Source organism: Acidovorax sp. LjRoot118 (assembly GCF_964253575.1).
GTDB lineage: Bacteria > Pseudomonadota > Gammaproteobacteria > Burkholderiales > Burkholderiaceae_C > Acidovorax.
This window is the reverse complement of the sequence record NZ_CAXURB020000001.1, coordinates 6,917,501-6,973,104: the sequence shown is the minus strand read 5'-3', so window position 1 is coordinate 6,973,104 and position 55,604 is coordinate 6,917,501. Positions and strand designations below refer to the sequence as shown.

Annotated in this window: 46 protein-coding genes, 2 rRNA genes and 2 pseudogenes (1 of these 50 cut by a window edge); 12 read left to right on the top strand and 38 right to left on the bottom strand. The window is 66.2% G+C overall.

Annotation, left to right across the window (positions count from 1 at the left end; translation table 11 throughout):
- On the bottom strand, positions 1-620 hold a 620-nt coding region (locus tag ACSQ9E_RS32765), incomplete at its 3' end, for a TorF family putative porin (protein WP_436220164.1).
- Positions 621-804: 184 nt separating this feature from the next.
- Here ACSQ9E_RS32765 and ACSQ9E_RS32760 point away from each other — a divergent pair.
- Positions 805-1,782 (top strand): magnesium and cobalt transport protein CorA, encoded by a 978-nt coding sequence (locus ACSQ9E_RS32760; protein WP_436220163.1) that lies wholly within the window; start codon positions 805-807, stop codon positions 1,780-1,782.
- A 49-nt stretch (positions 1,783-1,831) separates the two neighbouring features.
- Here the strand turns inward: ACSQ9E_RS32760 and ACSQ9E_RS32755 are convergent, their stop codons facing one another.
- Together ACSQ9E_RS32755 and ACSQ9E_RS32750 are read right to left on the bottom strand one after the other, a co-directional pair.
- Complete coding sequence (locus tag ACSQ9E_RS32755) at positions 1,832-2,800, bottom strand: tripartite tricarboxylate transporter substrate binding protein (protein WP_057202438.1); 969 nt, start codon at positions 2,798-2,800, stop codon at positions 1,832-1,834.
- A gap of 117 nt (positions 2,801-2,917) precedes the next feature.
- Complete coding sequence (locus ACSQ9E_RS32750; protein WP_305742352.1) at positions 2,918-3,349, bottom strand: Lrp/AsnC family transcriptional regulator; 432 nt, start codon at positions 3,347-3,349, stop codon at positions 2,918-2,920.
- 124 nt (positions 3,350-3,473) lie between these two features.
- Here ACSQ9E_RS32750 and ctlX point away from each other — a divergent pair, with 124 nt between their 5' ends.
- Positions 3,474-4,400 (top strand): citrulline utilization hydrolase CtlX, encoded by a 927-nt coding sequence (gene ctlX / locus ACSQ9E_RS32745; protein WP_436220162.1) that lies wholly within the window; start codon positions 3,474-3,476, stop codon positions 4,398-4,400.
- An 81-nt stretch (positions 4,401-4,481) separates the two neighbouring features.
- Positions 4,482-5,375, top strand: coding sequence for an SMP-30/gluconolactonase/LRE family protein (locus tag ACSQ9E_RS32740; protein WP_436220161.1), 894 nt, complete (start codon positions 4,482-4,484; stop codon positions 5,373-5,375).
- A gap of 16 nt (positions 5,376-5,391) precedes the next feature.
- Here ACSQ9E_RS32740 and ACSQ9E_RS32735 read toward each other — a convergent pair whose 3' ends face one another.
- The 4 genes from ACSQ9E_RS32735 to uvrA all read right to left on the bottom strand — a co-directional run bounded on the left by ACSQ9E_RS32735 (position 5,392) and on the right by uvrA (position 13,413).
- Positions 5,392-5,739: a hypothetical protein gene (locus ACSQ9E_RS32735; RefSeq protein ID WP_436179852.1), complete on the bottom strand. Its 348-nt coding sequence runs from the start codon at positions 5,737-5,739 to the stop codon at positions 5,392-5,394.
- 149 nt (positions 5,740-5,888) lie between these two features.
- Positions 5,889-6,389, bottom strand: a complete 501-nt coding sequence (locus tag ACSQ9E_RS32730) for a hypothetical protein (protein WP_436179853.1) — start codon at positions 6,387-6,389, stop codon at positions 5,889-5,891.
- A gap of 216 nt (positions 6,390-6,605) precedes the next feature.
- Complete coding sequence (locus tag ACSQ9E_RS32725; RefSeq protein ID WP_428003404.1) at positions 6,606-7,313, bottom strand: hypothetical protein; 708 nt, start codon at positions 7,311-7,313, stop codon at positions 6,606-6,608.
- Between the two features lie 223 nt (positions 7,314-7,536).
- Positions 7,537-13,413 carry an excinuclease ABC subunit UvrA gene (uvrA, locus tag ACSQ9E_RS32720; protein WP_436220160.1) on the bottom strand — a complete coding sequence of 1,959 codons (5,877 nt, stop codon included), beginning with the start codon at positions 13,411-13,413 and terminating at the stop codon, positions 7,537-7,539.
- Between the two features lie 181 nt (positions 13,414-13,594).
- On the opposite strand from uvrA, the gene ACSQ9E_RS32715 reads away from it, so the two are divergent.
- On the top strand, positions 13,595-14,713 hold the full coding sequence (locus tag ACSQ9E_RS32715) for an ABC transporter substrate-binding protein (RefSeq protein ID WP_436220159.1): 1,119 nt from the start codon (positions 13,595-13,597) through the stop codon (positions 14,711-14,713).
- 99 nt (positions 14,714-14,812) lie between these two features.
- On the top strand, positions 14,813-15,940 hold the full coding sequence (locus ACSQ9E_RS32710) for an ABC transporter substrate-binding protein (protein ID WP_436220158.1): 1,128 nt from the start codon (positions 14,813-14,815) through the stop codon (positions 15,938-15,940).
- A gap of 205 nt (positions 15,941-16,145) precedes the next feature.
- Here ACSQ9E_RS32710 and ACSQ9E_RS32705 read toward each other — a convergent pair whose 3' ends face one another.
- The 12 genes from ACSQ9E_RS32705 to ACSQ9E_RS32650 all read right to left on the bottom strand — a co-directional run bounded on the left by ACSQ9E_RS32705 (position 16,146) and on the right by ACSQ9E_RS32650 (position 28,714).
- Complete coding sequence (locus ACSQ9E_RS32705; protein ID WP_007858372.1) at positions 16,146-16,304, bottom strand: hypothetical protein; 159 nt, start codon at positions 16,302-16,304, stop codon at positions 16,146-16,148.
- A 151-nt stretch (positions 16,305-16,455) separates the two neighbouring features.
- Complete coding sequence (locus ACSQ9E_RS32700) at positions 16,456-18,126, bottom strand: MFS transporter (RefSeq protein ID WP_436179857.1); 1,671 nt, start codon at positions 18,124-18,126, stop codon at positions 16,456-16,458.
- A gap of 247 nt (positions 18,127-18,373) precedes the next feature.
- Positions 18,374-19,027, bottom strand: coding sequence for a 2-hydroxychromene-2-carboxylate isomerase (locus ACSQ9E_RS32695; protein WP_436220157.1), 654 nt, complete (start codon positions 19,025-19,027; stop codon positions 18,374-18,376).
- Positions 19,024-19,293 carry a DUF1289 domain-containing protein gene (locus ACSQ9E_RS32690; protein ID WP_057201567.1) on the bottom strand — a complete coding sequence of 90 codons (270 nt, stop codon included), beginning with the start codon at positions 19,291-19,293 and terminating at the stop codon, positions 19,024-19,026. The genes ACSQ9E_RS32695 and ACSQ9E_RS32690 overlap by 4 nt, the downstream gene beginning before the upstream one ends.
- Complete coding sequence (locus ACSQ9E_RS32685; RefSeq protein WP_057201566.1) at positions 19,290-19,814, bottom strand: YbaK/EbsC family protein; 525 nt, start codon at positions 19,812-19,814, stop codon at positions 19,290-19,292. The genes ACSQ9E_RS32690 and ACSQ9E_RS32685 overlap by 4 nt, the downstream gene beginning before the upstream one ends.
- An 84-nt stretch (positions 19,815-19,898) precedes the next feature.
- A complete protein-coding gene (locus ACSQ9E_RS32680; RefSeq protein ID WP_436220156.1) occupies positions 19,899-20,807 on the bottom strand; it encodes a hydroxymethylglutaryl-CoA lyase in 909 nt (302 codons plus the stop codon).
- Positions 20,808-20,853: 46 nt separating this feature from the next.
- Entirely contained in the window at positions 20,854-21,774 is a 921-nt protein-coding gene (locus ACSQ9E_RS32675; RefSeq protein ID WP_436220155.1) for a 2-hydroxyacid dehydrogenase, read from the bottom strand.
- Between the two features lie 30 nt (positions 21,775-21,804).
- A complete protein-coding gene (locus ACSQ9E_RS32670; RefSeq protein ID WP_436220154.1) occupies positions 21,805-23,817 on the bottom strand; it encodes an acetyl/propionyl/methylcrotonyl-CoA carboxylase subunit alpha in 2,013 nt (670 codons plus the stop codon).
- Positions 23,818-23,822: 5 nt separating this feature from the next.
- The gene (locus ACSQ9E_RS32665; protein ID WP_057201562.1) at positions 23,823-24,542 is read right to left on the bottom strand and encodes a DUF4126 domain-containing protein; all 720 of its coding nucleotides are present in this window, start codon (positions 24,540-24,542) and stop codon (positions 23,823-23,825) included.
- Positions 24,543-24,562: 20 nt separating this feature from the next.
- Complete coding sequence (locus tag ACSQ9E_RS32660) at positions 24,563-25,363, bottom strand: enoyl-CoA hydratase/isomerase family protein (RefSeq protein ID WP_057201561.1); 801 nt, start codon at positions 25,361-25,363, stop codon at positions 24,563-24,565.
- A 12-nt stretch (positions 25,364-25,375) separates the two neighbouring features.
- Entirely contained in the window at positions 25,376-26,983 is a 1,608-nt protein-coding gene (locus ACSQ9E_RS32655; RefSeq protein WP_436220153.1) for a carboxyl transferase domain-containing protein, read from the bottom strand.
- 12 nt (positions 26,984-26,995) lie between these two features.
- Complete coding sequence (locus tag ACSQ9E_RS32650; protein WP_436220289.1) at positions 26,996-28,714, bottom strand: AMP-binding protein; 1,719 nt, start codon at positions 28,712-28,714, stop codon at positions 26,996-26,998.
- A 142-nt stretch (positions 28,715-28,856) separates the two neighbouring features.
- Here ACSQ9E_RS32650 and ACSQ9E_RS32645 point away from each other — a divergent pair, with 142 nt between their 5' ends.
- Both ACSQ9E_RS32645 and ACSQ9E_RS32640 read left to right on the top strand, forming a co-directional pair.
- Positions 28,857-29,939 (top strand): AraC family transcriptional regulator, encoded by a 1,083-nt coding sequence (locus tag ACSQ9E_RS32645; RefSeq protein ID WP_436220152.1) that lies wholly within the window; start codon positions 28,857-28,859, stop codon positions 29,937-29,939.
- A 70-nt stretch (positions 29,940-30,009) separates the two neighbouring features.
- The gene (locus ACSQ9E_RS32640) at positions 30,010-30,678 is read left to right on the top strand and encodes a glutathione S-transferase family protein (protein ID WP_436220288.1); all 669 of its coding nucleotides are present in this window, start codon (positions 30,010-30,012) and stop codon (positions 30,676-30,678) included.
- Positions 30,679-30,684: 6 nt separating this feature from the next.
- Here the strand turns inward: ACSQ9E_RS32640 and ACSQ9E_RS32635 are convergent, their stop codons facing one another.
- From ACSQ9E_RS32635 to ACSQ9E_RS32620, 4 genes are all read right to left on the bottom strand, one after another.
- The gene (locus tag ACSQ9E_RS32635) at positions 30,685-32,100 is read right to left on the bottom strand and encodes a patatin-like phospholipase family protein (RefSeq protein WP_436220151.1); all 1,416 of its coding nucleotides are present in this window, start codon (positions 32,098-32,100) and stop codon (positions 30,685-30,687) included.
- A 33-nt stretch (positions 32,101-32,133) separates the two neighbouring features.
- Positions 32,134-32,790: an HAD family hydrolase gene (locus tag ACSQ9E_RS32630; protein WP_057201556.1), complete on the bottom strand. Its 657-nt coding sequence runs from the start codon at positions 32,788-32,790 to the stop codon at positions 32,134-32,136.
- 32 nt (positions 32,791-32,822) lie between these two features.
- Positions 32,823-33,236: a YchJ family protein gene (locus tag ACSQ9E_RS32625; RefSeq protein WP_436179868.1), complete on the bottom strand. Its 414-nt coding sequence runs from the start codon at positions 33,234-33,236 to the stop codon at positions 32,823-32,825.
- A 257-nt stretch (positions 33,237-33,493) separates the two neighbouring features.
- On the bottom strand, positions 33,494-34,198 hold the full coding sequence (locus ACSQ9E_RS32620) for a DUF4197 domain-containing protein (protein WP_436179869.1): 705 nt from the start codon (positions 34,196-34,198) through the stop codon (positions 33,494-33,496).
- Between the two features lie 150 nt (positions 34,199-34,348).
- On the opposite strand from ACSQ9E_RS32620, the gene ACSQ9E_RS32615 reads away from it, so the two are divergent.
- Positions 34,349-34,828 carry a DUF421 domain-containing protein gene (locus tag ACSQ9E_RS32615; RefSeq protein WP_057201553.1) on the top strand — a complete coding sequence of 160 codons (480 nt, stop codon included), beginning with the start codon at positions 34,349-34,351 and terminating at the stop codon, positions 34,826-34,828.
- 6 nt (positions 34,829-34,834) lie between these two features.
- On the opposite strand, the gene ACSQ9E_RS32610 is transcribed toward ACSQ9E_RS32615, so the two are convergent.
- Positions 34,835-35,974: a hypothetical protein gene (locus tag ACSQ9E_RS32610; protein WP_436179871.1), complete on the bottom strand. Its 1,140-nt coding sequence runs from the start codon at positions 35,972-35,974 to the stop codon at positions 34,835-34,837.
- Positions 35,975-36,235: 261 nt separating this feature from the next.
- Between ACSQ9E_RS32610 and ACSQ9E_RS32605 the strand changes: the two genes are divergently transcribed.
- Genes ACSQ9E_RS32605 through ACSQ9E_RS32595 form a run of 3 tightly spaced genes read left to right on the top strand, consistent with a single transcriptional unit; the run spans position 36,236 to position 40,524 of the window.
- Positions 36,236-36,901 carry a LuxR C-terminal-related transcriptional regulator gene (locus ACSQ9E_RS32605; RefSeq protein ID WP_436179872.1) on the top strand — a complete coding sequence of 222 codons (666 nt, stop codon included), beginning with the start codon at positions 36,236-36,238 and terminating at the stop codon, positions 36,899-36,901.
- On the top strand, positions 36,901-38,727 hold the full coding sequence (locus ACSQ9E_RS32600; protein WP_436179873.1) for an ATP-binding protein: 1,827 nt from the start codon (positions 36,901-36,903) through the stop codon (positions 38,725-38,727). Before ACSQ9E_RS32605 ends, ACSQ9E_RS32600 begins: the two co-directional genes overlap by 1 nt.
- A 15-nt stretch (positions 38,728-38,742) precedes the next feature.
- A complete protein-coding gene (locus ACSQ9E_RS32595; RefSeq protein ID WP_428003382.1) occupies positions 38,743-40,524 on the top strand; it encodes an ATP-binding protein in 1,782 nt (593 codons plus the stop codon).
- Positions 40,525-40,693: 169 nt separating this feature from the next.
- Here the strand turns inward: ACSQ9E_RS32595 and ACSQ9E_RS32590 are convergent, their stop codons facing one another.
- The 9 genes from ACSQ9E_RS32590 to ACSQ9E_RS32550 form a co-directional block, all read right to left on the bottom strand.
- Entirely contained in the window at positions 40,694-41,824 is a 1,131-nt protein-coding gene (locus ACSQ9E_RS32590; RefSeq protein ID WP_057201548.1) for an acyl-CoA dehydrogenase family protein, read from the bottom strand.
- Positions 41,825-41,873: 49 nt separating this feature from the next.
- Positions 41,874-42,542 carry an SDR family oxidoreductase gene (locus ACSQ9E_RS32585; RefSeq protein ID WP_057201547.1) on the bottom strand — a complete coding sequence of 223 codons (669 nt, stop codon included), beginning with the start codon at positions 42,540-42,542 and terminating at the stop codon, positions 41,874-41,876.
- Between the two features lie 33 nt (positions 42,543-42,575).
- Entirely contained in the window at positions 42,576-43,616 is a 1,041-nt protein-coding gene (locus ACSQ9E_RS32580; RefSeq protein ID WP_436220150.1) for a DUF695 domain-containing protein, read from the bottom strand.
- A gap of 71 nt (positions 43,617-43,687) precedes the next feature.
- Positions 43,688-44,872, bottom strand: a complete 1,185-nt coding sequence (locus ACSQ9E_RS32575; RefSeq protein WP_436220149.1) for an acetyl-CoA C-acyltransferase — start codon at positions 44,870-44,872, stop codon at positions 43,688-43,690.
- Positions 44,873-44,951: 79 nt separating this feature from the next.
- A complete protein-coding gene (aceK, locus tag ACSQ9E_RS32570; RefSeq protein ID WP_436220148.1) occupies positions 44,952-46,754 on the bottom strand; it encodes a bifunctional isocitrate dehydrogenase kinase/phosphatase in 1,803 nt (600 codons plus the stop codon).
- Positions 46,755-46,789: 35 nt separating this feature from the next.
- A complete protein-coding gene (can, locus tag ACSQ9E_RS32565; protein WP_305742313.1) occupies positions 46,790-47,449 on the bottom strand; it encodes a carbonate dehydratase in 660 nt (219 codons plus the stop codon).
- Positions 47,450-47,488: 39 nt separating this feature from the next.
- On the bottom strand, positions 47,489-48,679 hold the full coding sequence (locus ACSQ9E_RS32560) for an isovaleryl-CoA dehydrogenase (protein WP_436179876.1): 1,191 nt from the start codon (positions 48,677-48,679) through the stop codon (positions 47,489-47,491).
- Between the two features lie 47 nt (positions 48,680-48,726).
- A complete protein-coding gene (locus ACSQ9E_RS32555; RefSeq protein ID WP_436220147.1) occupies positions 48,727-49,188 on the bottom strand; it encodes a PaaI family thioesterase in 462 nt (153 codons plus the stop codon).
- A 54-nt stretch (positions 49,189-49,242) separates the two neighbouring features.
- On the bottom strand, positions 49,243-49,638 hold the full coding sequence (locus ACSQ9E_RS32550; protein WP_436179878.1) for a MerR family transcriptional regulator: 396 nt from the start codon (positions 49,636-49,638) through the stop codon (positions 49,243-49,245).
- Positions 49,639-49,755: 117 nt separating this feature from the next.
- Between ACSQ9E_RS32550 and ACSQ9E_RS32545 the strand changes: the two genes are divergently transcribed.
- Positions 49,756-50,874: an MBL fold metallo-hydrolase gene (locus ACSQ9E_RS32545; RefSeq protein WP_436220146.1), complete on the top strand. Its 1,119-nt coding sequence runs from the start codon at positions 49,756-49,758 to the stop codon at positions 50,872-50,874.
- A 186-nt stretch (positions 50,875-51,060) separates the two neighbouring features.
- Here the strand turns inward: ACSQ9E_RS32545 and ACSQ9E_RS32540 are convergent.
- The 5 genes and pseudogenes from ACSQ9E_RS32540 to ACSQ9E_RS32520 form a co-directional block, all read right to left on the bottom strand.
- Positions 51,061-51,432: pseudogene (locus ACSQ9E_RS32540) on the bottom strand (YciI family protein); the annotation flags it as partial.
- Between the two features lie 9 nt (positions 51,433-51,441).
- Positions 51,442-52,770 carry an IS4 family transposase gene (locus ACSQ9E_RS32535; RefSeq protein WP_436216982.1) on the bottom strand — a complete coding sequence of 443 codons (1,329 nt, stop codon included), beginning with the start codon at positions 52,768-52,770 and terminating at the stop codon, positions 51,442-51,444.
- Between the two features lie 101 nt (positions 52,771-52,871).
- Positions 52,872-52,955 (bottom strand): annotated as a pseudogene (locus ACSQ9E_RS32530) (YciI family protein); the annotation flags it as partial.
- Positions 52,956-53,167: 212 nt separating this feature from the next.
- A 5S ribosomal RNA gene (rrf, locus tag ACSQ9E_RS32525) occupies positions 53,168-53,280 on the bottom strand.
- Between the two features lie 150 nt (positions 53,281-53,430).
- Positions 53,431-55,604, bottom strand: a 23S ribosomal RNA gene (locus ACSQ9E_RS32520); it runs 705 nt beyond the window's last position.

Genomic DNA, 55,604 nt, shown 5'->3' with positions numbered 1-55,604 from the left:
CCCAGCGACAGGCCCGAGCCGAAGTCATAGGCACCGCCGACGCTGTAGTCGATGTAGTTGGGGGCCACGATGTCACCGCCGAAGCGCGTGTAGCCCACAGCGGCCTTGAGCGTGATCTTGGGCGCCACTTCCTGGGCGAACGCCAGATTCAGGTAGCCGGTGTTGCGGCCCTTGAAGCCAGGACCGGCGTAGGCAAAGTAATCCTTGGACAGGGTGTGCGAGTACTTGGCCGTCACGGGGCCGAAGGTGGCGGCGCCATAGACTTCGGTGGTGTTGCCGTTGCTGTTGCCGGGGTAGATGTAGGTCAGGGCACCCACGTCCAGGTCGACGGAGCCGGCCTTGAACTTGTAGCCGCCGTAGATGTCGGACTCGATGGAGTTGCCCGAGAGCCAGTCGACGCTGGAGTTCCAGTTGCCGACGTAGAAACCGGATTCGCCGAAGGCGTAGTCGAAGCCGCCCTGGATCGCGGGCTTGATGGCCCGGGCCTTGGAGACATCCTGGTCCTGGCCACGGAACTTGTAGTTCGAGGTCAGGGTTACGCTGCCGGTGAGCTGGGCGCTGGCCAGCAGGGGAAACGCGGCCAGCAGGGCAACAGCGAAAGGGGTGCGGGGAAATTTCATGGAGTGCAATCAAACGCAGATGGACAGGGGCTTGAGCGTAGGCAGGCGCCCATAAAGACCGCATAAAGACTTCGGCACCTGGCGTAAAGCTTTTGCCAGAAATGCCGCCCAGCCACCCGCGCGTACGCACCGCCATGCGATGCAATGGCAAGATCGTTGCCATCCCCCTGCGCCCGGAGCCGACATGCTGATCAACTGCGTTGTCTATGAAAACGGAACCAAGCTTGCCGACATCCCCGTCAGCGAGATCGGCGAGCACATCGCCTTGCCCAATTGCTTCGTCTGGGTGGCCCTGCACGATGCCACCGAACAGGAGCTGGCCAAACTGCAGCAGGCCTTCCACCTGCACCCGCTGGCCATCGAGGATGCCCAGCACGGCCACCAACGGCCCAAGGTGGAGGAGTACGGCGACTCGCTCTTCGTGGTGCTGCACCTGCTGGAGATCGATGGCCTGAACGCCACGCCGGCGCGCATCGGCGAGCTCAATGTCTTTGTGGGCAGCAACTACGTGATCTCGGTGCGCAACCGCAGCGAGCAGGGCTTCACCGACGTGCGCCAGCGCTGCGAGCGCGAGCCCGAACTGCTGGCCACCGGGCCGGGCTTCGTGCTCTACGCGCTGATGGATGCGGTGGTGGACCGCTATTTCCCCGTCATTGACGCGCTCGAAGTCGAGCTGGAGACCATCGAGCAGCAGATCTTCTCGTCCCAGGGCGAGGCGCGCGGCAGTGTGCAGCGGCTGTATGCGCTCAAGCAGCGGCTGACGGTGCTCAAGCATGTGGTGGCACCGCTGCTGGAGAGCGCGGGCAGGCTGCACGGCGGGCGCGTACCGCAACTGTGCAACGCCTCGCAGGAGTATTTTCGCGACGTGGTGGACCACCTGGGCCGCATCAACGCCTCCATCGACACCATCCGCGACTCCATCGGCACGGCCATTCACGTCAACCTGTCGATGGTGACCATCGAGGACGGCGAGGTCGTCAAGCGCCTGGCCGCCTGGGCCAGCCTGTTCGCGGTGTGCACGGCCTTCGCCGGCATCTGGGGCATGAACTTCGAGCACATGCCCGAGCTCAAGTGGCGCTATGGCTATGCGGCGGCCCTGGCCGCCATCGGCGCTGCGTGCGGTTTCCTGTACTACCGGTTCCGCAAGGCCGGCTGGCTCTGACCCTCTCTGCGCCAAAGGTGCAGAGAGGGTCAGAGCCACCGCCTTCGGGTCAGGACGGCTTGGCCAGCCCCAGCTTCTCGACCAGCGCTTTCTCGCGTGCGAAGGTGTCCTGCGCAAACTTCTGGTAGGCCGAGGTGCTCATGTACATGGGCACCATGTCGTAGCGGGCCAGGGCCGTGCGGTAGCTTTCCTGCTCCATGGCCTTCTTGAAGGCGTCGTGCAGGCGCTTGACCACGGCGTCGGGCGTGCCCTTGGGCGCGCCGATGCCGAACGGCGAGTTCTGCACCAGGTTGAGTCCAAGCTCCTTGAGCGTGGGCGCATCGGGGAACTTGGCCAGGCGCTCGGCCCCCCAGGTGTTGAGCACGCGCAGCTTGCCCGCCTCGACCTGCGGCGCAAAGCCCGTGGAGTCGGCCGCGGCCATGATCTGCCCGCCCAGAATGGACTGCATCAGGTCGGCGCTGCCCTTGTAGGGCACATGCAGCAGTTCCAGCCCCAGTTGCTGGGCAATGAGCTCCATGGTCAGGTGCGGGCTGGTCATGGTGCCGGTGGAGCCGTAGCTGAGCTTGCCGGGATTGGCCTTGGCCCAGGCCACGAAGTGCGTCCAGGTCTTGAGCTGCGAGTCGGCGGGCACCACCAGGCCGAAGGCGTAACCCGTCACGTTGAGCACGTAGGCGATGTCCTTGACCGGGTCCCAGTTGATCTTGGTGGTGTAGGGCAGGCGGAACACACCGAGCGGAATCTGCGCCACGGTGTAGCCATCGGGCGCCGCGCTTTGCAATTGCTGCGCGGGCAGCGTGCCACCGGCACCGGGCTTGTTTTCCACGATCACGGGCTGGCCCAGGATCTTGCCGGCGCTATCGGCCAAGGAGCGCATGGTGATGTCGGTGGGCCCGCCCGCAGGGAAGGCGATCACGAGCTTGATCGGCTTGTTCGGAAAGCTCTGGGCACGGGCCAGCAAAGAGGCGGGCGCGGCCACTGCGGCGGCACCCCACTGGATGATCTGGCGGCGGCGTTGCATGGTGGGATCCTTGGAAGACATAGATCCCTGCATTGGACTGCACTCCCGCCTGCATGGGCATGCAGGAAACTCCCTAGCTCCTGTCACCAATGAGGCACTCCCCTTCTACAGGCACTGTCACGCCTTGTAGGTAGACAGCAGGATGCTGGTCTCCGTATTGCCGATACCCGGCGTGAGGCGAATGCGCCCGAGCGCCATGTCGAAGGCCTCCAGGCTCTCGGCCCGCACCTCGGCCACGATGTCCCAGCGGCCATTGGTGCTGTGCAAGGTGCCTACCGCGGGCTCGCCGCGCAGCGCGCGGATGACCTCGGGCGCGGCATTGCCCTCCACGGCGATGCTCATCCAGGCCCGTATGCGCTGGGGCTCCGAATCGGGGCGCAGGCGCACGGTGTAACCGGTGATCACACCGCTGTCCTCCATCTTGCGCAGGCGGTTCTGCACCGTGCCGCGCGATACGCGCAGCTTTTGCGCGAGCACGGCCACGGGGGTGCGGGCATCCGTGCGCAGGATGCCGATGATTTCGCGGTCGGTGTCGTCAAGATTGCTCATAGTGATTCAGTGGCGTGGCATTGCGCCAATTTTCAGCGCATTTTGCCCAGTCTGATGGCTGTTGTGTAGCGCCGGCTCCCGGGAGAATTTCCGCTACCGCCCGCCATCCACCCGCCTGACTTCCATGCCCCAGCCCTCCGCCCAAGCCCCTGCCGCCGTCGTGATGGTGCGCCCGCACCGTTTTCACCCCAACCCCGAAACGGCGGCCGACAACGCCTTCCAGTCGCGCGCGGCCCAAACGCGCGACGCCGTCGCCCGCAGCGCCCACACCGAGGTGACCGCCGCAGCGGCCCAACTGCAAGCCGCCGGTGTGCGCGTGCACCTGTTCGACGACACCGGCGAGCGCGATGCGCCGGACGCGGTGTTCCCCAACAACTGGTTTTCCACCCACGCAGGCGGGCATGTGGCCCTGTACCCCATGTTCGCCGAGAGCCGCCGGCGCGAGCGGCGCGCCGACGTGATCGAGATGCTCAAGGCCGAATACCGTGTGCAGGATGTGATCGACTACTCGGGCCTGGAGCAGGACGGCTTGTTCCTCGAAGGCACCGGTGCCATGGTGCTCGACCACATCGCGCGCGTGGCGTACACCGCGCAGTCGAACCGCGCCAACCCGGTGGCGCTGGAGCGCTTTTGCACCCACTTCAACTACGAGCCCATGGCCTTTGCCACGGCCGATGCGCAGGGCCGGCCCTGCTACCACACCAACGTGATGCTGTGCATCGGCACCGACTTTGCGCTGGGTGGCTTCCACCTGATCAGCGACCCGGCACGCCGCAAGGCCGTACGGGATCGCCTCGCCGAATCGGGCCGCGCGCTGGTGGAGCTGAGCGCGCAACAGATCGGGGATTTCGCGGGCAACGCACTGGAACTCTCGGGCGCACAGGGCCGGGTGCTGGCGCTGTCGGCGCGCGCAGCGGCCAGCCTCACCGCCGAGCAGAAAGCCGTGATCGAGCGCAGCGCCGCCCTGCTCCCCCTGGCCGTTCCCACCATCGAACTCGCTGGAGGTTCGGTGCGCTGCATGCTGGCAGGCATCCACCTGGCGCGCAGGTGACAGCCTCGCGCTCCATGCGGTCTAGGATGAACGGCGCCGCAGGATCGACCCAACCACAACGACCGCAGGAGACACGACACCATGGCCACTGCCTTTTCCACCCTGATATCGGGCTACAGCTTTCTTGAGGCGCCGCGCTGGCGCGACGGCCGCCTCTGGCTGTCGGACTTCTACACGCACCAGGTGATCGCCACCGACATGGCGGGCCAGGTGGAAAAGATCACCGAGGTGCCAGGGCAGCCCTCGGGCCTGGGCTGGCTGCCAGATGGGCGGTTGCTGGTGGTCTCTATGCGCGACCGCCGTCTGATGCGCCTGGAGACCGACGGCACGCTGGCACAGCACGCCGACCTGTCGACCATTGCCACGGCCAACACCAATGACATGGTGGTGGACCGGCATGGCAATGCCTATGTGGGCAATTTCGGCTTCGACCTGATGAGCGGCGCCACGGTGAGCACTGCGCGCCTGGCGCGGGTGGCGCCCGATGGCACCGTGAGCGTGGTGGCCGACGGCCTGTTCTTCCCCAACGGCGCGATGATCACGCCCGACGGCGGCACCCTGATCGTGGCGGAGACGCTGGGCAACCGGCTCTCCGCCTTCAGCATAGCGGCCGACGGCAGCCTGGGGCCGCGCCGCGACTGGGCCACGTTTGCCCCCGCGCCCGAGGGCCAGGAGCTTTCGGCCGTGATGGCCCAGCTCAAGGTGGCGCCCGATGGCGCAACGCTCGACGCCGAAGGCGCCGTCTGGGCCGCAGACGCCCTGGGCCACCGCGTCCTGCGCGTGGCTGAAGGCGGCAAGGTGCTGGCCGAGATTTCCACCGGTGACATGGGCGTCTACGCCTGCACGCTGGGCGGGCCGGACGGCAAGACCCTGTTCCTGTGCACCGCCCCCGACTTTGCCGAGCATGCACGCAAGGCCGCCCGCGAAGCCGCGATCTGGACCACCCAGGTGGATGTACCCGGCGCAGGCTGGTAGCAAGCCCAGGCCCTGTTCAGCGCGGCGGTGCCTCGGCGTGCAGCTGCGCGTCACAGCCCACCCCGGCGGCAATCGAGCGCCGGGCCCACGCGGCCATGGCCCGCACCAGCCAAGGATGGGTAAAGCCGGTCACCCCGCCCGGATCGGCCACCATGCCGCACAGATAGCGGCCCTCGCCATCGCTCCAGCGCAACGCTGCGCACGCGCCGGTACGGCGGCGCGACACCAGCACACCCAGCGGGCAGGGCTCCGCCAGGCAGCACAGGCCGCAGCCATTGCAGGGCGCACCCTGTGCCGGCTTGGGCGGCGCCTCGGGGTGCAACCACACCACTTGGGGCGACGAATAAGGAGGCGAGGGCAGCATGGGGGTGACAAGGGAATGCCACTCCATTGTGACGGCGTTGCCGAAAAAAAGAGACCCCGTCCACCACCAGGATGAACGGGGCCAATGACCGGTGGGAGGGGACTCGCCGGCCGAGGGGGGAAACAAATTAGAGGAGGATGGTGCGCGGGTCAGCAGCCGAAAGGACGGTTGGGGCGCATGGGAATGACGCCGCTGACCTGCAGGGTGTTGCCCGAAGCGTCGGTGGCCGTGAGCGTTTTGCTGGTCAGGCGCACCTGGTTGGCGTCACGCGCTACCGCGGTGTCCACCGGGTCGCCATTGCTGTATTCCTTGCCGGCAAATGTCACGAAGATCTGGTGCAGGCCGGTGGCATCAGGGCGGTAGCGCACGTCACCGAAGGCGGTTTCGCTGGAGCCCACCTTGTTCGCACCATCGAAGCGGAAGGTGCACAGCTCGGGTACCGAGCCCACGGGGTTTTTCTTGTCGACCTCGGTCAGGTTGAGTGCGCCGTTGCCATACACGCCATTGAGCCCAGGCAGAGTGGCGTTGCCCACCGTGAGCACGCCAGGTTCGTTGCTGGGCGTGGGATCGTCGCTGTTGCCCCCACCGCAGGCGACGAGCAGCGCGCTGGCGGCAGCAATCGCAGAACAGGTCTTGAGAAGGGTGTTCATGGCGGGCAGCTTTGTCTAGTGTTGGTAGCGCCATCGTAGGAGCGAGTTCCCACCGGCGACGTGCGCCAATGCCCATGCCCTGCGTAGGATCTGCGCCTACAGGCACGCCACCCATGCAACAAAAAAGCCCGCTTCCCATAGGGAGGCGGGCCAACAAGCCGGTAGAGGGGGCAACCGGGAATCCCGGTGCGGGCAGGCGATGTCCGCGCCACCAGGTCAGCAATTGGCATTGCGGGTGGTGTGCAGGGGAATGATGGCCGTCAGCTTCAGGGTATCGGTGGATCCGTCGGTCGCCGTCATGGTCTTGCTGGTGAAACGCACCAGGTTGCCCGAGCGGTCCACCAGGGTGTCCACGGAGTCGCCGCTGGCGTATTCCTTGCCGTTGAAGGTCAGGAAGGCAAAATACAGACCGGTGGCCGAAGGGCGGTAGGTGATCTTGCCGAAGGCGGTGGAAACGGCTGGGGCCGCGTCAGTGAGCGAAACGGGTGCGGTGATGTTGCCCACCACAGCGGCCTGCGTGGTGGACGCAGCAACGATGGACACAGGCGTGCTGGTCGTGCCCACCGTCGCGGTACCGGTCGTCCCCGTGGCGGCGCTGGCAGTGGCGGTAGCGTCCACCTTGTCTGCTCCCTTGAACTGGTAGGCACACACGGCAGGCTTCACACCCATCGCTTGCTGGTAGTACACCTCGGTCAGCGTGAGTTGCCCGCTGCCGTAAACGCCGTTGAGGCTGGGAACGGTTGCATCGGTGACCGTCAGAACGCCGGGCTCGGTGCTGGGATCGGGGTCGGCGGCGAGGGCGACTTCGCTGCTGCTGGTGCTGCTGAAACTGCCGCTACCGCCGCCACCGCCACCACCGCCGCAGGCGGTGAGCAGTACGGATACGAGGGCCAGGGCAGTCAGGGTTTTGGTGTTTGAGGTCATGGCAGTAGGCGGGTAGTTAGGGGTGGATCAGGGCTTTTGGGCTTGGCGCCTATCCGCCGTTACCCATGAAACGAAGAGTAGGTTTTCCGCCTTCTTCGCCACGTGCGCCGAGTTCCGCGCCTACCGTAGGACGTCACCCAACCCACGCGTGGGCCCTGCCCTTGTCTCCTGTCCCCATCCCAGCCCCTGCGTCAGAGGCCCGCGCACTGTCCCCTCAACCCCCTCAGCGCGCCAGCACCGGCGCCAACGCCACCCCCGTGTGCGTGCCCATTTGCACCACCGCTTCAGGCGCCGCGGCGGCCACGATGCGGCCACCCTCCTTGCCCCCTTCGGGTCCCAGGTCGATGATCCAGTCGGCCTCGGCGATCACGTCCAGGTCGTGCTCGATCACCACCACGCTGTGCCCGCCATCGACCAGGCGGTGCAGCACGCGGATGAGCTTGTCCACGTCGGCCATGTGCAGGCCCACCGTGGGTTCGTCGAGCACGTACAGGGTGTGCGGTGCCTTCTGCCCACGGCGGCCCACCTCGTCGCGCACCTTGGTCAGCTCGGTCACGAGCTTGATGCGCTGCGCCTCGCCGCCCGAGAGCGTGGGCGAAGGCTGGCCGAGCGTTAGGTATCCCAGGCCCACGTCCTTGAGCAATTGCAGCGGGTGCGCAATGCTGGGCATGGCGGCGAAGAAGTCCACGGCTTCGTCCACCTCCATCTGCAGCACGTCGCCGATGCTCTTGCCACGCCAGGTCACGGCCAGCGTCTCGGGGTTGAAACGCGCGCCATGGCAGGCCTCGCAAGGCACTTTCACGTCGGGCAGGAAGCTCATGGCGATGGTGCGGATGCCCTGCCCTTCGCAGGTCGGGCAGCGGCCCTCGCCGGTGTTGAAGCTGAAGCGCCCGGCGGCATAACCGCGCGCCTTGGCCTCCAGCGTCTCTGCAAACAGCTTGCGGATGGTGTCCCAGAAGCCGATGTAGGTGGCGGGGCAGGAGCGTGGCGTCTTGCCGATGGGGGTCTGGTCCACTTCCAGCACCCGGTCCACCGACTCGAAGCCCGCCAGGCCCGTGCAACCCACCAGGGCCGGGGCCTTGCCCGCATCCATGGCGTCGCGCCCGGCCTTGGTCGAGCGCTGCTGCACCCAGGCCTGCACATTGGTCAGCAGCACGTCGCGCGCCAGCGTGGACTTGCCCGAGCCGCTCACGCCGGTGACTGCCACCAGGCGGTGCAGCGGCACGGTGGCCGTCACGTTCTGCAGGTTGTGCAGGTGCGCGCCATGCACGGTGAGCCAACGGATTGCGGCTCGCGCCTTGGCATCGTCCAGCGCCTGTGCAGTGAGCGCTGCGGCCTGCGCGGCGCGCTTCTTCACCGCCGCGCTTTGCCGGCCCTTGGGCGTATCCACGGGATCGCCCAAGGCGGCATCGGCTGCGCTCAGCGCGCTCGGCAGCATGCTGCGGCGCAGCTGCAGCGGGTGCTTCATGGCGTGCAGCAGGTAGCGGCCGGTCTGCGAATCTTCGGCGGCCGTGATGTCGGCTACGCTGCCCTGCGCCACCAGGCGGCCGCCGCGCTTGCCCGCGCTCGGGCCGATGTCGATGATGTGGTCGGCACGGCGGATGGTGTCTTCGTCATGCTCCACCACCACCAGCGTGTTGCCCTTGTCGCCGAGCTTGTGCAGCGCGTTGAGCAAAATCTGGTTGTCGCGCGCATGCAGGCCGATGGTGGGCTCGTCGAGCACGTAGCACACGCCCTGCAGGTTGCTGCCCAGCTGCGCCGCCAGGCGGATGCGCTGCGCCTCGCCGCCCGAGAGCGTGGGGGCGCCGCGGTCCAGCGTGAGGTAGCCCAGGCCCACTTCTTCGAGGAATTCGAGCCGGCTCTTGATCTCGGGCACCAGGTCGCGCGCAATGTCTGCCTCGCGCCGGCTCATGCCGCCTTCGATCTGCAGCGTCTCGACCCAGCGGCGCACGTCGGTGACCGACAGGGCCGCGATGTCGGTGATGCCGATGCCCGCAAAGCGCACGGCGCGCGCTGTGGGGTTCAGGCGCGTGCCCTGGCAGCCGGGGCAGGCGGTGTCGGCCAGGTCTTCGACCTCGGGCTCGGCAAAGGTCTGCTCACGGCCTTTTTCCTTGTCGTCCTGCACCGAGTCGTCGAAGACCTTGCGCTGGTCCTTGGTGAGCTTCACGCCCGTGCCTACGCAGTCGGGGCACCAGCCGTGCTTGCTGTTGTAGCTGAACAGGCGCGGGTCGAGCTCGGCATACGAGGTGGCGCACACCGGGCAGGCGCGCTTGGTCGAGAAAGCCTGCAGCGTGCCGATGGCCGCCGTGGGCGTGCCGGCGACCATGGCCTCGCGCAGTCCTTCGAGGCTGCTGAGCACGTGCACCACGCCTTTACCATGCGTGAGTGCCTGGGCCAGCGATTCACGCAGCAGCGCCTCGCCCTCGGCCGACACGTCGATGCTGGCCACAGGCAGCTCGATGGTGTGCTCCTTGAAGCGGTCGATGCGCGGGAACCCGGTGGTCGGCAAAAAGTTGCCATCCACCCGCAGGTGCGTGAAGCCGCGCGGGCGCGCCCAGTCGGCCAGCTCGGTGTACACGCCCTTGCGGTTCATCACCAGTGGCGCCAGCAGACCGATATGCTGGCCGCGGAAAGTGCGCATCAGCTGCGCGGCAATGCTCTCGGGCGTCTGCGGCTGCACGGCCGCGCCGTCCTTCACGCAGTGCTGCGTGCCGAGCTTGACATACAAAAGGCGCAAAAAGTGCCAGACCTCGGTGGTGGTGCCCACGGTGGACTTGCGCCCGCCGCGCGAAAGCCGCTGCTCGATGGCCACGGTGGGTGGGATGCCGTAGACGGCATCCACCTCGGGCCGGCCCGCCGGCTGCACAATGCTGCGCGCATAGGCGTTGAGCGATTCGAGGTAGCGGCGCTGGCCCTCGTTGAACAGGATGTCGAACGCCAGCGTGGACTTGCCCGAGCCGCTGACCCCCGTCACCACGTTGAAGCGGCCGCGCGGGATGTCCACGCTCAGGTTCTTGAGGTTGTGCTCCTTGGCGTTGATGATTTCGATGGCGTTCTTGGCGGTGTTGGCCTGGCCGGTATAGGCCAGGCGCTGCTGGTTGCGCAGCACCGCCGCCTTCTCGTGCACAGAGTGGCCACCGGCACCCAGGGTCAGCTCGTAGTCGCGCAGCGCCTGGCCGGTGTGGGAGGTGGCGTGCTGGCGCACGTCCTCGGGTGTGCCCTCGGCCACCACCAGGCCGCCGCCGTCGCCGCCCTCAGGGCCCAGGTCGATGAGCCAGTCGCTGGCGCGGATCACGTCCAGGTTGTGCTCGATCACGATCAGCGAGTGGCCCGCGTCGATGAGCTTGCGCAGGGCGCGCATGAGCTTGGCGATGTCGTCGAAGTGCAGGCCCGTGGTGGGTTCGTCGAACAGGAACAGCGTGCCCTTGCGCGCAATGGCCTGGCGCGACTTGGCCGCCGTGCGCGCCGCCTCGGCCAGAAAGCCAGCGAGCTTCAGGCGCTGTGCCTCCCCGCCCGACAGCGTGGGCACGGGCTGGCCCAGGGCCACGTACTCGAGCCCCACGTCGACAATGGGCTGCAGCGCACGGATCACGTCGCGGTCGCTGGCGAACAGGTCGGCGGCTTCGGCCACCGTGAGGGCCAGCACGTCGGCCACGTTGAGCGCGCGGCCGCCGCGCTCGATGGTGATCTCCAGGATCTCGGGGCGGTAGCGCTTGCCATCGCAATCGGGGCAGCGCAGGTACACGTCGGAAAGGAACTGCATCTCCACATGCTCGAAGCCCGATCCGCCGCAGGTCGGGCAGCGCCCATCGCCGCTGTTGAAACTGAACTTGGCGGCGGTGTAGCTGCGCTGCCTGGCCAGGGGCGCCACAGCGAACAGCTCGCGGACGCTGTCCCACGCGCCCACGTAGCTCACGGGGTTGGAGCGCGCAGTCTTGCCAATCGGCGACTGGTCCACGAACACCACGTCCGACAGGTGGTCGGCGCCGAGCATGCGGTCGTGCGCGCCCGGCGAATCGGTGGCCTTGCCGAAGTGGCGCAGCAGCGCGGGGGCCAGCACGTCCTGGATCAGGCTCGACTTGCCCGAGCCGCTGACGCCGGTGACGGTGACCAGGCGCTGCAGCGGGAACTCCACCGACACATCCTTCAGGTTGTGCTCGCGCGCCCCTTCGAGCACCAGGCGCGGCGTGGCCTCGGTCACCATGCGCTTGAAGCCGAAGCCCACGTGCTTGCGCCCGCTCAGGTAGGCACCCGTGAGGGTATCGGCATGGCGCAGGTCGGCCGTGGTGCCGTCGAACACGATCTGCCCGCCCAGGCGGCCCGGGCCGGGGCCCATGTCGATCATGCGGTCGGCCGCGAGCATCACGGCGGGGTCGTGCTCGACCACCACCAGGGTGTTGCCCGCATCGCGCAGGCGCAGCATGGCCTCGGTGATGCGGTGCATGTCGCGCGGGTGCAGGCCGATGCTGGGCTCGTCGAGCACGAACAGGGTGTTGACCAGCGAAGTCCCCAGCGCGGTGGTCAGGTTGATGCGCTGCACCTCGCCGCCGCTCAAGGTGCGGCTTTGCCGGTCCAGCGTGAGGTAGCCGATGCCCACGTCGCACAGGTATTTGAGGCGCGTGGTGATCTCCTCGAACAACAGCTTGAGCGCTTGGGCATCGCCTTCGTTGCCCTGCCCGCCAGCGGCCACGAAGTCGATGCGGTCGAAGAAGCGCCGCAGCCGGTCGATGGGCAGCAGCATCAGGTCGTGCAGGCACAGGCCCGGCAAGGCTTCAAGCTGGGCGCGGCTCCATTGCACGCCCTCGGGCATGAAGCGCAGGCCGGGCTCGAGCACTGCATCGGCCGCGTCCTTGCTGCCGATGCGCCACTGCAGGCTCTCGGTCTTGAGGCGCGCCCCGGCACAGGTGGGGCATGGGGTGTAGCTGCGGTACTTGGACAGCAGCACCCGGATGTGCATCTTGTAGGCCTTGCTCTCCAGGTACTCGAAGAAGCGCTTGATGCCGTACCACTGCTTGCTCCACTGCCCGTCCTTGTAGCCGGGCGTGCCGCCGATGACCCATTTCTTCTGGTCCTCGGTCAGCTTGTACCAGGGTGTGTCGCGCGGCACACCTGCCGCCTCGGCGTGGCGCATGAGGTCGTCCTGCGCTTCTTTCCACGCCGGGGTCTGGATGGTCTTGATGGCACCGGCGCGCAAGGTGAGCTTGTCGTTGGGGATCACCAGCCCATAGTCCACTCCGATCACGCGGCCAAAGCCGCGGCAGGTCTCGCAGGCGCCCACGGCGGAGTTGAACGAGAACATCGACGGGATCGGGTCGCTGTAGCGCAGGTCGCTGTCGGGACAGTGCAGCCCGGTGGAAAAGCGCCACAGTTCGGGCTCGGCCTCGGGCGCATCGGCCAGGCGGTAGACATTGAGGCGCCCGGTGCCGCGCTTCAAGGCCACTTCGATGGCCTCGATCACACGCGCCTTCTCGGCATTGCCCAGGCGGAAGCGGTCGGCCACCACATCGAGCAGCTTGCGCGGGCCGGTGGGGGTGGCCACCTCGCGCTCGGCCTGCACCTTGGTGAAGCCGCTGGCCGACAGCCACTGCTCGACCTGCTCGGCCGAGGTGTTGGCAGGCAGTTCGACCGGGAAGGTGAGCACGACGCGCGGGTCACCGCCTGTGGCGCAGCGGCGCTGCAGCTCGGCGTAAATGGTCTCGGGGCTGTCGTGGCGCACCGGCTGGGCGGTCTCGCGGTCGAACAGCTGGCCGGCGCGCGCGAACAGCAGCTTCAGGTGGTCGTTGAGCTCGGTCATCGTGCCCACGGTGGAGCGCGAGCTGCGCACCGGGTTGGTCTGGTCGATGGCGATGGCCGGCGGCACGCCTTCGACCTTGTCCACGGCCGGCTTGTCCATGCGGTCCAGGAACTGGCGCGCATAGGCGCTGAAGGTCTCCACGTAGCGCCTCTGGCCCTCGGCGTACAGCGTGTCGAACACCAGGCTGGACTTGCCCGAGCCGCTGGGCCCGGTGACGACCGTGAGTTCCCCGGTGCGGATGTCCAGATCCAGGTTCTTGAGGTTGTGCTGGCGTGCGCCGCGAATACGGATCAGTCCCTGGGTCATGAAGGCAGTCTTTCGAGGGTGAGGCGGGACATTCTAGGCACCGCTGCAGCCTTCGTCCGGGCCCCTTGCAATAGCCCCTGGCGGCACATCTGCTGACAAGTCCTGTCACAGCGTCGGGTTATGCCGGTTCGCAAAGGGAGAACATCTGTTTAGAGTCACCAGATAATTCAAGGAGACAACCATGAACACCACATGGAAACAATGGGGGACCGCAGCCGTCCTCGCAGCGGCGCTGTGCGGCACCGGCCATGCCCAGCTCCTGATCGGGCAGACGGCAGGCTACTCGGGCCAGGTGGCGGCGGGGGTGAAGGAAACCTCGGACGGTGCGAAGCTGTTCATCGATGCCGTCAACGCCAAGGGGGGCGTCAACGGGCAGAAGATCGAGCTGGTTTCGATGGATGACAAGTTCGACCCCAAGCTGGCCGGAGAGAATGCCCGTGTGCTGATCGAGGACAAGAACGTGCTGGCCATGTTCCTCACGCGCGGCACGCCCCATACCGAGGCCATGATTCCGCTGCTGGACAAGCACGGCGTCGTGCTGGTCGGCCCCTCGACGGGGGCCATGGTGCTGCACCAGCCGGTGCGCAAGAACATCTTCAATGTGCGTGCCACCTACCAGCGCGAGGCCGAGAAGGCCATGACCCACCTGGCCTCCATGGGCATCACGCGCATCGCGGTGATATACGCCGACGACAGCTTTGGTGCCGATGGCGTGACGGGTGCCCAGAAGGGCCTGGCCGCCAGCAAGCTGACCGCCGTGGTGCTGGAAAAGTTCGACCGCGCCAAACCGGACTTTGCGCCGATTGCCGCCAAGGTCGCCAAGGCCCAGGCGCAGGCCGTGCTGATGGTCGCCTCGGGCTCGGCGGTGGTGGATGCCGGCACCGCGCTGCGTGCAGCGGGATCGGGTGCGCAGATCGTGACCCTGTCCAACAATGCCTCGGGCGGTTTCATCAAGAGCCTGGGGCCCAATGCACGCGGCGTGATCGTGACCCAGGTGTACCCGAACGAGCGTGCCGTCACCTACGGCATGGTCAAGGAGGCGCAGGAACTGGCCAAGGCCAAGGGCGTGGGCGACATCAGCCCGGCCATGCTCGAGGGCTTTGCCGCCGCCAAGGTGCTGGTCGAGGGCCTCAAGCGCGCCGGCCCCAAACCCACGCGCGAGAAGATCCAGGCGGCGCTGGAAGGCATTCGCAAGTTCGACATCGGGGGCCTGGAGCTGAGCTACAGCCCCGACGACCACACGGGTCTGGACTTTGCCGACCTGTCCATCATCGGCACGGACGGCAAGTTCCGCCGCTGAGCCCCGGTCTTGTGCATGGGGTGGTACCAGTCGCGCATCTTTGGCTACCATTTGTCACACCTTCGCCCTACACTGGCACGCACCTCCGCAAGGGTCCTCATGAAGAACGCTGCCGCCCTCCACCCCTTCACGGCCAGCGCCGTCTTCGCCCTGCTGGCCATGGGAGGCGCGGTGCATGCGCAGATCCTGATCGGCCAGACGGTGGGCGTGACCGGCTCGGCCGCGGCCACCGTGCAGGAGTCCATGAAAGGCGCGGCACTTTATATCGACCACATCAACGCACGCGGTGGTGTGGCAGGGCAGAAGGTCGAGGTCATCACGCTCGATGACAAGTTCGACCCCAAGCTGACACTGGAGAACACCCGCACGCTGATCGAGCAGAAGGGCGTGATCGGCCTCTTCATGACGCGCGGCACGCCCCACACCCAGGGCATCGTGCCGGTGCTGGAGCAGCACGGCGTGCCGCTCATCGGCCCATCCACCGGCGCCATGGTGCTGCACAAGCCGGTGCTCAAGTACGTCTTCAACGTGCGCGCCACCTACCAGCGCGAGGTGGAAAAATCCATCACCCACCTGAACACCCTGGGTATCCGGAAGATCGGCGTGGTGCACGTGGACGACACCTTCGGGGCCGACGGGCTGGCAGGCGCCCAGGCCGGCTTCAAGGCCAACGGCATCGAGGCCCTGTTCATCGAAAAGTTCGACCGCGCCAAGCCCGACTACTCCGCCATCGCGCCGCGCGTAGCGCAAAAGCAGCCCCAGGCCGTGGTCTTCGTCGGCACCGGTGCCGCCGTGGTGGACGGCATCAAGGCGCTGCGCACCGCGGGTGTCACGGGGCAGATCGTGACGCTGTCGAACAACGCCTCGGGCGGCTTCGTGAAAGCCCTGGGTGAAAGCGCCCGCGGCGTGGTGGTGACGCAGGTCTTCCCCTCCGAGCGCTCGGTGAACTACGCGCTGATCAAGGAGGCCATGGACCTGGCCAAGGCCGGTGGCGTGAGCGAACTGACCCCGGCCATGGTGGAGGGCTTCGTGAGTGCCAAGGTGCTCGTGGAAGGCCTCAAGCGCGCCGGCCCCAAGCCCGATCGCGCAAAGCTGCAAGCGGGCCTGGAGGGCATCCGCAACTGGGACATGGGTGGACTTACCCTCTCCTACAGCAGCACCGACCATTCAGGCCTGGACTTCTCCGACCTCTCCATCATCGGCACCGACGGCCGGTTTAAACGGTAGCGGGGACTGCACGGCCATCAGTCCAGCGGGCATCTCCGACTGGCATCGGGCCGCAGCACAGGCCCACGGCTTGTGAAACTGGTGCCGCCCAAGCCAGTGCCCCCGTGCAAGGGCCGCCCCGCCGCACCGGGGGCGTCCCCCTCCCGGCTCGCGCAGCGAGCCGAGAGAGGGGTGAAGGCGCGCAGCGCCTCAGGGGGTGCTTTTTTCAATGCGCTGCGCTGGCCCCCGAGGCAGGCGCGGCGGGCACATGCAGGGAGTCGCCGCCATGCTGCTCACCGCCCATGTCCACCTTGTCACCCGCCTTCATGATGACGAACAGCGACAGGGCCGCAAACAGCACGAATCCGACAACGATCTTCCACATGGCTCATATCTCCTGGGTTTTTTAAGGGGGTTGCTTGAATGCTTGTTCAACAAAAGGGCCTCGCAGCGCCGCATGGTGCGTGCGAGGCCCTTTTCTGGAACACAGTGCCCGCCCCGGGGGAGGCGGGCACTGGTCGCAGTTGCCGTAATCGTCAGTCGTTGGCGTAGATGTCCACGTCCTTGGTCTCGCGGATGAACAGCGTGCCGATCACCAGGGTCATGCCCGCGATGATGATGGGGTACCACAGGCCGTTGTACATGTTGCCGGTCTGGGCCACGATGGCGAAGGCCGTGGTGGGCAGCAGGCCGCCGAACCAGCCGTTGCCGATGTGGTAGGGCAGACTCATCGAGGTGTAGCGGATGCGGGTCGGGAACATTTCCACCAGCATGGCGGCAATGGGGCCGTACACCATGGTCACCAGCAGCACCAGCCAGAACAGCAGCACCACCGTCAGAACCTTGTTGGTCTTGGCAGGGTCGGCCTTGGTTGGGTACCCGGCCAGCTTCAGGTCTTCGGATACTTCCTTCTTGAAGGCCGCGATGGACTTGGCAGAGGCTTCGTCGAACTTCAGGTTCACCACGGTGCCGGTAGGCGCCTCGACGGTCTTGGTGCCGATCTTGATGACGGCGGGCGAGCCAGCAGGGCCTGCCACGTTGTCGTAGCTCACCGAGTTCTGCACGAGGTAGCGCTTGGCGATGTCGCAGGAAGTGCGGAAATCGATCTCACGGGCCACCGGGTTGCCCTGGAAGGAGCACGAGGCTGGGTCGGCTGTCACCACCACGCCGGCCGTGGCCTGGGCCTTGGCCAGGTCAGGGTTGGCGGCTTCGGTCAGCGCCTTGAACACGGGGAAGTAGGTGACCACGGCCAGCAGGCAGCCGGCCATGATGATGGGCTTGCGGCCGATCTTGTCCGACAGCGTACCGAACACCACGAAGAAGGGCGTGCCCAGCAGCAGAGCGGCGGCGATCAGCAGGTTGGCCGTGGTGTTGTCCACCTTCAGCTGTTGCGTCAGGAAGAACAGTGCGTAGAACTGGCCCGAGTACCAGACCACGGCCTGGCCGGCGGTCAGGCCCACCAGTGCCAGGATCACGATCTTCAGGTTCTTCCACTGGCCGAAGGATTCGGCCAGGGGGGCCTTGGAGGTCTTGCCCTCGGCCTTCATCTTCTGGAAGGCTGGCGATTCCGACAGCGACAGGCGGATCCACACCGAGATGCCCAAGAGCAGGATGGACACCAGGAACGGAACGCGCCAGCCCCAGTCAGAGAACACCGCCTCACCCAGGCTCAGGCGCACGCCCAGGATCACCAGCAGGCTCAGGAACAGGCCCAGCGTGGCCGTGGTCTGGATCCAGGAGGTGTAGGCACCGCGTTTGCCGTGCGGGGCATGCTCGGCCACGTAGGTGGCGGCACCGCCGTACTCACCGCCCAGTGCCAGGCCTTGCAGCATGCGCAGCGCGATCAGGATGATGGGAGCGGCCACGCCGATGGTGGCATAGCTGGGCAACAGGCCGACGATGAAGGTCGACAGGCCCATGATCAGGATGGTGACCAGGAAGGTGTACTTGCGCCCGATCATGTCGCCCAGGCGGCCGAACACGATGGCGCCGAAAGGCCGCACCAGGAAACCCGCCGCGAAGGCCAGCAGCGCGAAGATGAAGGCCGCGCCCGCATCCAGACCGCTGAAGAACTGCTTGGCAATGATGGCTGCGAGCGAGCCGTACAGATAAAAGTCGTACCACTCGAAAACGGTGCCGAGCGACGAAGCGAAGATGACCTTCTTCTCTTCGGCGGACATCGGCCGCGGTGCGGGATGGGTTGCCATGGTTTGTCTCCTGTGTGATGTATTCAGACCGCCCTCTGGTGCGGCTGCCCACATTCTTGGAGATTGCACTGACCCCCCTCTGACGCGAAACCAACAGGGCCTTTCACCAAACTGACCGCGCTCTGACAACTTAAGGTGAAACCCTTGCGCCCGCTTTCAGCATGCGAGAAGGCGAGGACGGAGGGCGGTGTTTACCCCGACAGGCTGACAGGCAGGCTGTCAGGAAGGGCCAGCCTCCCCACAGCCATCAGCCCTTGTTCGCGAGCCCCGAAGGAACCGCGACCACGCCGTCCCAGTCCGGCCCAGCGAACCAGGCATCGCCATCGAGGTAGGCACGCAGCATGGGCAGGCCGTCGAGCCCCCAGAACAGCTTGCCATCGACCTCGAAGGCGGGCACACCGAACACGCCGGCGGCCTGCGCGGCCTCGGTGTTGGCGCGCAGCAGCGCCTTGGGGGCCTCGCTCGCAATGTCCTGGCCGGGCCGCAGCTGCTCGGCCAATGCGGTGGCCAGATCGGCCATGCGCGCCGGGTCCAGCGCGTCCTGCCCGCCCAGCCAGACATGGCGCAGCACGGTGCCAGCCACGTAGCGGTTGATGGTGCCGTCATCGCTGCAGGCCAGCGCCTGGCGCAGCAGCGGCAGCGGGTTGAAGGGGTGGCGCGCCGGCATCTGCAGGCCGATGCCGTGGGCGTGGCCGAGCCAGGTCACATGGCGGTAGGTCCATTCGCGCTTGGGCGCGATGCCGGCCGGGCCCGGATTTGCGTGCTGTGCCAGCAGGGCACCGAGCAGCACCGGTTGGTAGGCCACGCTGTAGCTCAGCCCCTCCAGCACCTGGGGCAGGCGCTCGAAGGCCAGCCAGGCATAGGGCGAAATGAAGTCCAGGTAGAACGTGATGCGTTTCATGGAGATATCCCCTTGGCGTCAAACGGAGCGATGCCCGCGCGCAGCAGCAATTGCGCCCAGATGGTACGGCGCACGGCGCTATCGGCGCCACCCCAGATGCGGATCTCGTCCAGCGTGCGAAAGCAGCCCTCGCAGTGGCTGCGGTCGGGCGACATGCGGCACACCGAGATGCAGGGCGAGGGCATGGGCTCCTGGCTGCGGGCGTCGAAGTGCCCAGCCACGCCGATCTGGCGGGCGTGGTTGGCCAGCAGCTCGACCGGGGTCATGCCGCTGCAGGTGGCACAGTTGGTGCGGGCTCCTGCACCACGTCCACCACGGGCGCCCCGGTCAGGCGCGTGAGGTCGTTCGGGTGCAGCGGGAACACGCTGTGCGGATGCCCTGCCGCCGCCCACACCACGTCAAAGCGCAGCAGGTCGCGGTCGATCAGCGTGACGGGCGGCGTGGCATGCGCCAGCGGCGATACGCCGCCGATGGAAAAGCCGGTGCGTGCCTTCACGAACTCGGCATCGGCCCGGCCGACCTTGCCCACGTGGGCTTCGACCTTCTTTTCGTCCACGCGCCGGTCGCCCGAGGTCACCACGAGCACCGCCGCGTCGTCGCTCTTGCGCCGAAAGATGATGCTCTTGGCCACCTGGCCGACGAGGATGCCCAGGGCATCGGCCGCCTGCTGGGCGGTGCGCGCCGCGTCGTCGAGCATCTGCGGCATGTGGGGATGGCCCTGCGCCTGCAGCGCCGCTGCCACCCGTTGCACGCCTTCCGGCAAGTTCTTCAGTTCCGCTCCGCACATATCCAAGGTTCCCGCACTGGTCATGGTGGGGCGGCCCGGTGCCGCCCGCTGGTCCCCCATTGTCGGGCCTTCCAGGCCCCATGGTCAGCCCGCCCGCTTGGTCAGCAAGGCATTGGCCGCGCGCGAGTTGGGCTTGCGGTTCAGAAAGCTGCTGATGTAGGCCCCCGCGTCGATCAGCTTGTCGAGGTCGATGCCGGTATCGATGCCCATGCCCTGCAGCATGTAGACCACGTCTTCGGTGGCCACATTGCCGGTGGCGCCCTTGGCGTAGGGGCAGCCGCCCAGACCTGCCACCGAGGTGTCGTACTGCCAGACGCCCATCTCCAGCGTGGCCAGGGTGTTGGCCAGGGCCTGGCCGTAGGTGTCGTGGAAATGGCCCGAGACATCGTCGATGCCGTAGTGCTGCAAGGTGGCCTCCATCGCCCGCTGCACCTTGCGCGGCGTGCCCACGCCAATGGTGTCGGCCACGCCCACATGCTGCACGCCGATGCCCTTCATGAGGCCGGCCAGGTAGGCCACGCGCTCGGGCGCGATCTCGCCCTCGTAGGGGCAGCCCACCGTGCAGCTCATGGCGCCACGCACATGGATGCCGGCCGCGCGCGCAGCCTGCACCACGGGGGCGAAGCGCTCGATGCTCTCGGCAATGGAGCAGTTGATGTTCTTCTGGCTGAAAGCCTCGCTGGCCGAACCGAAGACCACGATCTCGTCGGGCCGGTCGCGCACGGCGGCCTCGTAGCCCTGGAGGTTGGGTGTGAGCACCGAGTAGACGATGCCCGCCTGGCGCGCGATGCCTTCCATGACCTCGTGGTTGTCCGCCATCTGCGGCACCCACTTGGGCGAGACATAGCTCGTGACCTCGATGTTCTTGAGGCCCGCCTCCTGCAGGCGGTGCACCAAACCGATCTTGATTTCGGCCGGTACGGGGGATCTCTCGTTTTGCAGGCCGTCGCGCGGGCCCACATCGACGAGCTTGACTCTGGCGGGAATGCTCATGGGTAGTCTCCGGATGAAATGGGGGGACGGGGCTCTGTCCCTGACCTCAGTAACCGCGCCCGGGGTCGACCACGCCCGCCACAGCCTCACCGCGCTGCAGCGACGCGATCTTGCCAGCGATCTGCGCAATGCTCTCTTCGCGCAAGGTGCGCGCCGAGGTGTGGGGTGTGGCCACGATGCGCGGGTGGTTCCAGAACGGGTGGCCGGCGGGCAGCGGCTCCTTGCGAAACACGTCCAGCGTGGCGCCGGCCACGTGGCCGCTGTCAATCAGGGCCAGCAGGTCGTCTTCCACCAGGTGCGCTCCACGCGCCACGTTGACCACGTAGGCGCCGGGCTGCAGGCGCGAGAGGGTCTCGCGGTTGATGATGTCCTGCGTATCGGGCGTGAGCGGCAGCAGGTTCACCAGCACGCGGCTGGCGCCAAGGAAGTCGTTGAATGACCCGGTGCCGCTGAACCCGCGCACGCCCTCGATGGCCTTGGGCGAGCGGCTCCAGCCGTTGACCGGAAAGTCGAACTGCGCCAGCGCCCGCGCCACGCGCTCGCCCAGCACGCCGAGCCCCATCACGCCGACCGGGAACTCGCTGCGCAGGCGCGGCTTGCGGTAGCCCCAGCGGCCAGTCTGCATGTCGGCCTCGTAGGCGTCGAACTCGCGGAAATGGCGGATGACGGCGTGGCACACGTACTCGGCCATCTGCACGGCCATGCCGGCATCGTCCAGGCGCACCACGCGCACGCCGGGCGGCAGGCGCAGCTTGAGCAAGGCATCCACGCCCGCGCCGATGTTGAACAGCGCCTTCAGGGCCTGCTGCTCGTCCATGAACTGCTGGGGCGGCGCCCAGACCACGGCGTAGTCGGCCTGGGGTGCGCCCGGTTGCCAGACGGAGATGGAGGCATCGGGCAGGGCCGCCTGCAGGCCTTGCAGCCAAGGCTCGGCCTTGGTATCGGTACAGCAAAAAGTGATGTTCATGGGCCGTAAGCGTACCGCGCCTGCAGGGAGTCAGGCAGCAGTTGCCACCAGCTTGAGCAGCTCGGCCCCTTCGGCCACCTGGTCGCCAGGCGCATAGAGCAGCTCCTGCACCACGCCATCCACCGGGGCGGCAATAGTGTGCTCCATTTTCATCGCCTCCATCACGGCCAGGGCCTGGCCCTTGGCGACCTTGTCGCCGGCCTTGACGGCGACCGACACCACCTTGCCGGGCATGGGGGCCGTGAGGCGCCCGCCCTCGGCCGCCGCTTCGCCGGAATGGGCCAGCAGGTCGATGGCCACGATCTGCGTGGCACCCACGGGCGTGAACACATGGTCCACCTCGCCCTGGGCGTACACGGCGGCGCGCGTGCGCTGGCCGGCGAACTGCAGGTCGATGGCATCGCCCACGGGGGAGAACACCAGCGGCCCGGCCACCTGGGCATCGCCCTCGCCCACCGCCAGGTGCAGGCTGCCGCCACGCTCGTAGGTCAGCCAGGCCTTGGCATGCTCGCCGCCGAACTGGAACTCGAAGCGGCGCTGCACCACACCGTGCGTATGAAAGCCATCGCGGCGGCTGAACGGGTCCACACCCTCGGCCGCGCGCTCGCGCAGCAGGGTCTGCGCCACGGCGCTGGCGGCGGCCAGCGGCAGGCCCACGTCCTCCCTCTTGAACAGCACGGCCTGCTCGCGCGGGATCAGCGCGGTGTCAAGTTGTGCCTGGGCGAACGAATCGGTGCGTGCCACGCGCCGCAGGAACTGCACATTGGTGGCCAGCCCCACGATGTGCGTCTGGGCCAGGGCCTCGTCCAGGCGGGCCAGGGCCTGCTCGCGCGTGTCGCCATGCACGATGAGCTTGGCCACCATGGAGTCGTAGAACGGGCTGATGGCATCGCCCTGGCGCACGCCCGAGTCCACGCGCACCGTGCCGCGCTCGAAGGCCACGTGGGACGGCAGGCCGTACACGTGCAGCGTGCCCGTGGCGGGCAGGAAGTTGTTGTCGGGGTTCTCTGCGCAGATGCGCGCCTCGATGGCGTGGCCGGTGATGCGCAGCTGGTCCTGCGCCAGCGGCAGCGGCTCGCCCGAGGCCACGCGCAGCTGCCACTCCACCAGGTCCTGGCCGGTGATGGCCTCGGTCACGGGGTGCTCCACCTGCAGGCGGGTGTTCATCTCCATGAAGAAGAAGGTCATGCTGCCGTCTGCGCGCTGCTCGACGATGAATTCCACCGTGCCGGCGCCCACGTAGTTCACGGCGCGCGCGGCGGCCACGGCGGCATTGCCCATCTGTTGGCGCATGGCCTCGGTCATGCCCGGGGCCGGGGCTTCCTCCAGCACCTTCTGGTGCCGGCGCTGCACCGAGCAGTCGCGCTCGAACAGGTAGACGCAGTTGCCCAATGTGTCGCCAAACACCTGAATCTCGATGTGGCGCGGGCGCTGTACGTACTTTTCGATCAGCACCGCGTCGTCACCGAAGCTGTTGATGGCCTCGCGCTGGCACGAGGCCAGGGCATCGGCGAACTCGGCCGCCGAATCCACCGCGCGCATGCCCTTGCCACCGCCACCGGCGCTGGCCTTGATGAGCACCGGGTAGCCGATGCGGTCGGCCTCGCGCTGCAGCAGGGCCGGGTCCTGGTCGGCACCGTGGTAGCCGGGCACCAGCGGCACACCGGCCTTCTCCATGAGCTGCTTGGACTCGGCCTTGAGCCCCATGGCCTGGATCGCCGAAGGAGGCGGGCCGATGAACACCAGGCCCGCGTCGGCGCAGGCCTGGGCGAATTCCTCGTTCTCGCTCAGGAAGCCGTAGCCCGGATGCACGGCCTGCGCACCCGTGGCCTTGGCGGCGGCGATGATGCGCTGCCACTGCAGGTAGCTTTCCTTGGGTGCACTGCCGCCGATGTGCACGGCCTCGTCGCACACGGCCACATGCTTGGCACCCGCATCGGCGTCCGAGTACACCGCCACGGTCTTCACCCCCATGCGGCGGGCGGTGGCGGCAACACGGCAAGCGATCTCGCCCCGGTTGGCAATCAGGATCTTGGTAAACATAGGAATTAAACCGCCTTCGCGGGGCCGGAAAAGAGAGAAGACAAGCGCCGCAGCACGGCGCGCAGAAACTTGAAGAGCACCACCAGCAGCAGCACCGAGACCACCAGCATCACCACCAGCACCACACCGAAGGTCACCGGGTACTGCGTGGCGAGCCAGACCACGCCGACCACCAGCCCGTCCTCAAGAAAGGACAGGCCCCAGTTGGAGAACGGTTCGGGCGAGGTGTTGGCCGCAGCGCGCGCCGTCATCTTGGTGGCCAGGGAGGTGGCGGCCAGCGAGCCCCCCATCAGCCCGCCCACCAGCCCCATGGTGGCGCTGTCGGCCCCGAACACACCGGCGGCCAGCAATGCCCCGGCGGGCACCCGGATAAAGGCATGCACGGCATCCCACAGGCTGTCAAACCATGGCACCTTGTCGGCGAAGAACTCCACCACCAGCATGCAACCGCTGACCGCCAGCACCATCGGGCTTTGCAGCACTGCCAGGCCCGGCGGCAGCGGCAGCCAGCCGGCCCAGCCCATGGCACCGACCATGAAGACCACGGCGTACAGGCGCACGCCACTGGCCCAGCCCAAAGCCGCCGCCAGGGCCAGCAGGCCGGGCATGTCGAGCTGCTGGGTGGCGCGGGCCACCCCGCCGGCCACGTCGCGTGCGGTGCCCGCGTCCACGTGCAGGCCGATGGTGTGCAGCCACTGAACGATGCTGAGCCAGAGTGCGTCCATGGGGATTTCCTGTCAGAGGATCACACGGCCAGCCAGGCGGGCTTGCGCTTTTGCAGGAAGGACTGCACGCCCTCGCGGCCTTCCTCGCTGGCGCGGATGTCGGCAATACCCTGCACCGTGGCGTCGATCAGCTGTGCGTCGATTTCGCGCTCGGCCACATCGATCACCAGCTTCTTGCAGGCGCGCACGGCCGCAGGGCTGGCACTGGTCAGCGCCTTGAGCAGCTCGGCCACCTTGGCGTCGAGCGCCTCCATGCCCAGGTCGGCCGCCACCACCTCGTGCACGAAGCCGATGCGCAGCGCCTCGGCTGCGCTGAAGCGCTCGGCCGTGAGAAAGTAGCGGTGCGCCGCGCGCGCACCCATGGCGCGGATCACGTAAGGGCTGATGGTCGCAGGGATCAGGCCCAGCTTCACCTCGCTCAGGCAGAAGCCCGCCGTGTCCACCGCCACCGCCATGTCGCAAGCGGCCACCAGGCCCACGCCACCGGCGTACACATCGCCCTGCACACGCGCGATGGTGGGCTTGGGGCATTCGTAGATCACGCGCAGCATCTCGGCGAGCTTGCCTGCGTCGGCGACGTTCTCGTCGCGCGTGTAGTCGGCCATGCGGCGCATCCAGTTGAGGTTGGCGCCCGCGCAGAAGGCCGGGCCCTCGGCCGCCAGCACCACGGCGCGCACGTCGGCGCGTGCGCCCACTTCGGTGAAGGCGGCGGTGATCTCGGCGATGACTTCGTCGCTGAAGGCGTTGCGGATCTCGGGCTGCGTGAGCGTGATGCGCGCCACGGCGCCTGCATAGGTGATGGCGAGGTTGTTCGTTCCCATGGCAATCAGTCCTTACATCCGGAACAAACCGAACTTGGTGTCTTCGATGGGCGCGTTGCGTGTCGCAGCCAGGCCCAGCGCCAGCACGCGGCGCGTGTCGGCCGGGTCGATCACGCCGTCGTCCCACAGGCGCGCAGTGGCGTAGTAGGGGTGGCCCTGGTCTTCGTACTGGCGGCGGATGGGAGCCCTGAAGGCTTCTTCCTCCTCGGCGCTCCACTGGCCGCCCTTGCCCTCGATGCCATCGCGCTTGACGGTGGCCAGCACGCCGGCGGCCTGATCGCCGCCCATGACGCTGATGCGCGCGTTGGGCCACATCCACAGAAAGCGCGGGCTGTAGGCGCGGCCGCACATGCCGTAGTTGCCGGCGCCGAAGCTGCCGCCGATGATGATGGTGAACTTGGGCACGGCGGCCGTGGCCACGGCCGTGACCATCTTCGCGCCGTTGCGCGCGATGCCTTCGTTCTCGTACTTGCGCCCGACCATGAAGCCAGTGATGTTCTGCAGGAAGACCAGCGGGATCTTGCGCTGGCAGCACAGCTCGATGAAGTGCGCGCCCTTCAGGGCCGACTCGCTGAACAGGATGCCGTTGTTGGCGATGATGCCCACGGCCATGCCCTCGATGCGCGCAAAGCCCGTGACCAGCGTGGTGCCGTAGCGCGCCTTGAACTCGTCGAACTCGCTGCCATCGACGATGCGGGCGATGATCTCGCGCACGTCAAAGGGCTTGCGCGTGTCCACGGGGATCACGCCATAGAGCTCTTCACCGGCAAACTTCGGCGGCAGCGGCGCGCTGTCGGCCGGCGAGGCGGCCTTGGCCTTGTTGAGGTTGCGCACCGCATTGCGCGCCAGCTGCAGCGCATGCAGGTCGTTCTGCGCCAGGTGGTCGGCCACGCCCGACAGGCGCGTGTGCACGTCGCCGCCGCCCAGGTCCTCGGCCGTGACCACCTCGCCCGTGGCAGCCTTCACCAGCGGCGGGCCGCCCAGGAAGATGGTGCCCTGGTTCTTGACGATGATGGACTCGTCGCTCATGGCCGGCACATAGGCGCCGCCGGCCGTGCAGCTGCCCATGACCACGGCGATCTGCGAGATGCCCTGGGCGCTCATGTTGGCCTGGTTGAAGAAGATGCGGCCGAAGTGGTCGCGGTCGGGGAAGACCTCGTCCTGGTTGGGCAGGTTGGCGCCGCCCGAATCCACCAGGTAGATGCAGGTCAGGTGGTTCTGCTGCGCCACTTCCTGCGCGCGCAGGTGCTTCTTGACGGTGAGCGGGTAGTAGGTGCCGCCCTTCACCGTGGCGTCGTTGCACACCACCATGCAGTCCACGCCGCTCACGCGGCCGATGCCGGCGATCAGGCCGGCGCTGGGCGCATCGTTGTTGTACATGTTGAGCGCGGCCAGGGGTGCCAGCTCCAGGAAGGGCGTGCCCGGGTCCAGCAGCATCTGCACGCGCTCGCGCGGCAGCAGCTTGCCGCGCGCCGTGTGCTTGGCGCGGGCGGCCTCGCCGCCGCCCTGGGCCACCTTGTCGAGGTGGCCGCGCAGGTCATCGACCAGGGTGCGCATGGCGGCCGCGTTGGCCAGGAAGTCGGCCGAGCGGGCGTTCAGTTGGGTGTCTAGGATGGTCATGCAGCGGATCTTTCAAGCAGTCTTTTCTTCGGCCAGCCCCAGCTGGTCCTTCATTTCGTCGCGGATCTTGAATTTCTGGATCTTGCCCGTGACCGTCATCGGAAAGCCCGTGACGAAGCGGATGTAGCGCGGCACCTTGTAGTGCGCGATCTGGCCTTTGCAGAAGGCGCGCACGGCCTCCTCGGTCAGCTCCTGGCCGGGCTTGACCACGATCCAGGCACACAGCTCCTCGCCGTACTTCGCGTCGGGCACGCCCACCACCTGCACGTCCTGCACCTGTGGGTGGCGGTAGAGAAACTCCTCGATCTCGCGCGGGTAGATGTTCTCGCCGCCGCGGATCACCATGTCCTTGATGCGGCCGACGATGTTCACGTAGCCCTCGGCATCCATGGTGGCCAGGTCGCCGGTGTGCATCCAGCCCTCGGCGTCAATGGCCTCGCGGGTCTTGGCCTCGTCGCCCCAGTAGCCGTGCATCACCGAATAGCCGCGCGTGCACAGCTCGCCGCGCTCGCCCACGGGCACGACTTCGCCCGTATCGGGATTCACTATCTTCACCTCCAGGTGCGGCTGCACCTGGCCCACGGTGGAGACGCGCTTTTCCAGTGCCGTCTCGGTGCTGCTCTGGCAGCTCACGGGGCTGGTCTCGGTCATGCCGTAGGCAATGGTGATCTCGGACAGGTGCATCTGCTCGACCACGCGCTTCATCACCTCCGTCGGGCAGGGTGAGCCGGCCATGATGCCGGTGCGCAGAGTGGACAGGTCGAACTCGGCAAAGCGCGGGTGGTCCAGCTCGGCAATGAACATGGTGGGCACGCCGTGCAGGCCGGTGCAACGCTCGTCCTGCACGGTCTGCAGCACGGTGAGCGGATCGAACCCGTCGTTGGGGTAGACGATGGTCGCGCCGTGCGTGAAGCAGGCCAGGTTGCCCAGCACCATGCCGAAGCAGTGGTACAGCGGCACGGGGATGCACAGCCGGTCTTCAGGGGTGAGGCGCATGCACTCGCCGATGAAGAAGCCGTTGTTCAGGATGTTGCGGTGCGTGAGCGTGGCACCCTTGGGGAAACCCGTGGTGCCGCTGGTGAACTGGATGTTGATGGGGTCGGTGGCCTGGAGGCCGGCGGCCACCTCGGCCACGCGCACATCGGCCACACCGCCGCGCGCCAGCAGGTCCGAAAAGCGCAGCAGGCCCGGCTCGTCGGCGCCCTGCCCGGCCTCGTCGATCCACACCACCGTGTGGAGGTGCGGCAGCTTCACCGCGCCCAGGCGGCCCGGCTCCTGGCGCTGCCACTCGGGCGCCAGTTCGCGCAGCATACCCAGGTAGTCGCTGGTCTTGAAGCGCGCCATGCTCACCAGCAGCCGGCAGCCGACCTTGTTGAGCGCGTACTCCACCTCGGAGGTGCGGTAAGCGGGGTTGATGTTCACCAGCACCAGGCCCACCTGCGCCGTGGCCAGTTGCATCAGCACCCACTCGGCATTGTTGTGCGACCAGATGCCCACGCGGTCGCCAGGCACCAGGCCCAGGCCCAGCAGGGCACTGGCCAGGCGGCGGGCCTCGGCCTGCAGACTGCGGTAGGTGTAGCGCAGCTGCTGGTGTACGCTGACCAGCGCCTCGCGCTCGGGCTGGCGGGCCACCATGGCGTCGAAGAAATCGCCCAGCGTCTGCTCGATCAGCGGCACGTCGGTGGCGCCACGGGCCAGGCTGGTGGCTAGTGGGGTGGTGGCGGAAGGCATGGCTGCACCCATTGTCTTGTCTCCTTGCGTATCGCTTGCCCGCGCGGCATGGGCAATGTCACCCCAAGCATAGAAGCCCACCACGGCCCGTGGTGGACACAAAGGTTGCAAATCGTGCCACAGCTCATGCACACTGTACCCCGTGAAATCCCCTGCCTCCACCGCACCCAGCGACCTTACAGCCCCCAAGACCGCCCCAGCGGCCACCCCGATTGCCTTCGTGCAGGCGATTGCACTCGCTTACAGGCGCCGCGGCATGAGCCCCGCCTGGGCCTTGGCGCAGGCACAGATTGCGCCCGGCCTGCTGTTCGATGACAGTGCGCGCATCACGGCCTGGCAGATGGAAGAGGTGTCGGGTTCCGCCATGCGGGAACTCGACGACGAGGCCCTGGGCTGGTTCGGCCGGCGCCTGCCCTGGGGCAGCTACGGCATGCTGGCACGCGCCTCCATCAGCTCGCCCGACCTGGGCGTGGCGCTCAAGCGCTGGTGCCGCCACCATGGTCTGCTGGCGGACGACATCACCCTGCGCCTCACGCAAGCCGACACCACATCCACACTCTCCATCGAGGAGAACCGCGACCTGGGCTCCCTGCGCGAGTTCTGCCTAGTCTCGGTGCTGCGCAACGCCCTGGGCCTGGGCTGCTGGATGGTGGACTCGCGCGTGCCGCTGCTGGCGGCCGAGTTCGCCTTTGCCGCGCCGCCGCATGCCGAGGCCTACGGCGTGCTGTTCCCCGGGGGACCGGTGCGCTTCAGCGCCCCGCAGACCGCCATCCATTTCGACGCGCGCTACCTCAGCCTGCCCCTGCGGCGCGACGAGGCCGCGCTGCGCCAGATGCTGCAGCATGCGCTGCCGCTCACGGTGCTGCAGTACCGGCGCGACCGGCTACTGGTAGCCCGCGTGCGCCAGTTGCTGGGAGCCCCCGTGCAGGGCCACCCAGGCCAGGCACTGGCCTCGCACAGCGCCGAATCGCTGGCGCACCTGCTGCACGTATCACCGCGCACGCTGCACCGCCAGCTCAAGGAGGAAGGCGCCACCCTGCAGGGCCTCAAGGACGAGGTGCGCCAGAACCGCGCCATGGAAATTCTGCACCGCAGCGACCGGCCCATCAAGCAGGTGGCCGAGGCGGCGGGTTTCGTCAACGAGAAAAGCTTCATCCGCGCCTTCAAGGGATGGACCGGGCATTCGCCGGCCGAGTACCGCCGCCTGGCCCGGACGGCGGCATGATCTGCAACCGCACTGGCAGCGTGGGGAACCCTGCGGCCATGGCCGCGCACTACACTGAACCCCAATGCCGATGATCCACCTGTACCACTGCGTCAGCGCACGCTCGTTCCGTCCCCTGTGGATGCTCGAGGAGCTGCAGCTGCCGTACTCGCTGCACATGCTGCCCTTTCCTCCACGGCTGAAGGCGCGCAGCTTCCTGGAGCTCAACCCCCTGGGCACCGTGCCCCTGTTCGTGCAGGACGCCGTGCGCATGACCGAATCGGCCGCCATCTGCCAGTACCTGGCTGCCGCTCACCCCGATGCCGGGCTGGACGTGCGTGCCGTGGACCCGGCCTACGGTGCCTACCTCAACTGGCTGCACATGGGCGAGGCGACGCTGACCTTTCCCCAGACCCTGGTGCTGCGCTACGGTCGCTTCGAGCCCAAGGCACGCCAGCAGCCCCAGGTGGTCGAGGACTACCGCCGCTGGTTCCTGGCCCGCCTGCGCGCGGTGGAAACCGCCCTCGCCCATGGCGAGTACCTTTGCGCCGGCCGCTTCACCGCCGCCGATGTCTCGGTGGGCTATGCGCTGCTGCTGGCCGAGCACCTGGGCCTGTCGCCCGAGTTCGGCGAGCGCACGCTGATGTACTGGCATCGCCTGCAGCACCGCCCCGGCTACCAGCGCGCCATGGCGGCGCAGCTCGAAGCGGCAGAGGAGCAGGACGTGCCGACCACACCCGCTCCGGACACAAGACCCTGAGTCAGGCTACTGCGGCGCCCCTTGGGGTGCTTGGTACACCGGCAGCGATTTCACCAGCGCCCGGAACTCGGGCGAGTGCCGGAGCACACTGCCACCGGCCTCGATCAGGTCCGTGACCTCGTGCTGCTCGATGGAAAACGCCGTGGGGATCTGCAGCAGGCGCGGGCGCGCCACGTCGTCGGGCGAGTCGCGCAAATTGACCGACACCACGTGGATCTCGGCGTTCGGCGCGAACACGTCGCCGCCGCTGTGCGGACTCACGGCCAGGGTCTTGCGCCACTGCTCGGTGATGTCGCGCAGGTATTCCTGCGTCTCGCGTGTGGCGCGCGAGCCGGTGCCGAACAGAAGGGAATCCACCACCTGCAGCATGTCGGGCACCTTGTCGCTGGTGTCGATGTTGAACGAGGGGTCGCGCTCGGCGTTTACCGTGATCAGCACCAGCTTGCGGATGCTGCCCGGCGGGATACCCACCTCGCTGAAGCTCTCGCGCAGGCCGCCGCCGGCCAGCGCGCGGTCAAGCAGGCGCTGCACGCCAAGATTGTCAGACAACCCACCATCCACCAGGTGGATGTAGGGCTTGCGCCTGGCATCGAGGTAGCTCTGCTCGTTGACCCGGTACAGCCGCGAACGATAGTCCCCTGCATTGGCGCGCGCCAGGTGGCTCCCTGCGGGGCGGGTGGCGCACTGGTCCGCATGGTTCTTCAGCGTCATCGGGCTGAGCAGCAGCGGCACGGCCGACGAGGCGGCCACCGCGAAGGACAGCGGCACGGTGCGCAGGTCCGAGCAGATCAGCGCGAACTGGTCCCAGGTGAACTCGAAACCCGTGCCCAGCGACATGTCGGTGGCGGTGATGAACAGCTGCGGGTGGCGAGGGCGCCTTTCCACGTCGCCAAAGGTCTTGCCGGCATAGAGCTCGTCGAGCCGCCGCGCCAGCAGGTGGGTGCGGCCGAGCCAGGGCGAAGTCAGGTCCACCAGGTTGCCAGGGCGCAGGGCCTGGGTGATCAGGCTGTTCTGGAAGTTCTGGCGCAGGAACTCATGCTCGAAGCGCGGCAGCCCCTCGATGCCATGCGCCGCATAGTAGGCGGCCACGATGCTGCCGCCCGAGACGCCGCTGACCACATCGGTCGCGTCGAGCAGCGTGGTGCGCCGACCGTTCCACTCGAACACCGTGTTCTGCATCTCGGTGAGTACGCCGAAACCGAAGGCCGCCGCGCGCGCACCGCCGCCCGAGAGGGTGACTGCGACCAGGATGCTTGGATCGCGCTGGGACGGGCGCTGCGTGACCGCCTGCTCCTGCAGCGGCATGGGCTCATTGACCCAGGGGCGTACCGATGAGCATGCCGACAGCATCCCCATGGCAGCCAGCAGCGCGCCGCGACGCATCCACCGTTGCGTTCTCTCTCCCAGGCTTGCAGAGCGCATGCGTTCTCCCTTTTCCCGGATCGTAACGGACCTTCAGCAGCCCAGCAGCGCCGGCAGCTCAGCCATGCTGCGGAACACCTGCGACGCACCGGCCGCACGCAGGGCATCGTCGCCAATGCCCAGCGGCGCATAGGCAAACACGGTGGCGCCCGCCGCGACGCCGGCCGTCACGCCGATGGTCGTGTCTTCCACCACGGCGCAACGCGCCGGATCGGCCTGCAGCGCGGCGGCCGCGGCCAGGTACACATCGGGTGCCGGCTTGGTGTGGGGAACCTCGTGGCCGCTGAAGATACGCCCCTCGAAGTACGGCATGAGCCCCACCTTGACCAGCTGCATCTCCACCTTGAAGCGGTCGGCCCCCGAGGCGCAAGCGATGCGCCCGCCGTGGTGGGCGTGCACGCGCTCGATGGTGGGGTGGATGTGCTCGATGGCCACGAGGTGCTGGTCCAGCTCGGCATTGCGGCGGGCATAGAAGGATGCCATCCACTCGTCGGTCAGCGGCCGGCCGGTCTCGGCCTCGATGCGGGCAGTGGCGCTGCGCACCGTGCGGCCGATGAAATAGTCCATGCACTCTTCGTGCGTGATGGCCCAGCCCGCTTCGTTGAGCATGGTGCGCAGCACGCCGTTGGTGATGTGCTCGCTGTCGACGAGCACGCCGTCGCAGTCGAACAGGATGGCTTCGAAGGTCATGGATCAAGGCTCACAAAAAAGAAAGGAGTGGGTCATTGCTGGTCGCCATCGACATAGAACCAGCGCCCGTCCTCGCGCACGAAGCGGCTGGTCTCGTGCAGGCGCACGGCGCGGCCGCCCACGCGGTAGCGTGCGACGAACTCGACTTCGGCCATGTCCTCGCCCGTGCTGCGCTGGCTGCGCACCGTGAGGCCCAGCCAGCGTGCGCCGGGATCGAAGTCCAGTTGGGAAGGCCGGGTGCGCGGGTGCCAGGTGGCCTGCAGGTAGTCTGCCCGTTCGAGCACGAAGGCGCTGTAGCGCGAGCGCATGAGGCTGGGCGCATCGGGCGCAGGCGCGGTGTCGAAATGGTCGACATAGCGGCCGCAGCATGCGGCATAGGCCAGGGGTTGCTGGCGCGCGTTGGTCTGGCCGCAGGAGCAGGCGTTGGTGGGTTCAGGGGATGCCATGGGTTTTAGACTGCCATATCAGTTATCCACAATGCTGGGAATCACCCGCAGCGCATGAAACTGGCGCGGCCAAGGCCAGCGCCCCCGTGCAAGGGCCGCCCCGCCGCACCGAGGGCGTCCCCCTCCCAGATTGCGAAGCAATATGAGAGAGGGGCTGAGGGCCGCGGCTCCAAGCCTGCCTGCGCAGGCTTGGACGTGCCCGAAGAGCGGCCGCCCCTGGCGGACGCACCGAGGCGCGAAGCGACTCAAGGGGTGCTTCATTTCATTGCGCCAAATACCTTCTTGACCAAGGCACTGCCGGCGGCCGCAGGGTTCTGGCGAATGCGGCGCTCCTCCTCACCGATCATGAGGTACAGGCCATCGAGCGTGCGCCCGGTGACGTATTGGGCCAGGTTGGCATCCTCGGCCTTGAGCAGGCCGAAGCTGGCGGCCTTGCCGGCGAAGGCGTTGTACTTCTGCGTGAGGCCGACCTTCTCGGTGGCCTGGTTCACCACGGGCAGGAAGCGCTCGCCCAGCGCAGTGCGCGTCTTCTCGGCAAAAAAGGCCGTCACCGAGGTTTCGCCACCGGTCAGGATGTTCCTCGCGTCGGTCACGCTGATATTCTTGACGGCCTGCACCAGCAGGTCCTGGCCCAGTGGCACGGCAGCCTCGGCAGCGCGGTTGATGGAGGTGACCAGCTCGTCGATGCGCCGCCCCTGGCCCAGCGACTTCATGACCTTGGCGGCATCGTCCAGGGTGCCCGGCAGCCCGATGCGCACGCGCGGGTTGCCCAGGAAGCCATCGGGCCGGCCCAGGGAGGCGATGGCGGCCTGCACGCCCTGCGACAGGGCCGCCTTCAGGCCGCCCGAGGCATCGGCGGCCGACAGATCGCCCAGCGACAGGGCCTGCACGTTGCTGGCGTAGGCCAGCAGCAAGGTGCCCAGGGCGCCCAGGCTGGCTTGGTGGAATTCGCGACGCAGCATGCGTGGCCTCTCTGATCAAACACGATTAAAAATCAGGTCATCCACCCAGGCCTGCCGGCCTGCGTGGAAGCGCGATGGTGTCCGATTTTCGCCGACACTCGCACGCCGTAGACTGGCACGCATGAATATCACCACCCGAGGAGTCGAACCATGTGGGAAATGAGCGTGCCCTGGTGGGAGTTTGTGCTGCGCGGGGTCCTGGTCTACGTGTTTCTGCTGGTCTTCCTGCGGCTCACGGGCAAGCGCCAGACGGGGCAGTACGCGCCGTTCGACCTGGTGCTGCTGCTGATCCTGTCCAACGCCGTGCAGAACTCGATGAACGCGGGCGACAACTCGCTCATCGGCGGACTCATCTCGGCCAGCACCCTCATGGGCTGCCATGTGGTGCTGGCCAACCTGACCTTCCGCTTCGCCTGGCTGGAGCGCCTGATCGACGGCAAACCGCGCGTGCTGGTGGACCAGGGCAAGGTGCACACCGAGCTGATGCACAAGGAACTGCTCTCCACCGACGACCTGGAGGCCGCCCTGCGCGCCAGCGGCTGCCTGCACCTGCACGAGGTGGAGCGTGCCACCATCGAAACCAACGGGCAGATCACCGTGGTGCTGCGCAAACGCGACAGTGCCGGTTGAACCGCGTCAGCGCGGCGTATAGCACTTGCCGGCCGCAATGGCCGCAGTGACGGCAGGCCCCAGGCTGGCGGCATCGGGGAAGGCCGATGGCGTGGCCGTGTCCTCCAGCAGACACAGGTGGTTGGCCTTGCGCACCAACACCATTTTGGTCGGCCCCATGCTCGTGGCGATGTAGCGCCGGTTGCCCCAGAAAGCCGCAAGCTCGGCAGTGGCCTCGGTTCGCTCCTGCTCGAATGAGAACGTGCCGTTCAATGGGCCTGAGGACGCGGTGCCAGCGCCATCGCATTGGGGGCTGCGGTAAGACACCATTCCAGCGCCTACAGAAACAGAATTGCCGGAGCGTGAGAGGCGCCACAGATCCCGCAGCCCGGCCGATGCGCCGGTCACGGGCAGGCATTGGTCCTGCTCCCATGGGCCTTCGGACAAGGTGGCAAGAGGGGCACACCGCACCGCCACGCTGTCCACGCTGGTGGCAGCCACCGATCCGAAGCCGTTGCGCACCACGCAGCCTGAACCGGCGGGCGCAGTCTTCACGGTGATCGCGTACACCGCACCATCGACCAATGCCTTGGTGAAGGTGAAACCTCCATCCGCTGAAACGGTCAGGTCTTCACTGCCGCCATTGGTCAGTACCACCGACTGACCTGCTGATAGCCCGCTTGCCATACCGCCCAGCGTGTAGGTTGCTGCAGGCAGATTCACGCAATCGACCAGTACGCTGGCAACAGTGGAGGACAGCGTGCCTGCACCCTGCGAGACGGAGCACTGCTGGCCGGTGGGATGGGTCTTGATGGTGACGGCATAACTGCTGCCCGCAGGCCAACTGGCGGCCATCACGAAGCTGCCGTTGGCCCCCACCGTGAAATCGTCCGCGCCCTGGTTCTGCAACACCAGCGTCTGGCCGGCGGCCAAGCCGGTGACGGTGCCGCCCACCGTGTAGTGCACCGGCGCTGGCGGCGGTACGGACGGGCCCGGTGGCGTTGGAGTGGAGGGGTCGGGCGCAGCCGGGCTGTCGGCCCCACCACCACCGCCGCAGCCGCACAACAGGACAGCAGCCAGTCCCAGCGGCGCAAAGTGCCAGACAGCACGGGTATTCAAGTGGAAAGAACCGGGGACAACGCGCCGCGCGCGGGAATGAACAGACATGGGCAGCTCCTCTCAAGATGGTGGGAGCTCTGGGCGCATGGCATGCACTCTGGCCCCACCTGGTTGGTGTGCTGCCAGTGTCCAATCACCAGGTGCAATGGGCTGGTGATGCGGATCACCAGCAGTGCCCCGGGACCAGGTCCTCAAGGTATCAGGATGTAGCCACGCCTTTGCCAACCCTACTCCGGTAGGGTTTGCGCCGCACCCATCTTGCGGAACACTTGGCAGAATTTGCCTGCCACAGCGGTCTCCCCCCACCCAATGCCTCCAACGTCCCCCTACGCCATCATTCTTGACGACCATCCCCTGGTGGCGCGCGGGGTTGCAGAGTTCCTGCGTTCGCTGCGCCCTGACATGGAAATGCGGCTGGCCACCGATGCGGCCGACTGCCTGCAGCAGGTGGAGGTGCATGGGGCACCGGCGCTGGCCCTCATCGACTTCTGGCTGGTGGAAGGCGCGGCCCTGGGCCTCATTGCGCAGCTGCGTGCCAGTTGCCCCGGCACCGCCATTGCGGTGATGAGCGGCGATGACGACCCGCTCCTGGCCGAACGCGCCCGCGCAGGCGGAGCACATGGCTTTGTGCACAAGCAGGAGAGCCCGGGCACGTTTGCCCAGGCCGTGCATGCGCTGTTGGGCGGGCTGACCTGGTTCGTGCCCGCAGGGCGCGTGCAGCCCGGCGGGCTGCGCAGCCGCGAGCTGCCGGTGACCCCGGCCGAGCTGGGCCTGTCCGCACGCCAGGGGGAGATCCTTGCACTGGTGCTGCTCGGCCAGCCCAACAAGCGCATCGCGCTGGACCTGGCCTTGTCGGAGAGCACGGTGAAAGAACACATCACCGCCATCCTGCAGCGCCTGGGCGCGCGCAACCGCATCGAGGCCATCACCCAGCTGCGCGGGCGCAGGCTGGTCTTGGCAGGACCTGCGGGCTGATGGCCTCGCCGGCGGCAGCGCCCTCGGCCGAGTGGTCCGACGACGCCCCCATCAGCATGGAGGGGCGCGCCCGCCTGCTGCAGATGACCTTTGGCCTTCTGCTCACCAGCATCTTCGTGCTGCCGCTGCTGGCACTGACGCTCACGCTGTTCTATGCGCAAGGGCACGATGCGCGCTGGATGTGGGCATGGTGCGGCTTCTACGCCCTGTTTGCCGGGGTGATGGTCGTGCAGCGGCGCCTGCATCTGCGCGACCGCAAGCGCCTGGATGCCGAGGCATTGGTGCGCAAATGGAAGCCCCGGCTCGAAACATGCGCCTTGCTGCACGGAGCGGGCATCACCGCGCCCATGGCCATCGTGGCGGGCCACGCGAGCTACGACTTCGCACTGTTGCTGCTGGTGACCAACGCCGCCATCATCGTCGGCAACGCCACACTCCAGACACCCGTGCTCAGCGTGTTCATGCGCTTGTTCATGGCGGGCTGGAATGCATCGCTGCCCCTCCTGATCTGGTTGTTTCCGGACCATTGGCCTTTCATCCTGCCGTTGGCGCTGCTGCACAGCCTGATCATCTACCGCCACGCACATACGACGCACCGCTTCTTCGTGCAGCAGATCCGGCTGGAGGAACGCGGCGCGCAGATGGCGGCGCGCTACCTGGCGGCACGTGATGAAGCCCAGGCGGCCCTGGAAGAGAAGAACCGCTTTTTGAGCACTGCCGCGCACGACCTGCGCCAGCCCGTGCACGCCATGGGCCTGCTGGCCGAAGCCATTGCACGGCGCAACCGCGATGGGGGCCTGGATGCGCCCCTGGCCGACCTGCAGCGCAGCGTGCGCTCGGTGAACCTGATGTTCAACTCGCTGCTGGACCTGTCGCGCATCGAAAGCGGCCATGTGACCGCGCATGCCGGTCCCGTGGCGCTGGATGCGCTCTTCGACGATGTGCTCGCGCTGTTTCGCGAGGAGGCGCGCACGCGTGGCCTGCTGCTGCGCGTGCGCCCACCAGGCCCCCAGGCCGCCGCTCTGGCCGATGCGGACCTGCTGCGCCAGTCGGTCGTGAACCTGGTGCACAACGCATTGCGCTACACCGTGCGCGGCGGCGTGCTGCTCACCGCCCGCCCGCGCCGCGGGGGCTGGCAGATCGAGGTATGGGACACCGGTGTGGGCGTAGCCCTGGAGGACCAATTGCGCATCTACTCGCCCTTCTACCGCCCGCGGAACGCCTGGAACATCGACAACAACGGCCACGGCCTCGGCCTTGCCGTCGTCGCGCGCTGCGCCAAGCTCATGGGTGCGGACTATGGGCTGGTCTCGCGCCTGGGCAAGGGGTCTCGGTTCTGGCTGCACCTGCCCCATGCCACCCTGGTCGAGAGCGACCCCCAGCAGGCACGCTACAGAGGCCTGGCATGGGACGCAGGCGAGGGCAGCGGCCGACCCGACCTGAGTTCGCTGGCGGGCACCTGCATGGTCATCGACGACGACCCGCAGGTGGCCGCAGCCTGGTCAGCGCTGTTGCAGGCCTGGGGCATCGACGCCCGCTTTGCCAGCTGTGCCAGCGAGGCCTGGGACCTGGTGGACGGCGGCTTTCGCCCCCGCGCCATCCTGTGCGACCAGCGCCTGCGCTCGGGCGAGAGCGGCTTCGACATCCTGCGGGCGCTTATGGCGCACTGCCCCGACGCCTATGGCGCCATGGTCAGCGGCGAACTGCATTCGCCCGATCTGCAGGAGGCCGAGAACCAAGGCTACCTGGTGCTGTCCAAGCCGCTCGATGTGGTCCGGCTGCACGCCGTGCTGGCCCAGTGGCTGGCGCCCCGGTACAGCCACTGACGAAGCCCGTTGCGCATGGACACGCCAGAGCACCTGTTGGAAACCAGCACGCCCAGCGACGAAGGCCGTTTGAGGCTGCTCAGTGCCGCCTTTGCCCGCCTGCGCCTGAGCATGATGGCCATGCCCTCCATGGGCCTGCTGTTCGGAGGACTTTTGGCCTGGCTGGGCGGAAACCCCGTGGGGCTTTTCGTGTGGGGGGCACTTTACCTGCCGGCCTTGTGGGCCGTATGGCGGCTGCATCGCCGCTACCTGCGGGATCAGTCGGAACGCAAGGCCATGGAGGTGCTCGCCACCTGGCAGCCACGCTTGCAATGGCTCGCGCTGGGCCACGGAGGGGCCCTGTCCCTGTTGGTCGCGCTGTCCATCACGGGTGCGACCTATGACTTCATGCTGCTGCTGCACACCACCCTCATGGGGATCGCAGCCGTCAATGCGGCGCAGATGACCGCTCACTGGGGCATCTATCGCGCGCTGTTCTTCGGCATGGCCTGGAGCCTGGCGCTTTTGCCCTGGTCGTTTCCGGGACACTGGTATTTCATCCTGCCCATGACGCTGGTGATGAACCTGGTGATCTACCGCAGTGCCTTCCATGCGCACCGCTTCTTCGTGCGCCAGATCGTGCTCGAGGAGCGCAGCCGGGACCTGGCCGAGCGCTACCTCCGGGCCAGCCGCGCCGCAGAGACGGCCCTGGCGGAGAAAAACCGCTTTCTGAGCACCGCCGCGCACGACCTGCGCCAGCCCGTGCATGCGATGGGCCTGCTGGCCGAAGCCATTGCCCTGCATGGCCAGGGCATCCCGCGGCTGGAGGGCCTGCTAACGCAGTGGCGGCTCAGCATGCGCTCGGTGAGCCACATGTTCGATGCCTTGCTGGACCTGTCGCGCATCGAGTCGGGCGCGGTGGAACTGCGGCCCGCACCCGTAGCACTGGCCAGCTTGTTCGATGACCTGCAGACCCAGTTCTCCACGGAAGCGGCGGCCAGGCGCCTGGCACTTCGCCTGCACCGGCCGCCCCATGAGGCCACGGTGCTGGCCGACCCTGCGCTGGTGCGCCAGTCACTGGCCAACCTGGTGCACAACGCGCTGCGCTACACGCCGCACGGCGGGGTGCTGGTGGGCGCGCGGCGGCGTGGCCAGCACTGGCGCATCGAGGTGTGGGACACCGGGGTGGGGGTGGCCCTGGAAGAGCAGGGCCAGATCTACCAGGCCTTCTACCGCCCCCACCACGCATGGGAGCTGCACCGCAGCGGGCATGGCCTGGGACTGGCCGTGGTGGCACGCTGCGTGGCACTGATGGGCGCCCGCCAGGGCCTCCAATCCCAGCTCGGAAAGGGCTCGTGTTTCTGGATCGAGCTGCCTGCCACCGAGGCGCCGCCGCTGTCCGCCCAGTTGGCGCCGATGGGCGCGCAAGGGCGCCACGGCCCGCTGCAGGGGCGCTGCCTGGTACTGGACGATGACCCGCAGGTACTGGGAGCCTGGTCGGCCCTGCTCGGCACCTGGGAGGTGGAAGTGCGCCTGGCCTCCAACGCGGGCGAGGCCTTCGCCCACATCGAAGCCGGGTTCACGCCGCAGGCCATTCTGTGCGATCAGCGGCTGCGCTCGGGGGAAAGCGGCTTCGAGGTGCTGCGAGCCCTGCTGGAGCGATACCCCGATGCGCACGGCGCCATGGTCAGCGGCGAGTTCGATGCGCCCGAGTTGCAGGAGGCCGACGCGCAAGGCTACCTGGTGCTGCGCAAGCCGGTCGACGCCGCCACGCTGCACGCCCTGCTGGCGCAGTGGCTGCGGCCCACCGGCGCGTGAGCGCGACTCAGAGGCTGGGAATTTTTTGGCCGTGTCCGAAGTGCGCGTCAAAACGCCTCGGATCTAGGCGCAAAGCACAGCCATAGCTCGGGCTATGGCGAGCATTTGTAACAACGAGCCGGGGTGTTTTGGCGGGCAAGGCGGGCATGGACGAAAGATTCTCAGCCTCTTAGGCCAGGGCGCGTTGGATGATGATCTTCTGCACGTCGCTCGTGCCTTCGTAGATCTGGCACACGCGCACATCGCGGTAGATGCGCTCGACCGGGAAGTCATTCACCACGCCATAGCCGCCCAGGGTCTGGATGGCGGCGCTGCAGACGCGCTCGGCCATCTCGCTGGCGAACAGCTTGGCCATGGCCGCCTCCTTGAGGCAGGGGCGCCCGGCATCGCGCAGCGCGGCGGCATGCCAGATGAGCTGGCGCGCGGCCTCGATCTGCGTGGCGCATTCGGCCAGGCGAAAACCCACCGCCTGGTGGTTGAAGATGGCCGTGCCAAAGCTCTCGCGCTCCTTGGAATAGGCCAGCGCCGCATCGAAGGCGCTGCGCGCCATGCCCACGCTCTGCGCGGCGATGCCGATGCGCCCGCCTTCGAGCGCCCCGAGGGCGATCTTGTAGCCCTCGCCCTCGGCGCCGATCAGGTTCTCGGCCGGGATGCGGCAGTTGTCGAAGTTGATCTGCGCCGTGTCGCTGCTGTGCTGGCCCAGCTTGTCTTCCAGGCGCGCCACCACGTAGCCGGGGTTGTCGGTGGGCACGAGGAAGGCGCTCATGCCCTTCTTGCCCGCGCCCTTGTCGGTCACGGCGATGACGATGGCCACATGGCCGTTCTTGCCGCTGGTGATGAACTGCTTGACGCCGTTGATCACGTATTCGTCGCCCTGGCGCACGGCAGTGGTGCGCAACGCAGAGGCGTCGGACCCCACATGTGGCTCGGTCAGGCAGAAGGCGCCCAGCATGCGGCCCTGGGCCAGCGGCGTGAGCCAGTCCTTCTTCTGCTGCGCATTGCCATAGCGCATGAGGATGGCGTTGACGGGGCAGTTGGTCACGCTGATGGCGGTGCTGGTGCCACCGTCGCCCGCAGCGATCTCTTCGAGCACCAGGGCCAGGGTCACGTAGTCGAGGTTGGCGCCGCCCAGCTCTTCGGGAACGCAGATGCCATAGGCACCTAACGCGGCCAGGCCCTGGTGCGCCTCTTTGGGAAAGTGGTGCTCCCTGTCCCAGCGCCCCGCGTGGGGCCACAGTTCGGCCTGTGCAAAATCGCGCACGGCGTCGCGGATCATTTCCTGGTCTTGGGTCAGCAGCATGGGGTCTCCGAAAGCACTTGTTGTTGGAAAGGAAGAAAGGCGGGCACGGCTACCAGTGATCAGCACGCCGGCCGTCATGGTGCAGCAGGCGCCCCTTGTCGGCACCGGTCACGCTGGCCAGGGTGGCACGCATGCCGCGCACGCTCTCCTGCACCGTGAGCGGGGCCTCGCCGCCGCCCATCTCGGTCTGCACCCAGCCGGGGTCGATGGTGACGAGGGTGGCGCCCGGGTAGTCGTGCTGGGCCGAGGCCACGGCCATGTTGAGGGCGGCCTTGCTGGTGCGGTAGAGCCAGGAGTCGCTGTCGTCCACGCTGCCGATCTGCGACATGGAACTGGACACGAAGGCGAACACGCCCTGCGCGTCGGCCACCATGGGCGCCACCTGAGGCAGGGCCTGCATGGCGCCCAGCACGTTGGTGTGCATGACGGCGTCAAAATCCTGCTGCGTGGGCGGCGTGAGCGCGTTGGGCCTGCGGATCACGCCCGCCACGTACAGCGCCAGGTCGATCTTCTCGCCGTCGAGCAGCCAGGACAGGCCGCTCACGCTGGCGGGGTTGGCCACGTCCACCGTGAGCGGCTGGGCCCCCAGTGCCTGCAGGCGCTCACGCCCGGCGTCGTCGCGCGCGGTGGCGATCACGCGGTCGCCGGCCTCCACGTACTGGCGCGCCAACTCCAGGCCGATGCCGCGCGATGCGCCGATGATGAGAATCGTTGCCATGGGATGGGAATCCTTGTCAGATGAAAGCGCTGGTCAGTGGATGGCGAACTCGAAATAGCCCGACCAGGCGGGATCGAAGCTCGTGGTGGTCTCCAGCGAGGCGGCCTCATCGCGCAGCAGCAGCGGCGCCAGTGCCTGCTTGGCCAGCTGTTCATCGCCCACGTAGTACACGGCCTTGCGGCGCCCGCTGCGGGTCATGGTGTAGGCCAGGATGCCCAGCTGCGACAGTTCCAGCAGGGTGGCCGCCTGATCGTGCAGGTCCTGCGCAACCTGGAGCTCGTCGCGGTCACCGACGGGCATGTCCAGCGTGAGGGCATAGGCCAGGTCGGCGCGCATCGCGACCGGGTTGGCACTGCGGTTGACCATCACCAGCGCCGTGTCCTGCGGCTCGCCGGCGTCTTCGTCGTCCGACCCGCCAAAGGCCAGGGTCATGCCCCCCCAGACATGCTCGCCGCTGGGAAAGTCGCCGGTGCGCCCCAGGGTTTCGCTCCAGTAGCGGTCGAATACGGGGGGCAGCAGGCTGAGCGGGGTCCACTCGGCATCCGGGTCTGCGGACTCGTCTACGAAGTCCACGGCACCGACCTTCACGGCAAAGTCATACTCACCCAGCACATGGTCGATCATGATGAAGGCCATGTTGCGCGCATGGTCCTGAAAATCCTGCGGGATCTCGCGGCCGAAACGGATCTCGAGCGCTGCCTGGCCGTCGTCCTGGCTGCAGGCGATCAGCACCTCGGAGGTGGACAGCTCGAAGCCGTCCATGCCGATGGGAAAGTCCGGCTGCTGCGTGCGCTCGCGGAACGCCCGCAGGGTGTGGTGCTGCAGCCGGGGCGCGGCGGCCACCACCTGCATCAGGAGGGGAAAGCATTCGATGCTGCCGTGGGCGGTGACGATCATGTCCACCACCGCATCCCCGTCGCCACCGGACATCTCCAGCGCCAGGCCTTCCAGGTGCCGCTCCAGCAGCACATTGCCCTCCTCCACACGTTCGCGCAAAGGCATGGCATGCAGGGCAGCCTCGGTGTCGGCGAACTCGCGCCAGAAGGCGGTGATGGCGGCGGTGCTGGATTCCATGGCAGCGTGCTCCGGGGCGGAGGATGGTGGTGGCGAAGTCGCTATTGTTGGCCGAATATGCCGGGCTGAAATCAGACCAGTTCCAGCGCCATGGCCGTGGCCTCGCCGCCACCGATGCACAGCGTGGCCAGGCCCTTGGTGAGGCCCCGGGCCTTGAGCGCATGGATCAGCGTGACCATGATGCGCGCGCCGCTGGCACCGATGGGGTGGCCCAGGGCGCAGGCGCCGCCGTTCACGTTGACCTTGTCGTGCGGCAGGTCGAGCTCTTTCATCAGCGCCATGGGCACCACGGCGAAGGCCTCGTTGATCTCCCACAGCTGCACGTCGCCGACGGCCCAGCCGGCCTTGGCCAGCGCCTTCTGCGTGGCGCCCAGGGGGGCGGTGGCGAACCACTCGGGCTCCTGCGCGTGCGTGGCATGGCTCACGATGCGGGCGATGGGCTTGCAGCCGAGCTTCTTGGCCGTCGATTCGCGCATCATCACCAGCGCGGCGGCGCCGTCGTTGATGCTGGAGCTCGATGCGGCGGTGATGGTGCCGTCCTTCTTGAAGGCGGGCTTCAGGCTGGCGATCTTTTCGAGCTTGACCTTGCCCGGGCCTTCGTCCACCGACACCAGGGTCTCGCCCGCACGGGTCTTGACGGTGACGGGCACGATCTCGGCCGCGAACGCGCCGGACTCGGTGGCGGCCTTGGCGCGCTGCACGCTGGCGGTGGCGAACGCGTCCTGCTGCTCGCGCGTGAACTGGTACTTGGCGGCGCAGTCTTCACCAAAGGTGCCCATGGAACGGCCGGCCTCGTAGGCGTCTTCCAGGCCGTCGAGCATCATGTGGTCGAAGATGCGGTCGTGGCCCAGGCGGTAGCCGCCGCGGCCCTTCTGCAGCAGGTAGGGGGCGTTGGTCATGCTCTCCATGCCGCCGGCCACCATCACGTCGTGCGTTCCGGCCAGCAGCATGTCGTGCGCCATCATCGCGGCCTTCATGCCCGAGCCGCACATCTTGGACAGCGTGACCGCGCCCGCGCCTTTGGGCAGGCCGCCCTTGAACGCCGCCTGGCGCGCAGGCGCCTGGCCCTGGCCGGCCATCAGGCAGTTGCCGAACAGCACTTCGCCCACGGCGTCGGGCGCGACACCGGCGCGCTCCATGGCGGCCTTGATCGCGGCGCCACCCAGGTCATGGGCGGACAGGCTGGAAAAATCGCCCTGCAACGAGCCCATGGGGGTGCGTGCGGCGCCGACGATGACGATGGGGTCCTGGTTCATGGTGTTGTCTCCTGAAAGGTGGGGGGGGGTGAATCGCTAGGGTTGCGGTGGGGTGCCACGCGCTGCACGGGCAGGCCCGTCAGTCGCGCGGCGCGCCTGTGAAGCGGCGGTCGATGTCGTAGGGGAACACGTCGTACACATGGCCAGCCTGGATGCGCTCCTTGTGCGACTGCCAGAAGGCGGCGTCCAGCAGGTCGCTGTGGTGCTGCATGAACACGGCGCGCACAGCGTCGTTGCCCAGCAGGAAGGGGCCAAAGGTCTCTGGAAACACGTCGCGCGGACCCACGGCGTACCAGATCTCGCCGCTCATTTCTTCCTCTTCGTTGCGCGGCGCGGGCACGCGGCGGAAGTGGCAGTCGGTGAGGTATTCGATCTCGTCGTAGTCGTAGAACACGACCTTGCCGTTGCGCGTGACGCCGAAGTTCTTCCACAGCATGTCGCCCGGGAAGATGTTGGCGGCCACCAGGTCCTTGATGGCGTTGCCGTACTCAATCACGCTGTGCTCCATCTGCTGGCGCGCACGGGGGTCCGACAGGCCGGTGTCAAAGGCCTCCTGCAGGTAGATGTTGAGCGGGATCATGCGCCGCTCGATGTACAGGTGCTTGATGATGACCTCGGTCTGGCCATCGCCGTCGCGGTCGCTGATTTCGAGCTGGCTGGGCGCGAACTTCTGGATCTCGGCGATCAGCTCGTCGTCGAAGCGGTCGCGGGGAAAGGCCACCTCACTGTATTCGAGCGTATCGGCCATGCGGCCCACGCGGTCGTGCTGCTTGACCAGGAGGTACTTGGCCTTGATCTGCTCGCGCGTGGTTTCCTTCTGGTGCGGAAAGAAGTCCTTGATGAGCTTGAACACGAAGGGGAAGGATGGCAGGTCGAACACCAGCATGACCATGCCCTTGATGCCGGGCGCAATGCGAAAGCGGTCGCTCGAATGCTTGAGGTGGTAGAGGAAGTCGCGGTAGAACAGCGTCTTGCCCTGTTTGGCCAGGCCCAGGGCGTTGTAGATCTCGGCGCGCGGCTTGCGCGGCATGAGGCTGCGCAGGAACTGCACGTAGGCGCTCGGGATCTCCATGTCCACCATGAAGTAGGCGCGCGCAAAGCTGAACAGCATCTGCAGATCGTCCTCGCCGAACAGGGCCGCGTCGATATACAGGCGGCCCTCGTCGTCGTGCAGGATGGGCAGGGCGAACGGCACTTCCTGGAAGCCGTTGATGATCTTGCCCACCACGTAGGCGCCCTTGTTGCGAAAGAACAGGCTGGCCAGCACCTGGATCTGGAAATTGGCGCGCAGGCGCACCTTGTCCAGGCGGCCCTGCATGGCGCGCAGCACATGGCCGGTGTCGCGCGGCAGGTCGGCGAAGCTGCCCTGCAGTTGGAAGTTGTCGATGATGCGGGTGAGCGTGTCGTGCAGGCTCTCGCGCGAGGGGTAGTAGGCGCGGTAGGTGGGCCGGGCGGCGGGCTCTTCGTTCTCGATGTACTCGGTGCTGACCGCGGGCCGCACGAAGATGAAGTCGTTGTGGAAGTGCGTGCGGTGCAGGATCTTGCAGGTCACCGAGTTGAAGAAGGTCTCGGCCAGCTCGGGCTGGTGGTGGTTGACCAAGAGGCCGATGTAGTGCAGCTTGACCTGGTGCCAGACGTCCATGGGCTGGGTGCCGGCGTCGTATTCCTTTTCGAGCCGGCGCACGCACTCCTTGACGCGCAGGTCGTAGAACTCGATGCGCTCGCGCTGGGCGCGCTGCTGGCCATGCCAGTCGGCGGTCTCGAAGCGGTGCTTGGCACGCGCGGACTCGGTGCGGAACAGGCGGTAGTGGCGGTTGAAGCCATCCATCATCGCCTTGGCGATGTCGTACGCCTGAGGCGAGTCGAGTCGTTGCGGGAACATGGGCTGCCTACCGATCCTGCAGGGGGCCTGTGGGCTCAGCCCCGCCGGGTGGCGGCTACGCCGGCGATGGCGGCCCTGTACAGCGAGTCCAGGCCCTCGGTGCCGGCGATGGTCATGTGCAGGTCGTTGATGAGCCCGTCCTTGAGGCCATAGCACCAGCCGTGCAGGGTGACCTTGTCGCCGCGGCCCCAGGCGTCGAGCATCACCGTGGTCTGTGCGATGTTGACCACCTGCTCGATGGCGTTGAGCTCGCACAGCACATCGTGGCGCCACTCGGGTGCGGTGGCGGCAATCAGCTCACGGTGGCGGTCGCGCACGTCCTGCACGTGGCGGATCCAGTTGTCGGCCAGGCCCACGCGCGTGCCCTCCAGCGCGGCCAGCACGCCGCCGCAGCCGTAGTGGCCCACGACCATGAGGTGCTCGATGTGCAGCTGGTCCACCGCGTACTGGATGGTGGACAGGCAGTTCAGGTCGGTGGGCACGACCACGTTGGCCACGTTCCGGTGCACGAACACTTCGCCCGGCTCCAGCCCGGTGATCTGGTTGGCTGGCACGCGGCTGTCGGAGCAGCCGATCCACATGTACTTGGGCTTTTGCTGTGCCAGCAGGCCGGTGAAGAAGCCAGGGCGTTCACGCTCCATCTGGGCCGCCCATGCGCGGTTGTGGACAAACAGGTCTTCGATGGATGTGGGCATGGGTTTCTGGCTCTCAATAAGGTCAATGGGCCTGCCGTTTCAGCAGGTCTCGGCAAACAGCTCCCGGCCAATCAGCATGCGGCGGATCTCGCTCGTGCCCGCGCCGATCTCGTACAGCTTGGCATCACGCCACAGGCGCCCCAGGGGGTACTCGTTGATGTAACCGTTGCCGCCGAAGATCTGCACGCCCTCACCCGCCATCCAGGTGGCCTTCTCGGCACACCAGAGAATGACGCTGGCGCAGTCCTTGCGGACCTGGCGCACATGGTCGGTCCCCAGCATGTCCAGGTTCTTGGCCACGGTGTAGGCAAACGAGCGCCCCGCCTGGAGCACGGTGTACATATCGGCCACCTTGCCCTGAATGAGCTGGAATTCGCCGATGCTCTGGCCGAACTGCTTGCGGTCGTGAATGTAAGGGATGACGTTGTCCATCACCGATTGCATGATCCCCAGGGGGCCTCCGGTCAATACCGCGCGCTCGTAGTCCAGCCCGCTCATGAGCACCTTGGCGCCCTGGTTCAGGCCGCCCAGGATCTGCGAGGCCGGCACCTCGACGTTGTTGAACACCAGCTCGCCCGTGTGGCTGCCACGCATGCCCAGCTTGTCGAGCTTTTGCGCCACGCTGAAGCCGGGCATGCCCTTTTCGATCAGGAAGGCGGTGACGCCGCGCGCGCCCAGCTCAGGCTCTGTCTTGGCATAGACCACCAGGGTGTCGGCGTCGGGGCCGTTGGTGATCCACATCTTGCTGCCGTTGAGCAGGTAGTAGCCGCCCTTGTCCTCGGCCTTGAGCTTCATGCTGATCACGTCGGAGCCGGCGCCCGGCTCGCTCATGGCCAGCGCACCCACATGCTCGCCACTGATCAGCTTGGGCAGGTACTTGGCTTTCTGCGCCTCGCTGCCGTTGCGGTTGATCTGGTTCACGCACAGGTTGCTGTGCGCGCCGTAGGACAGGCCGACGGAAGCGCTGGCACGCGAGATCTCCTCCATGGCCACCATGTGCGCCAGGTAGCCCATGGCGGCACCTCCGTACTGCTCGGGCACGGTGATGCCCAGCACCCCCAGTTCGCCCATCTTGCGCCACAGGTCCATGGGGAACTGGTCATTCTTGTCCACCTCGGCGGCGCGCGGGGCGATCTCGGCCTGGGCGAAATCGCGCACGGCGTCGCGCAGCGCGTCGATGTCTTCGCCCAGCTGGAAGTTCAGGCCTGGCAGGTTGGCGGGGATGCTCATGGTTTGTCTCCTGGTAGGAAGTAATGCGGATTCGGGGTACGAACGTCTCAGTTACGGATGTTGTCTCGGCCGGTCACGGCCATCAGCGTGCAGCCCATGGTGGCCACCAGCTTGTCGCCCTGGGCGCTCAGGGCATAGGCGCGCCCTTCGGTCACGGTGATGGTGCGGCCGGGCTTGAGCACCCGGCCTTCCATGCGAAAGCGCTCGCCCTGGGCAGGGGCCAGCAGGTTGATCTTGAATTCGATGGTGAGCACTGACGCATCGTCGCCCATCAAAGTGAACCCCGCATAGCCGCAGGCGGAATCGAGCGCTGTGGCGACCATGCCGGCATGCAGGAAACCGTGCTGCTGCGTGAGGCTGGCAGCCCAATCGAACTCGATGTCCACCGCACCCGGCTTGATGCGGGCCAGGCGCGCACCCAGCGTCTGCATGGCGCCCTGCAGCGCAAAGCTGTCTCTCACGCGGTCCGCATAGCGCGGGCTTCTTACCTCGAAAGCTGGGCTGGTCACGGCAGGTTCCTGGAAGGAAATTTGATTGACGTTTACGTAAACGTCAATTATGGCTCATTTTTGCTTCTCCACCTTGTCTAGCAGTGCCCGGGCCTCCTGCTCGTGCTCTTCCACCTCTTCCAGGTTGGCCTGCAGGTCGGCCAACTGCTCCTCCAACTGCTTGCGGTGCACGCCCAGCACCTCGAGGAATTTGCGCAGTTGCGCGCCCGTGTCGCGCGGACTGTCGTAGAGGTCGATGATCTCCTTGGCCTCGGTCAGCGACAGGCCCAGGCGCTTGGCGCGCAGGGTCAGTCGCAGCCGCGTGCGGTCGCGCGCGCTGTACATGCGGTTGCGCCCGGCCGGGCCGGTGCGCTGGGGCTGCAGCAGCCCCATGTCTTCGTAGAAGCGCATGGCTCGCGTGGTGAGGTCGAACTCTTTGGCGAGGTCACTGATGGTGTAGGAGGTGGCCATGGGGCAGTCGGGAGAATGCAGGTTTCGCACTGGCGACAGTCGCTTCGCGAACCGTCCCTACAATGCAGTGAATCTGACGTTTACGTTAACGTCAATGCTAACCCAAGCAGGCACCGCATGAACCCCCTCGAACACCAAATCACCTACCCCATGGGCGACACCCTTCCCGCACCCGGGGTGGCGATGGACGTGGCACCAGGGGTGCGCTGGATCCGCATGGGGCTGCCGTTTGCGCTGGACCACATCAACCTGTGGCTGCTGCGCGACCGCCAGCGCGTGGGCAACACCCTGGTGGACGGCTGGACGGTGGTGGACTGCTGCATCGACAACCCGCTCACGCGCGCGCAGTGGGAGGACGTGTTCGCCTCCAGCCTGGACGGGCTGCCCGTGCTGCGTGTGATCGTGACGCACATGCACCCTGACCACATCGGCCTGGCGCACTGGCTGTGCGCGCGCTGGAATGCACGCCTGTGGATCAGTGCCACCGACTACTACGCTGCACGCGCAGCGATAAGCAGCCGCGACGGATTCAGTGGCGAGGCCGGGACCGACTTCTACACCTCGCACGGTGCGCGTGACGAGGCGTTCCTCAGCCATGTGCACGGCCGTGGCTCCTACTACCACTCGCTGGTGCCGGACCTGCCCACCACCTACCGGCGCATGATGGACGGCGATGCCATCGAGATCGGTGGGCGCACCTGGAACTGCATCAGCGGCTATGGCCATGCGCCCGAACATATCGCGCTGCACTGCCCCGGGCTGTCGGTCTTGATCAGCGGCGACATGGTGCTGCCGCGCATCTCCACCAATGTGAGCGTGCATGCGGCCGAGCCCGAAGCCGACCCACTGCGGCTGTTTCTCAGCTCGATTGCGCGCTACCTGGACCTGCCAGCGGATACGCTGACCCTGCCTTCGCACGGCAAGCCCTTTACCGGCATGCACGTGCGCATAGGGCAGCTGCAAAGCCACCACCAGGACCGCTTGCAGGAAATCCTGGAGGCCAGCCGCACCGGCCCGCTGTCGGCCACCGACGTGCTGCCTGTGATGTTCAAGCGCCCGCTCGACCCGCACCAGATGACCTTTGCGCTGGGCGAGGCGCTCGCCCACCTGCACTTGCTGTGGCTCGATGGGCGCTTCGACCGGGTGATGGACGTCGAAGGGGTGTACCGCTTCGGACCGGCAGGGTCCCTTGCCGCTGCAGATCAGCAGGAGACGGCCAGCGCCGCCGTAGCCTAAAGCGAAGGTAAAGGCGCCGGCCGCTCAGAGGCTGGGAATTTTTTGGCCGTGTCCGAGGGGTGCGTCAAAACGCCTCGGATCCAGGCGCAAAGCACAGCCATAGCTCGTGCTATGGCGAGCATTTGCAACGACGATCCGGGGTGTTTTGGCGTGCAAGGCGGGCATGGACGAAAGATTCTCAGCCTCTCAGGCGTCCTGTTGCCGCTGTTGTTCCTCGATCTGGATGCGCAGGCGCTCTTCCTGCGCGCGCAATGCGGGCGTGAATTCGGCGCCGAAGTCCTCGGCGTCGAAGATCTGCCGGATCTCGACCTCGGACTCCCCCAGCATCGGATTCGGGCAGCGCTTGAGCCAATCGATGGCCTCCTGCAGCGAGGCGCACTTCCAGATCCAGAAGCCAGCAATCAACTCCTTGGTTTCCGCAAAAGGGCCATCGATCACCTGGCGTGCCTGGCCGGAAAAGCGCACACGGGCGCCCCTCGAACTGGGGTGCAGCCCGTCACCGTTCAGCATCACACCCGCCTGGACCAGTTCTTCGTTGAAACGGCCCATCTCGGCAATGCCGCTCAGTTAACCCTGAGCGGTATTTTTCTTGACGGGATACTGGGTCTTGGACATTCGAACCTCACGCGGATACCGCCTGTGGGACCTGCGAGGCGGCAGCACGAAGCGGCGGATGTTCTTTCTCATGGCTGCGAGCTTGGCCGGGATGGCCCCAGGAGTGCGCGAGCCTGAACTCCACAGCCACTCATCCACGATGTAGCGCAGCGCCGTGACGAAGCTGACTCGGCAGGGCTCGACTTTGGCCTCGTCTGCGATGCGTGTGATCTCCAAGCGGATCAGGTTGTACATCAGCAAAGTCGCCCACAACTCTTGCTTGACCCCATCGGGCTGCTGGCTGCGCAACGTCATCGCCTGGCCCAGCATGTCCGTCTTCATCTCCCCGTAAGCCAGCTCGATCTCCCAGCGCTCGTGGTACAGCGCGAATACTTCATCGGCCTTGTAACGCGCAGCGTCTGCCAGGGAGGTGAACACGGTCCTGGATTTGCCATCAAGCTCGCGTGTGATGGCCCGTACCTCCCACGTGAGCGGCAAGCCGGGGTCTTTCTTGCGAGCTTGGGGCGAGACCTTCATGCGCAAGCTCACATCGCCAGGGCCATGCGTTTGCACCACCTCACCCCTGAGTCCCGCACGTGCAGGGATCAGCCAGTGGCGCCCCTGGCGGTGCTGCAGCGGCCACAGCAGGCCAGCCGAGTAAAAGCCTTTGTCCACCATCACCAGCGAGTTCGGCGGCAACTGCGGCCACAGGCGTTCAGCCAAGGTGTACTCACTTGTGTCGTAGGCATCCAGGCTGGCATCTACCAACAAACGTGCTCTGGCATCGAGCAGGCAGGCCATGCGCACCAGGGGGAAGGGACTTTGGTGGTCTGGGTGGTTGCGCTGGCAGCCAAAGTGCTGGCGGTTGTCTTGCGTGTCGGGGGTACGCCAGACCACGCCATCAAGCGCGTACAGCGCCAAGCCTTGCCAGCGGTGGCGACCGGCCTCCTGGTGCGCCCAATGTGCAGCGGTGTGTCGAAACAGCCATTGCAGGGGCTCACTGCCCAGCCGTTGGCGCGCTTGGCTCAGCGCGCTGGAGCTGATGGGCTCATCGTGCTGCCCAGGCAGTGCCAACTCCAGTACCTCGGCCACGTTCACTATGGAACGGTCTCTGAGCAAGGCCACACCCAATACCAGCCAAAGTGCCTGCTCCATGGGCAATCGCCGCTTGCGCAGTGTTGCCACGCCACTCATCTGCAGGGCCTGTTCAATCCACTGTTGGGGTACGCTGCTTTGAACTACGCCCCATTGCTCGGGGGTTGCGAAGTCGTGGGTATCGCTCAGGTACTCTTGCAGCAGCATTGGCTATCGCTTGACCGCTATGGCCAAAGCTCGATTGATTGAAGTCTGCACTGTACAAACAACAAAGACCCCGAAGGGGCTTTGCTTAACTTACTGGCATTGCCCATCTCGGCCATCAGCTGTTCGCTGGGCATCACGCCGGCTTCGCTGTTGGCATCGGCCTTGATCAGTACCATGAATCGCATCGGGATCTCCTCGTGGGGTGGGAAAGTCAGAGCGCACCAAGGCTCTTTCTGCACGACGGATGATGGACTGCCATTTCGACAGCAATGGTGAAATTTCGTACGGCCATGGCGCCCTGGCGTGAAATGCCGGCACCGGCAACAGCCATGATTCGCCGGCCCAAACGCAAAACCCCCCAGTCCTTTGGAGACTGAGGGGATTTGGGGCTATAAGAGCCTGACGATGACCTACTTTCACACGGGAACCCGCACTATCATCGGCGCAAAGTCGTTTCACTGTCCTGTTCGGGATGGGAAGGAGTGGTACCAACTTGCTATGGTCATCAGGCATAACTTGGAGTCGACTTGCTCTTGGAGCAAGACAACGAATTCATAGAGTGGAATCAGATTTTATGTGTTTTGACTGCGTCAACTTGGCATAACAATCTTCGAAGCTTGCACACATCCATGAAGGAGCGTACACGGCTATCAAAGTTATAGGGTCAAGCCTCACGAGCAATTAGTATCAGTTAGCTTAACGCATTACTGCGCTTCCACACCTGACCTATCAACGTCCTGGTCTTGAACGACTCTTCAGGGGGCTCAAGGCCCCGGCAGATCTCATCTTGAAACGAGTTTCCCGCTTAGATGCTTTCAGCGGTTATCTCTTCCACACTTAGCTACTCGGCAATGCCACTGGCGTGACAACCGATACACCAGAGGTGTGTCCACTCCGGTCCTCTCGTACTAGGAGCAGGCTTCCTCAAATCTGCAGCGCCCACGGAAGATAGGGACCAAACTGTCTCACGACGTTTTAAACCCAGCTCACGTACCTCTTTAAATGGCGAACAGCCATACCCTTGGGACCGGCTACAGCCCCAGGATGAGATGAGCCGACATCGAGGTGCCAAACACCGCCGTCGATATGAACTCTTGGGCGGTATCAGCCTGTTATCCCCAGAGTACCTTTTATCCGTTGAGCGATGGCCCTTCCATACAGAACCACCGGATCACTATGTCCTGCTTTCGCATCTGCTCGACTTGTCAGTCTCGCAGTTAAGCACGCTTATGCCATTGCACTATCGTCACGATGTCCGACCGTAACTAGCGTACCTTCGAACTCCTCCGTTACGCTTTGGGAGGAGACCGCCCCAGTCAAACTGCCTACCATGCACTGTCCCCGATCCAGATAATGGACCTAGGTTAGAACCTCAAACACACCAGGGTGGTATTTCAACGTTGGCTCCATGACATCTAGCGACATCACTTCAAAGCCTCCCACCTATCCTACACAGATCTGTTCAAAGTCCAATACAAAGCTACAGTAAAGGTTCATGGGGTCTTTCCGTCTTTCCGCGGGGAGATTGCATCATCACAAACATTTCAACTTCGCTGAGTCTCAGGAGGAGACAGTGTGGCCATCGTTACGCCATTCGTGCAGGTCGGAACTTACCCGACAAGGAATTTCGCTACCTTAGGACCGTTATAGTTACGGCCGCCGTTTACTGGGACTTCAATCAAGAGCTTGCACCCCATCATTTAATCTTCCAGCACCGGGCAGGCGTCACACCCTATACGTCCACTTTCGTGTTTGCAGAGTGCTGTGTTTTTATTAAACAGTCGCAGCCACCGATTTTTTGCAACCCCGTTGGGCTCCCTCTGTTCGAGTTCACCTACTTGGGGCATACCTTCTCCCGAAGTTACGGTATCAATTTGCCGAGTTCCTTCTCCTGAGTTCTCTCAAGCGCCTTAGAATACTCATCTCGCGCACCAGTGTCGGTTTGCGGTACGGTCGTGTGTAGCTGAAGCTTAGTGGCTTTTCCTGGAAGCAGGGTATCACTCACTTCGTCTGCAAGCAGACTCGTTATCACCCCTCATCTAAGCCCGGCGGATTTGCCTACCAGGCACGACTACAGGCTTGAACCAACATATCCAACAGTTGGCTGAGCTAACCTTCTCCGTCCCCACATCGCACTACACATCGGTACAGGAATATTGACCTGTTTCCCATCAGCTACGCATCTCTGCCTCGCCTTAGGGGCCGACTCACTCTACGCCGATGAACGTTGCGTAGAAAACCTTGCGCTTACGGCGAGGGGGCTTTTCACCCCCTTTAACGCTACTCATGTCAGCATTCGCACTTCTGATACCTCCAGCATCCGTTACCAGACACCTTCACAGGCCTACAGAACGCTCTCCTACCACGTGCAATAAATTGCACATCCGCAGCTTCGGTAACTGGCTTAGCCCCGTTACATCTTCCGCGCAGGACGACTCGATCAGTGAGCTATTACGCTTTCTTTAAATGATGGCTGCTTCTAAGCCAACATCCTGACTGTTTTAGCCTTCCCACTTCGTTTCCCACTTAGCCAATTTTAGGGACCTTAGCTGGCGGTCTGGGTTGTTTCCCTCTTGAGTCCGGACGTTAGCACCCGGTGCTCTGTCTCCCAAGCTGTACTCGTCGGTATTCGGAGTTTGCATAGGTTTGGTAAGTCGCCATGACCCCCTAGCCTAAACAGTGCTCTACCCCCGACGGTAATACTTGAGGCACTACCTAAATAGTTTTCGGAGAGAACCAGCTATTTCCAAGTTTGTTTAGCCTTTCACCCCTATCCACAGCTCATCCGCTAGTTTTGCAACACTAGTCGGTTCGGACCTCCAGTACCTGTTACG

Bases quoted from the DNA above. Each gene is read 5' to 3' on its own strand.
- ACSQ9E_RS32705 (WP_007858372.1), bottom strand. From the start codon at position 16,304: ATGTGGAAGATCGTTGTCGGATTCGTGCTGTTTGCGGCCCTGTCGCTG.
- aceK (WP_436220148.1), bottom strand. From the start codon at position 46,754: ATGTTCCCGCAACGACTCGACTCGCCTCAGGCGTACGACATCGCCAAG.
- ACSQ9E_RS32605 (WP_436179872.1), top strand. From the start codon at position 36,236: ATGCCTCCAACGTCCCCCTACGCCATCATTCTTGACGACCATCCCCTG.
- ACSQ9E_RS32670 (WP_436220154.1), bottom strand. From the start codon at position 23,817: ATGTTTACCAAGATCCTGATTGCCAACCGGGGCGAGATCGCTTGCCGT.
- ACSQ9E_RS32755 (WP_057202438.1), bottom strand. From the start codon at position 2,800: ATGCAACGCCGCCGCCAGATCATCCAGTGGGGTGCCGCCGCAGTGGCC.
- ACSQ9E_RS32690 (WP_057201567.1), bottom strand. From the start codon at position 19,293: ATGACCCCGGTCGAGCTGCTGGCCAACCACGCCCGCCAGATCGGCGTG.
- ACSQ9E_RS32585 (WP_057201547.1), bottom strand. From the start codon at position 42,542: ATGGCAACGATTCTCATCATCGGCGCATCGCGCGGCATCGGCCTGGAG.
- ACSQ9E_RS32535 (WP_436216982.1), bottom strand. From the start codon at position 52,770: ATGCTGCTGCAAGAGTACCTGAGCGATACCCACGACTTCGCAACCCCC.
- ACSQ9E_RS32735 (WP_436179852.1), bottom strand. From the start codon at position 5,739: ATGCTGCCCTCGCCTCCTTATTCGTCGCCCCAAGTGGTGTGGTTGCAC.
- ACSQ9E_RS32665 (WP_057201562.1), bottom strand. From the start codon at position 24,542: ATGGACGCACTCTGGCTCAGCATCGTTCAGTGGCTGCACACCATCGGC.
- ACSQ9E_RS32600 (WP_436179873.1), top strand. From the start codon at position 36,901: ATGGCCTCGCCGGCGGCAGCGCCCTCGGCCGAGTGGTCCGACGACGCC.
- ACSQ9E_RS32635 (WP_436220151.1), bottom strand. From the start codon at position 32,100: ATGCGCTCTGCAAGCCTGGGAGAGAGAACGCAACGGTGGATGCGTCGC.
- ACSQ9E_RS32725 (WP_428003404.1), bottom strand. From the start codon at position 7,313: ATGACCTCAAACACCAAAACCCTGACTGCCCTGGCCCTCGTATCCGTA.
- ACSQ9E_RS32575 (WP_436220149.1), bottom strand. From the start codon at position 44,872: ATGAACCAGGACCCCATCGTCATCGTCGGCGCCGCACGCACCCCCATG.
- ACSQ9E_RS32680 (WP_436220156.1), bottom strand. From the start codon at position 20,807: ATGAGCATTCCCGCCAGAGTCAAGCTCGTCGATGTGGGCCCGCGCGAC.
- ACSQ9E_RS32610 (WP_436179871.1), bottom strand. From the start codon at position 35,974: ATGTCTGTTCATTCCCGCGCGCGGCGCGTTGTCCCCGGTTCTTTCCAC.
- ACSQ9E_RS32675 (WP_436220155.1), bottom strand. From the start codon at position 21,774: ATGAACATCACTTTTTGCTGTACCGATACCAAGGCCGAGCCTTGGCTG.
- ACSQ9E_RS32615 (WP_057201553.1), top strand. From the start codon at position 34,349: ATGTGGGAAATGAGCGTGCCCTGGTGGGAGTTTGTGCTGCGCGGGGTC.
- ACSQ9E_RS32590 (WP_057201548.1), bottom strand. From the start codon at position 41,824: ATGCTGCTGACCCAAGACCAGGAAATGATCCGCGACGCCGTGCGCGAT.
- ACSQ9E_RS32640 (WP_436220288.1), top strand. From the start codon at position 30,010: ATGATCCACCTGTACCACTGCGTCAGCGCACGCTCGTTCCGTCCCCTG.
- ACSQ9E_RS32730 (WP_436179853.1), bottom strand. From the start codon at position 6,389: ATGAACACCCTTCTCAAGACCTGTTCTGCGATTGCTGCCGCCAGCGCG.
- ACSQ9E_RS32545 (WP_436220146.1), top strand. From the start codon at position 49,756: ATGAACCCCCTCGAACACCAAATCACCTACCCCATGGGCGACACCCTT.
- ACSQ9E_RS32560 (WP_436179876.1), bottom strand. From the start codon at position 48,679: ATGAGCATCCCCGCCAACCTGCCAGGCCTGAACTTCCAGCTGGGCGAA.
- ACSQ9E_RS32695 (WP_436220157.1), bottom strand. From the start codon at position 19,027: ATGAAACGCATCACGTTCTACCTGGACTTCATTTCGCCCTATGCCTGG.
- ACSQ9E_RS32660 (WP_057201561.1), bottom strand. From the start codon at position 25,363: ATGGGAACGAACAACCTCGCCATCACCTATGCAGGCGCCGTGGCGCGC.
- ACSQ9E_RS32700 (WP_436179857.1), bottom strand. From the start codon at position 18,126: ATGGCAACCCATCCCGCACCGCGGCCGATGTCCGCCGAAGAGAAGAAG.
- ACSQ9E_RS32550 (WP_436179878.1), bottom strand. From the start codon at position 49,638: ATGGCCACCTCCTACACCATCAGTGACCTCGCCAAAGAGTTCGACCTC.
- ACSQ9E_RS32595 (WP_428003382.1), top strand. From the start codon at position 38,743: ATGGACACGCCAGAGCACCTGTTGGAAACCAGCACGCCCAGCGACGAA.
- ACSQ9E_RS32760 (WP_436220163.1), top strand. From the start codon at position 805: ATGCTGATCAACTGCGTTGTCTATGAAAACGGAACCAAGCTTGCCGAC.
- ACSQ9E_RS32625 (WP_436179868.1), bottom strand. From the start codon at position 33,236: ATGGCATCCCCTGAACCCACCAACGCCTGCTCCTGCGGCCAGACCAAC.
- ACSQ9E_RS32685 (WP_057201566.1), bottom strand. From the start codon at position 19,814: ATGTGCGGAGCGGAACTGAAGAACTTGCCGGAAGGCGTGCAACGGGTG.
- ACSQ9E_RS32650 (WP_436220289.1), bottom strand. From the start codon at position 28,714: ATGCCTTCCGCCACCACCCCACTAGCCACCAGCCTGGCCCGTGGCGCC.
- ACSQ9E_RS32630 (WP_057201556.1), bottom strand. From the start codon at position 32,790: ATGACCTTCGAAGCCATCCTGTTCGACTGCGACGGCGTGCTCGTCGAC.
- ACSQ9E_RS32580 (WP_436220150.1), bottom strand. From the start codon at position 43,616: ATGGAATCCAGCACCGCCGCCATCACCGCCTTCTGGCGCGAGTTCGCC.
- ACSQ9E_RS32740 (WP_436220161.1), top strand. From the start codon at position 4,482: ATGGCCACTGCCTTTTCCACCCTGATATCGGGCTACAGCTTTCTTGAG.
- ACSQ9E_RS32715 (WP_436220159.1), top strand. From the start codon at position 13,595: ATGAACACCACATGGAAACAATGGGGGACCGCAGCCGTCCTCGCAGCG.
- ACSQ9E_RS32655 (WP_436220153.1), bottom strand. From the start codon at position 26,983: ATGACCATCCTAGACACCCAACTGAACGCCCGCTCGGCCGACTTCCTG.
- ACSQ9E_RS32710 (WP_436220158.1), top strand. From the start codon at position 14,813: ATGAAGAACGCTGCCGCCCTCCACCCCTTCACGGCCAGCGCCGTCTTC.
- can (WP_305742313.1), bottom strand. From the start codon at position 47,449: ATGCCCACATCCATCGAAGACCTGTTTGTCCACAACCGCGCATGGGCG.
- uvrA (WP_436220160.1), bottom strand. From the start codon at position 13,413: ATGACCCAGGGACTGATCCGTATTCGCGGCGCACGCCAGCACAACCTC.
- ACSQ9E_RS32750 (WP_305742352.1), bottom strand. From the start codon at position 3,349: ATGAGCAATCTTGACGACACCGACCGCGAAATCATCGGCATCCTGCGC.
- ctlX (WP_436220162.1), top strand. From the start codon at position 3,474: ATGCCCCAGCCCTCCGCCCAAGCCCCTGCCGCCGTCGTGATGGTGCGC.
- ACSQ9E_RS32620 (WP_436179869.1), bottom strand. From the start codon at position 34,198: ATGCTGCGTCGCGAATTCCACCAAGCCAGCCTGGGCGCCCTGGGCACC.